The 57,671-nt window shown below is 54.1% G+C and carries 48 protein-coding genes and 1 tRNA gene (2 of these 49 running past the window's edge); 22 read left to right on the top strand and 27 right to left on the bottom strand.

Annotation, left to right across the window (positions count from 1 at the left end; translation table 11 throughout):
- Together AQ981_RS18220 and AQ981_RS18215 are read right to left on the bottom strand one after the other, a co-directional pair.
- On the bottom strand, positions 1-1,299 hold the 5' portion of the coding sequence (locus AQ981_RS18220; protein ID WP_058913168.1) for a histidine kinase dimerization/phospho-acceptor domain-containing protein. It extends 33 nt beyond the left edge of the window; the window shows 1,299 of its 1,332 coding nt (coding positions 1-1,299); it begins with the start codon at positions 1,297-1,299; the stop codon falls past the left edge of the window.
- A gap of 2 nt (positions 1,300-1,301) precedes the next feature.
- On the bottom strand, positions 1,302-1,961 hold the full coding sequence (locus tag AQ981_RS18215) for a response regulator (protein ID WP_058913167.1): 660 nt from the start codon (positions 1,959-1,961) through the stop codon (positions 1,302-1,304).
- A 132-nt stretch (positions 1,962-2,093) separates the two neighbouring features.
- Here AQ981_RS18215 and AQ981_RS18210 point away from each other — a divergent pair, with 132 nt between their 5' ends.
- The 4 genes from AQ981_RS18210 to AQ981_RS18195 all read left to right on the top strand — a co-directional run bounded on the left by AQ981_RS18210 (position 2,094) and on the right by AQ981_RS18195 (position 6,226).
- Complete coding sequence (locus AQ981_RS18210; protein WP_058913166.1) at positions 2,094-2,459, top strand: PepSY domain-containing protein; 366 nt, start codon at positions 2,094-2,096, stop codon at positions 2,457-2,459.
- Positions 2,460-2,560: 101 nt separating this feature from the next.
- Positions 2,561-3,031 (top strand): DUF2271 domain-containing protein, encoded by a 471-nt coding sequence (locus AQ981_RS18205; RefSeq protein ID WP_058913165.1) that lies wholly within the window; start codon positions 2,561-2,563, stop codon positions 3,029-3,031.
- A 20-nt stretch (positions 3,032-3,051) separates the two neighbouring features.
- The gene (locus AQ981_RS18200) at positions 3,052-5,259 is read left to right on the top strand and encodes a PepSY domain-containing protein (protein WP_058913164.1); all 2,208 of its coding nucleotides are present in this window, start codon (positions 3,052-3,054) and stop codon (positions 5,257-5,259) included.
- Positions 5,240-6,226: an FAD:protein FMN transferase gene (locus AQ981_RS18195; protein WP_058913163.1), complete on the top strand. Its 987-nt coding sequence runs from the start codon at positions 5,240-5,242 to the stop codon at positions 6,224-6,226. Before AQ981_RS18200 ends, AQ981_RS18195 begins: the two co-directional genes overlap by 20 nt.
- An 18-nt stretch (positions 6,227-6,244) precedes the next feature.
- Here the strand turns inward: AQ981_RS18195 and catB are convergent, their stop codons facing one another.
- The 3 genes from catB to putP all read right to left on the bottom strand — a co-directional run bounded on the left by catB (position 6,245) and on the right by putP (position 9,936).
- Positions 6,245-6,874 carry a type B chloramphenicol O-acetyltransferase gene (catB, locus tag AQ981_RS18190; RefSeq protein ID WP_058913162.1) on the bottom strand — a complete coding sequence of 210 codons (630 nt, stop codon included), beginning with the start codon at positions 6,872-6,874 and terminating at the stop codon, positions 6,245-6,247.
- Positions 6,875-7,033: 159 nt separating this feature from the next.
- Positions 7,034-7,822 carry a phosphate starvation-inducible protein PhoH gene (gene phoH, locus AQ981_RS18185; RefSeq protein WP_058913161.1) on the bottom strand — a complete coding sequence of 263 codons (789 nt, stop codon included), beginning with the start codon at positions 7,820-7,822 and terminating at the stop codon, positions 7,034-7,036.
- A 605-nt stretch (positions 7,823-8,427) separates the two neighbouring features.
- Positions 8,428-9,936 (bottom strand): sodium/proline symporter PutP, encoded by a 1,509-nt coding sequence (gene putP, locus AQ981_RS18180; protein ID WP_058913160.1) that lies wholly within the window; start codon positions 9,934-9,936, stop codon positions 8,428-8,430.
- 418 nt (positions 9,937-10,354) lie between these two features.
- Between putP and putA the strand changes: the two genes are divergently transcribed.
- Together putA and AQ981_RS18170 are read left to right on the top strand one after the other, a co-directional pair.
- Positions 10,355-14,320, top strand: a complete 3,966-nt coding sequence (gene putA / locus AQ981_RS18175) for a trifunctional transcriptional regulator/proline dehydrogenase/L-glutamate gamma-semialdehyde dehydrogenase (RefSeq protein WP_058913159.1) — start codon at positions 10,355-10,357, stop codon at positions 14,318-14,320.
- 57 nt (positions 14,321-14,377) lie between these two features.
- Positions 14,378-14,770, top strand: coding sequence for a lysozyme inhibitor LprI family protein (locus tag AQ981_RS18170; protein WP_058913158.1), 393 nt, complete (start codon positions 14,378-14,380; stop codon positions 14,768-14,770).
- 3 nt (positions 14,771-14,773) lie between these two features.
- Here the strand turns inward: AQ981_RS18170 and rutR are convergent, their stop codons facing one another.
- The 3 genes from rutR to AQ981_RS26270 form a co-directional block, all read right to left on the bottom strand.
- Entirely contained in the window at positions 14,774-15,412 is a 639-nt protein-coding gene (gene rutR, locus AQ981_RS18165; protein ID WP_058913157.1) for an HTH-type transcriptional regulator RutR, read from the bottom strand.
- 47 nt (positions 15,413-15,459) lie between these two features.
- Complete coding sequence (locus tag AQ981_RS18160) at positions 15,460-16,380, bottom strand: DMT family transporter (RefSeq protein WP_058913156.1); 921 nt, start codon at positions 16,378-16,380, stop codon at positions 15,460-15,462.
- A 161-nt stretch (positions 16,381-16,541) separates the two neighbouring features.
- Positions 16,542-16,715: a con-10 family general stress protein gene (locus AQ981_RS26270; RefSeq protein ID WP_071608936.1), complete on the bottom strand. Its 174-nt coding sequence runs from the start codon at positions 16,713-16,715 to the stop codon at positions 16,542-16,544.
- Between the two features lie 521 nt (positions 16,716-17,236).
- On the opposite strand from AQ981_RS26270, the gene wrbA reads away from it, so the two are divergent.
- Positions 17,237-17,833, top strand: a complete 597-nt coding sequence (gene wrbA, locus AQ981_RS18155) for an NAD(P)H:quinone oxidoreductase (RefSeq protein WP_058913155.1) — start codon at positions 17,237-17,239, stop codon at positions 17,831-17,833.
- A gap of 21 nt (positions 17,834-17,854) precedes the next feature.
- Positions 17,855-18,082 (top strand): YccJ family protein, encoded by a 228-nt coding sequence (locus AQ981_RS18150; protein WP_058913154.1) that lies wholly within the window; start codon positions 17,855-17,857, stop codon positions 18,080-18,082.
- A 67-nt stretch (positions 18,083-18,149) separates the two neighbouring features.
- Here the strand turns inward: AQ981_RS18150 and agp are convergent, their stop codons facing one another.
- Positions 18,150-19,394: a bifunctional glucose-1-phosphatase/inositol phosphatase gene (gene agp / locus AQ981_RS18145; RefSeq protein ID WP_058913153.1), complete on the bottom strand. Its 1,245-nt coding sequence runs from the start codon at positions 19,392-19,394 to the stop codon at positions 18,150-18,152.
- Positions 19,395-19,619: 225 nt separating this feature from the next.
- Here agp and AQ981_RS18140 point away from each other — a divergent pair, with 225 nt between their 5' ends.
- Positions 19,620-21,521, top strand: coding sequence for an FUSC family protein (locus AQ981_RS18140; protein ID WP_249226336.1), 1,902 nt, complete (start codon positions 19,620-19,622; stop codon positions 21,519-21,521).
- Positions 21,522-22,073: 552 nt separating this feature from the next.
- Entirely contained in the window at positions 22,074-22,904 is an 831-nt protein-coding gene (locus AQ981_RS18135; protein WP_058913152.1) for an alpha/beta fold hydrolase, read from the top strand.
- Positions 22,905-23,149: 245 nt separating this feature from the next.
- Here the strand turns inward: AQ981_RS18135 and gss are convergent, their stop codons facing one another.
- The 4 genes from gss to AQ981_RS18115 form a co-directional block, all read right to left on the bottom strand.
- Complete coding sequence (gene gss / locus AQ981_RS18130; RefSeq protein ID WP_058913151.1) at positions 23,150-25,024, bottom strand: bifunctional glutathionylspermidine amidase/synthase; 1,875 nt, start codon at positions 25,022-25,024, stop codon at positions 23,150-23,152.
- Between the two features lie 227 nt (positions 25,025-25,251).
- A complete protein-coding gene (locus tag AQ981_RS18125; protein WP_058913150.1) occupies positions 25,252-26,232 on the bottom strand; it encodes a LacI family DNA-binding transcriptional regulator in 981 nt (326 codons plus the stop codon).
- 212 nt (positions 26,233-26,444) lie between these two features.
- Positions 26,445-30,632, bottom strand: coding sequence for an autotransporter outer membrane beta-barrel domain-containing protein (locus tag AQ981_RS18120; RefSeq protein ID WP_058913149.1), 4,188 nt, complete (start codon positions 30,630-30,632; stop codon positions 26,445-26,447).
- A 703-nt stretch (positions 30,633-31,335) separates the two neighbouring features.
- A tRNA-Ser gene (locus tag AQ981_RS18115) sits at positions 31,336-31,423 on the bottom strand.
- Between the two features lie 364 nt (positions 31,424-31,787).
- Here AQ981_RS18115 and yccA point away from each other — a divergent pair.
- Positions 31,788-32,447 (top strand): FtsH protease modulator YccA, encoded by a 660-nt coding sequence (gene yccA / locus AQ981_RS18110; RefSeq protein WP_058913148.1) that lies wholly within the window; start codon positions 31,788-31,790, stop codon positions 32,445-32,447.
- A 151-nt stretch (positions 32,448-32,598) separates the two neighbouring features.
- A complete protein-coding gene (gene tusE, locus AQ981_RS18105; protein WP_058913147.1) occupies positions 32,599-32,928 on the top strand; it encodes a sulfurtransferase TusE in 330 nt (109 codons plus the stop codon).
- On the opposite strand, the gene yccX is transcribed toward tusE, so the two are convergent.
- The 3 genes from yccX to AQ981_RS18090 all read right to left on the bottom strand — a co-directional run bounded on the left by yccX (position 32,929) and on the right by AQ981_RS18090 (position 34,636).
- Complete coding sequence (gene yccX / locus AQ981_RS18100) at positions 32,929-33,210, bottom strand: acylphosphatase (protein WP_121500690.1); 282 nt, start codon at positions 33,208-33,210, stop codon at positions 32,929-32,931. It abuts the gene before it with no gap.
- 66 nt (positions 33,211-33,276) lie between these two features.
- Complete coding sequence (locus tag AQ981_RS18095; protein WP_058913145.1) at positions 33,277-34,065, bottom strand: helix-turn-helix transcriptional regulator; 789 nt, start codon at positions 34,063-34,065, stop codon at positions 33,277-33,279.
- A 19-nt stretch (positions 34,066-34,084) separates the two neighbouring features.
- The gene (locus tag AQ981_RS18090; RefSeq protein WP_058913180.1) at positions 34,085-34,636 is read right to left on the bottom strand and encodes a kinase inhibitor; all 552 of its coding nucleotides are present in this window, start codon (positions 34,634-34,636) and stop codon (positions 34,085-34,087) included.
- Between the two features lie 200 nt (positions 34,637-34,836).
- On the opposite strand from AQ981_RS18090, the gene rlmI reads away from it, so the two are divergent.
- Positions 34,837-36,057, top strand: coding sequence for a 23S rRNA (cytosine(1962)-C(5))-methyltransferase RlmI (gene rlmI, locus AQ981_RS18085; protein WP_058913144.1), 1,221 nt, complete (start codon positions 34,837-34,839; stop codon positions 36,055-36,057).
- A 62-nt stretch (positions 36,058-36,119) separates the two neighbouring features.
- Entirely contained in the window at positions 36,120-36,437 is a 318-nt protein-coding gene (gene hspQ / locus AQ981_RS18080) for a heat shock protein HspQ (protein ID WP_058913143.1), read from the top strand.
- Positions 36,438-36,465: 28 nt separating this feature from the next.
- On the opposite strand, the gene AQ981_RS18075 is transcribed toward hspQ, so the two are convergent.
- Positions 36,466-36,879, bottom strand: a complete 414-nt coding sequence (locus tag AQ981_RS18075; RefSeq protein ID WP_058913142.1) for a CoA-binding protein — start codon at positions 36,877-36,879, stop codon at positions 36,466-36,468.
- A gap of 205 nt (positions 36,880-37,084) precedes the next feature.
- Here AQ981_RS18075 and mgsA point away from each other — a divergent pair, with 205 nt between their 5' ends.
- The gene (gene mgsA / locus AQ981_RS18070; RefSeq protein WP_058913141.1) at positions 37,085-37,543 is read left to right on the top strand and encodes a methylglyoxal synthase; all 459 of its coding nucleotides are present in this window, start codon (positions 37,085-37,087) and stop codon (positions 37,541-37,543) included.
- Between the two features lie 2 nt (positions 37,544-37,545).
- Here the strand turns inward: mgsA and helD are convergent, their stop codons facing one another.
- Positions 37,546-39,600 carry a DNA helicase IV gene (gene helD / locus AQ981_RS18065; protein WP_058913140.1) on the bottom strand — a complete coding sequence of 685 codons (2,055 nt, stop codon included), beginning with the start codon at positions 39,598-39,600 and terminating at the stop codon, positions 37,546-37,548.
- Positions 39,601-39,724: 124 nt separating this feature from the next.
- On the opposite strand from helD, the gene AQ981_RS18060 reads away from it, so the two are divergent.
- Both AQ981_RS18060 and yccS read left to right on the top strand, forming a co-directional pair.
- Positions 39,725-40,171, top strand: a complete 447-nt coding sequence (locus AQ981_RS18060) for a YccF domain-containing protein (protein WP_058913139.1) — start codon at positions 39,725-39,727, stop codon at positions 40,169-40,171.
- 19 nt (positions 40,172-40,190) lie between these two features.
- Positions 40,191-42,332 carry a YccS family putative transporter gene (gene yccS / locus AQ981_RS18055; protein WP_058913138.1) on the top strand — a complete coding sequence of 714 codons (2,142 nt, stop codon included), beginning with the start codon at positions 40,191-40,193 and terminating at the stop codon, positions 42,330-42,332.
- Here the strand turns inward: yccS and AQ981_RS18050 are convergent.
- Positions 42,317-42,943 (bottom strand): TfoX/Sxy family DNA transformation protein, encoded by a 627-nt coding sequence (locus tag AQ981_RS18050; RefSeq protein ID WP_058913137.1) that lies wholly within the window; start codon positions 42,941-42,943, stop codon positions 42,317-42,319. The two genes, yccS and AQ981_RS18050, sit on opposite strands and share 16 nt — an antisense overlap.
- A 219-nt stretch (positions 42,944-43,162) precedes the next feature.
- Between AQ981_RS18050 and sulA the strand changes: the two genes are divergently transcribed.
- Together sulA and ompA are read left to right on the top strand one after the other, a co-directional pair.
- Positions 43,163-43,669, top strand: a complete 507-nt coding sequence (gene sulA / locus AQ981_RS18045; protein ID WP_058913136.1) for an SOS-induced cell division inhibitor SulA — start codon at positions 43,163-43,165, stop codon at positions 43,667-43,669.
- 349 nt (positions 43,670-44,018) lie between these two features.
- A complete protein-coding gene (gene ompA / locus AQ981_RS18040; RefSeq protein WP_058913135.1) occupies positions 44,019-45,071 on the top strand; it encodes a porin OmpA in 1,053 nt (350 codons plus the stop codon).
- 175 nt (positions 45,072-45,246) lie between these two features.
- Here the strand turns inward: ompA and matP are convergent, their stop codons facing one another.
- Positions 45,247-45,702 carry a macrodomain Ter protein MatP gene (gene matP, locus AQ981_RS18035; RefSeq protein ID WP_058913134.1) on the bottom strand — a complete coding sequence of 152 codons (456 nt, stop codon included), beginning with the start codon at positions 45,700-45,702 and terminating at the stop codon, positions 45,247-45,249.
- A gap of 187 nt (positions 45,703-45,889) precedes the next feature.
- On the opposite strand from matP, the gene AQ981_RS18030 reads away from it, so the two are divergent.
- Positions 45,890-47,647, top strand: coding sequence for an AAA family ATPase (locus tag AQ981_RS18030; RefSeq protein WP_058913133.1), 1,758 nt, complete (start codon positions 45,890-45,892; stop codon positions 47,645-47,647).
- Between the two features lie 68 nt (positions 47,648-47,715).
- A complete protein-coding gene (gene fabA / locus AQ981_RS18025; RefSeq protein WP_058913132.1) occupies positions 47,716-48,234 on the top strand; it encodes a bifunctional 3-hydroxydecanoyl-ACP dehydratase/trans-2-decenoyl-ACP isomerase in 519 nt (172 codons plus the stop codon).
- 56 nt (positions 48,235-48,290) lie between these two features.
- Here the strand turns inward: fabA and rmf are convergent, their stop codons facing one another.
- From rmf to rlmKL, 6 genes are all read right to left on the bottom strand, one after another.
- Complete coding sequence (gene rmf, locus AQ981_RS18020) at positions 48,291-48,458, bottom strand: ribosome modulation factor (protein ID WP_058913131.1); 168 nt, start codon at positions 48,456-48,458, stop codon at positions 48,291-48,293.
- A gap of 256 nt (positions 48,459-48,714) precedes the next feature.
- A complete protein-coding gene (gene pqiC, locus AQ981_RS18015) occupies positions 48,715-49,278 on the bottom strand; it encodes a membrane integrity-associated transporter subunit PqiC (RefSeq protein WP_058913130.1) in 564 nt (187 codons plus the stop codon).
- Complete coding sequence (gene pqiB, locus AQ981_RS18010; RefSeq protein ID WP_058913129.1) at positions 49,275-50,912, bottom strand: intermembrane transport protein PqiB; 1,638 nt, start codon at positions 50,910-50,912, stop codon at positions 49,275-49,277. Before pqiB ends, pqiC begins: the two co-directional genes overlap by 4 nt.
- The gene (gene pqiA, locus AQ981_RS18005) at positions 50,902-52,170 is read right to left on the bottom strand and encodes a membrane integrity-associated transporter subunit PqiA (protein WP_058913128.1); all 1,269 of its coding nucleotides are present in this window, start codon (positions 52,168-52,170) and stop codon (positions 50,902-50,904) included. Before pqiA ends, pqiB begins: the two co-directional genes overlap by 11 nt.
- A gap of 17 nt (positions 52,171-52,187) precedes the next feature.
- Entirely contained in the window at positions 52,188-54,095 is a 1,908-nt protein-coding gene (locus tag AQ981_RS18000) for an ABC transporter ATP-binding protein (protein ID WP_058913127.1), read from the bottom strand.
- 11 nt (positions 54,096-54,106) lie between these two features.
- Positions 54,107-56,215: a bifunctional 23S rRNA (guanine(2069)-N(7))-methyltransferase RlmK/23S rRNA (guanine(2445)-N(2))-methyltransferase RlmL gene (gene rlmKL / locus AQ981_RS17995; protein WP_058913126.1), complete on the bottom strand. Its 2,109-nt coding sequence runs from the start codon at positions 56,213-56,215 to the stop codon at positions 54,107-54,109.
- Between the two features lie 100 nt (positions 56,216-56,315).
- Here rlmKL and AQ981_RS17990 point away from each other — a divergent pair, with 100 nt between their 5' ends.
- Entirely contained in the window at positions 56,316-57,428 is a 1,113-nt protein-coding gene (locus AQ981_RS17990; protein WP_058913125.1) for a YcbX family protein, read from the top strand.
- Here the strand turns inward: AQ981_RS17990 and AQ981_RS17985 are convergent.
- Positions 57,425-57,671, bottom strand: partial view of a cell division protein ZapC gene (locus tag AQ981_RS17985; RefSeq protein WP_058913179.1) — the 3' end only. The gene runs 293 nt beyond the window's last position; the window shows 247 of its 540 coding nt (coding positions 294-540); the start codon falls outside the window, past its right edge; its stop codon occupies positions 57,425-57,427. The genes AQ981_RS17990 and AQ981_RS17985 overlap by 4 nt on opposite strands.

Genomic DNA, 57,671 nt, shown 5'->3' with positions numbered 1-57,671 from the left:
AGCCTCAAATCCCGAGTTCTGATCGGTTCGTGGCGATCTCAGTACGAGAGTGGTCCCGATTCGTAAAGCGATAGTATTAACTATCGCCAGGCCCAGCCCAGCCCCCCAGGAAGGGTTTGCAGCGCGTTCAAACCGCTCCGTCAACCGGATGAGTACCCGGTCCGGCACCACCGGTCCATCATTGGCGACGGTGAGTAATCCACTCTCAGAAATGGAAACATCTACTGGCGCCCCCTCCGCTCCATGCCGTAACGCATTCTCAACAAGGTTGCGATAAAGAATGGCAAAGATGTCGGGATCGAGTTCTGATATCACTGGAGTAGCCGGCAATATGAGACAAATCCTGCCCATTCCCATGATACGTGACAAGTCTTCTGTCAGAATACGCGCTACAGGCCGGAGATCGGCAGCATCTTCCAGACACAAGCGCCCCCCTTCAGCCCGCGACAACTGCATCAGACGTTCGGAAAGCCGCGTCAGACGCTTTAGAGTCAACTCAATACTGGCAGCTCGTCTCTGTGCCTCCGCATCATTCGTTTCCGCCTGCAGACGCTGTGCCTGCGCAATAGCACCAGCAAGTGGAGTGCGCAATTCATGGGCTGCATTGGCGGTAAAACTACGCTCTGCCTCGAAGGCGACAGCTAGTTGACCGAGTAATCCATTCAAGGTATCTGCCACCGGTGAGATCTCGTTTGGAAGTCTATCTGCCGGCACCAATGAGAGATCGCTCACTCCTCGCACAGCCAGCCGATCGCGAAAACGGCGCAAAGGCGCAAGGCTGAACCGCACCGCAAGGACGATTGAAAGAATCGCAACGGGAAGAAAAATCAACAGCGGCAGACCAAAGCCTGTCTGGATTTCACGCGCGACACTCTGGCGACGAGACAACGGTTCAGCAATAGTCAGCCGTATCGAACCCTGCAAGGCATCTTCGTTATAAAACCGATGGGTAGAAGACTGACGGAAACCCATACCGTCCCACGGGAGAAATACACCGGGGTCAGCATCATGGGAATGGAGAAGAATATGCTCCTGATCGTCGCGCACGATGTAAGTGAGAAATTCTTCATGGTCGCGAATTTCCACCAACCGCTGCGTGACGCCCTCCTCATCACGTCCAAGAATATCAACAATCGCAAGTGGCAAAATGCGCTGCGCCGTTTCCTGTAACGCTGAATCAAACACCTCTTCAATGGCACTTCTCGCCTGAATGGCGGTCAGCGAAGCGGCGCTTGCCCAGAGGATAGTCAACAGGATACCCAATGAAAATCCGAGTTGTCTCTGAAGACTACGCGACATCGTTATCCCTGCCCCAGTCGATAACCAAGGCCCCGTTCGGTCTCAATGATATCGCTCCCCAGCTTCTTGCGCAGCCGGCTGACATGGACCTCAATGGTATTGCTCTCAACCTCGGCATCAAAGGTATACAGTTTATCTTCAAGCTGTGCTTTAGAAAGCAATTGCCCGGGACGCGTCAGAAAAGCCTCAAACAAGGCCCATTCACGCAACGTCAGTGTAATGCCGCGCCCATCACGCTGAATGCTGCGCGCCGCCAGGTCGATACGCAAAGTCCCATGGTGAATCACAGGATTAGGGCTACCACTGTAACGGCGAGCAACAGATCCTATCCGCGCAGACAACTCCGCCAGATCGAAAGGCTTTACCAGATAGTCGTCAGCGCCCGCATTCAACCCTTCAATCCGGTCAGAAACTTGATCAAGGGCGGTCAGAATGATGACCGGTACAGCATAACCCCGCGCTCGCATCCCGCGCAGGAATGGAACGCCCCGTCCATCGGGAAGCATGAGATCAAGCAACAGGAGATCGTAAGAAGCGCCGGCAATAGCGCGCTCTGCCGTATCCAGACGTTGTACCCAGTCCACGGAGTGACCATCTCCCGCCATCTGGTCACGCACCGCAGACCCAAGTACCGCATCGTCTTCAATCAGCATGATCCGCATTGATCTATTCCTCGACCCGTACCTGCACAACAGCTTTCCTGACGGCAAGCTGAAGCGTTTTTCATTCCAGCTTCAGCTCGCGATCATTCTGGCAGGTCATCCTTAAAGTCCCAAGGATAGAGGAACCCTGCTATGAAATCATTCTTTCCTGCTGTCATTGTGATCGTGCTGACAGGTTCTGGTGCAGCGCTGGCCAGCGACGATTGCCGCCGCCCTATGGCTGAATGGCAATCCCGGGATACCGTTTCCGATCATGTCACTGAGCTGGGTATAACCACAGACCGGCTACGCATCGACGATGGCTGTTATGAGATCCGCGGTCGGGACAATGAAGGTAATCGAATCAAGCTGAAACTTGATCCTGCGACACTGGAACCACTTAAGCTGGAAGTCCGCTTTCAGCCAGGCTCTGACACATCGCGCTACCTGTCCGTCCCGGATAATACGTCCAGTAATGCACCTCCCCTCCCCCCACCATCACAACAGGTTGATGACTAACAGATAGTCGACAGGTCTGCAGCATTCAGAGAGGTAATGACCACTCAACGTTCTCTTCCGATGCAGTCCTGGTTACGCAAATATGAATAAGGAGTTCAATAATGAAAAAACTCATCTCAGGTCTGGCTTTATCCGCCGCGCTGGTACTTCCCGAACTTGTCATGGCGCGTCCGGTAACCCTGACGACCACGCTCAGGAACTATGGTGGAGATGGTGCCTATCTTGCCCTGTATCTGACCGATGCTTCTGGCGCCTATGTGCGTACTCTTTGGGTGGCTGGTAAGAAATCTAAATATTACAAACATCTGACCGACTGGTATCGTGCGACTGGCGGCCGCCAGGCACATATCAACGGGATTACAGGTGCCAGCGTCGGGGCCGGCAGAGACCTGAAAGTCACCGTCGATTTAGCCGATACCTTATTCGACGCGGGCTATAAACTCACCCTGGATGCCGCCGTTGAAGATATGCGGGATAGCCCACGTGAAGTCTCCGTTCCGCTGACTAACACCGGCGCCGGACAGTCCATTTCAGGTCGCCGCTATATTGACATGTTCACCTACGGTTTCTGAGCGAGCCGGAGGTCACCACTATGATACGCATTTTGCACCGCTGGCCAGGACTGGCACTGGCTACCCTGTTGTTCACCACTGCGTTAAGCGGAGCCATACTGTCGTTTTACCCGGCAGCAGATACCGTTCTGGCTCCTCAGGCTGCCAACGGAATGACCGTTGCTGAACTGGCGACACAGGTGCAGAAAGCCCACCCTGGCGTAGAACAGATTCAGCGATCGTCTTCGGGACAGATCAGTGCATGGTGGTTCGATGGTAGCCAGCCGGGCTCTGCTATTATCGATCCGATGACCGGCCATCATCTTGACACTACCAATCCCGACCCCCTAAGGCGCTGGCTGACAACTTTCCATCGTTCGCTGTTTCTGGATGATAGCGGCCGCCTGATAGTCGCCGCTGGCGCGCTGACGATGCTTATCCTGACATTTTCCGGCTCAATACTGATTGTTCGACGCACCGGAGGCTGGCGACGCTGGTTTTCACGCCTGCGCGGACCATTAGCAGGACGACTACACGTTGAACTTGCACGCGTTACGGCACCTGGATTATTGCTCTGTGCATTAACGGCGCTCTGGATGTCCGCCGAAACATTCAACATTGTCACGATAGAGCCTTTGCAGCCGCCCCTCGCTTATGAAGCCAGCGGCAAAACCGGCCTCGCGCTGGATAAAATAGATGTCTTGCGTAACACCCCTGTCACTGTGTTACGCGAGCTAAGTTTTCCCGATCCAGACCATCCCGAAGATACGTTCATCATCAAGACTGACCAGGGGATGGGATATGTGGATCAGGGAACCGGCACTATGCTGGCGTGGAGCGACCTTAATACCTGGCAGAAAATATCAGAAACCATTTACATGCTTCATACCGGTCAGGGCTCGGCCATCACAGGAATTGTTCTTGGTCTGGTGGCGTTAGGGGGTCCTGTATTGGTCATAACCGGATACGCTGTCTGGCTTACCGGGACAGGTAGCCGTCCGCGTCTAAAAGATAACGCGTCTGCCGCCCAGGCTACCACAATTGTACTGGTAGGTTCAGAAAGTGGCACCACCTGGGGTTTTGCGGCAACGCTGGCAAATGCGTTACGTGATGTCGGCCAGTCTGTACATGTCGCACCAGCGAACACATTCACGCCTACTCGTTATCGCAAGGTACAACGCTTTTTTATCCTTACGGCCACCTATGGAGAAGGTGGTGCGCCCTCTTCCGCCCGAGTATTGCTCGAAAAACTTCAAGCAATGAAGACCCCTCCTGTCGCTCCCCTGGCCGTTCTCGGGTTTGGCGATCGCAGCTTCCCGCACTTTTGCGCCTTTGCCGCTGCAGTGGAAAGAGCTGCCCGGGCTGCAGGATGGAGATCATTACTCCCTTTTGAAACTATCGATCGGCAATCGTCTCAGGCCTTCACTCGCTGGGGCCGGGCGCTGGGTAATGCTCTGCACGCAGAACTCAATCTGGCATATCAACCGGTATTGCCAGCGACAACGCCACTGACCCTGCTGACGCGCAGAGATTACGGAGAGGCTATACATGTACCAATGACAATACTGCGCTTCGCGCTACCGAAAACATCTTTCTGGCAGCGCGTCACCGGCGAAGGTTTTGCCCGGTTCGAAGCAGGAGATTTGCTGGGGATTTTACCGGTAGGCAATACGATACCTCGCCTTTACTCTCTGGCTTCAGGCACAGAAGATGGTTTTATAGAAATAGTGGTACGCCAGCATCCAGGTGGTCTGTCTTCTGGTCAGTTGACACGTCTTTCTCCCGGGCAGACGGTACGTGCTTTTTTGCGCAGCAACCCCGCTTTTCATGTCCAGCACGACAGTTCCCCCCTGATTCTGATTGGCGCCGGTACCGGCCTGGGGCCTCTGGCAGGTTTTATTCGTCGCAATGATCGGCGACGTGCGATTTATCTGTTTTTCGGACTTCGCTCGCCGGACAGCGATTTCCTGTACCACACCGAATTATCCATCTGGCAAAGCGAAGGGTACCTTACACAACTTTTCACCGCGGCTTCACGCAGCGATTACCCACAATATGTTCAGGATATTCTACTCAGGGAAGGCCCGTTAATCGCGCAGTCTATCGAGCAGGGGGGAAGGATCATGATTTGTGGAGGACGCGATATGGCCCAGGGTGTCGCCGAAGCCCTGGAGAATATCCTCAGTCCCATCGGGATAACGCCAGAAATACTGAAAGCCGGAGGCCGCTATGTCGAAGATATCTACTGATTTAATCAAATACGCGCTCAGTGGACCAACAATGGGAACTCGCTGGTCGGCACTTTTCTACGCCCCTGCAGGATATGATTCCGGGCCAGTACAGACGGCCTTACAGCAGGCCGTAGACAATATCAACGAGCAGATGTCCACCCGGAATCCCTATAGCGACCTGATGTGGCTGAATCATCTGCCAGCGGGAGAGTCTCTCATCGTGCCGGATGATATCATCCGGGTACTACAGTCTGGCCTGGCTATTGGTCAGGCGTCGGGTGGCGCCTTTGATATCGGCATGGGAGATGCCGTACGCGCCTGGGGATTTGGCACAGAGTCCGCGGAAGTGGAAAATATCCGCAAAGCAATGGCAGCTCGGCGACAACCCGCACACGAATTACTGGCGTTAAAAGGCAACATTGTGCATAAACGTGGCGCTATTGTGCTCGATCTGAATGGCATTGCTAAAGGATATGGCGCGGATCGTTTGATGGAAACACTGGCCGCATTTGGTATTGAGAGCGGACTGGTCGGGATTGATGGGGAACTGCGGGCTCAGGGTCTAAGACCTGACAACCAGGCATGGACAATTGCAATCGAGGCCCCCGACCCAAACTGCCGAGCGACTCATTCCATCCTGACATTACAGGATGCCGCTGTCGCTACTTCTGGCGACTACCGTCACTGGGTTAATGTGCAGGGATATCGGCTGTCGCACACCATGGATCCACAACGTGGCGCCCCGTTGGTCAGCCCCCCCGCCTCGGTTACTGTTGTTGCCCCCACCTGCACAGAAGCCGATGCCTGGGCTACGGCACTGATGGTCGCCGGCCCTGAAACCGGAGAGAGACTTGCCCGGCAACAGGGGCTTAGCGCGCTGTTCCTGATGCGGGATAATGCAGGGAAAATAGCTTCCCGCGGATGCGGCCCACTTTTTGAGCACCCGCAATCCTCTGGTCATATACATATGTCAGGTACAGAATGATTTCATCAATCAGCCGACTCACCGAACTCTCTCCAGCCAATACCGGTATAAACCATCAATATCACCGCTGCTCAGTAGTGGGATCGCCGGTGATAACTTTTCTTCCGGCCAATCCCACCACTTCATTTCCAGTAGCTTATCGATAGTCATATCCTCAAAGCGCTTGCGGATCACTTGCGCCGGATTGCCGCCCACAATGGTATAAGGCTCTACGTCCCGGGTCACCAGAGCCCGCGTACCAATCACTGCGCCATCGCCAACCTTTATGCCGGGCAAAATAATCGCTTCGGAACCAATCCAGACATCATTGCCAATAACAGTATCCCCGGCAGGTTGATACCCATTACTTGCCCCTGCAAAAACCGCAACATCCGGCATCCAGTAAAAAGGGAACGTACTTATCCAGTCATGGCGATGTCCCTGATTGCCGGCCATAATAAATGCCGCGCCTGAACCAATCGAACAAAAGCTTCCGATGATTAATCTGTCCACGCCGGCATCCGGCAGCAGATAGCGCGCGCAGTCATCAAAACCGTGCCCATGGTAATAGCCCGAATAGTAGCTATAGCGCCCAACAATGATGTTCGGATTAGTCACTTGCTTATCCAGCGTCACCCCTTTAAAAGGCGATTCGAAAAAATTGCTCATTCCTGGCTCCCGGCGTTGTTCAGCGTATCGCTGCCGCTATTCTCTCCAGCCAGACCCGTTCCGGCAATGCGCTCGCTCCATTTATGTTATATCGACTGCTCCTACCGGCACAAAAAACAAAGCCCGGAAATTCCGGGCTTTATAGCAGCATGTAAAAACTCAACCATAAGCGTGCAGCGTGCGCTGACACAGCGCCGATCGCACACAGTCATCTTTGCCGAAACGCACCACGCCCACCATCTCATCCTCTTCAAAGCGAGCCAGCGCATCGCTCAGACCTGAAGGGACGCCGGCAGGAAGATCGCACTGGGTAATATCCCCGTTAACGATCACCGTCACGTTCTCCCCGAGGCGGGTAAGAAACATCTTCATCTGGGCTGCGGTGACATTCTGCGCCTCATCCAGAATGACAAACGCGTTCTCGAACGTACGCCCGCGCATATAGGCAAAGGGCGCGATTTCCACTTTGCCAATCTCCGGACGCAGGCAGTACTGCATAAAAGATGCGCCAAGGCGACGCACCAACACATCGTAAACCGGGCGAAAATAGGGTGCGAACTTCTCCGAAATATCGCCGGGCAGAAAGCCGAGATCTTCATCAGCCTGCAGGACAGGACGCGTCACGATGATCCTGTCCACATCCTTATGTATCAGGGCCTCCGCGGCTTTCGCCGCACTGATAAACGTCTTACCACAGCCGGCTTCACCAGTGGCAAATACCAGTTGTTTGCTTTCTATAGCGTGAAGATAGCGCTGCTGGGCTTCGTTACGCGCTTCCACAGGCGTGGTATCCCGGCTGTCCCGGGCCATGCCGATTGCTTCAACTCCCCCCATATGCACAAGCGTGGTGACCGATTCTTCTTCACGCTGCTTGTGGCTGCGTGAATCCCGTCTCAGCAGGCGTCTTGCTTCACGGCGGGCTTTGATCACTGCTTTTTGTCTTCCCATGGATGGCACCTTAATGTTGGTTTCATTAACCGCACTGTCGCTGCCAGCACAGTGCGATGATGCGCACTAACGGATGAGATTTGGCTTCCTTTTAAGCCACTGACTGCCGGTTGGAAAAGAACGGAGCAACGGCTACGCGCACCGCTGCCCGCCCTGGTATCGGGTTGCTGTGTTGTCAAAGGGAATTTCAGAAGAGAGAAGAAGGCGTTGCCGGTGGAGTGCTCTCCGCGCCGGGAGGTTGGGTGTTGGTTATCATAAATTCTGGTACAACTCTCTGGCATCCGCGCTCTCCATAGTGAAACTACAGTCACTGCCGGGAAATACTGCCTGTGCTTTAAGTACATCAAAAATTATCAAAAACGCAACATAATTTTCACTTAAAGTTTACGACCGTGGCGTCCTGACTGCCATCTGGTTGTCGCATAGAGATATTACAGAAATATATCAACCTGATGATTAGGGCAATGAATTATTTCAAATGCTAATGTAAAAATGTGATGCCACGGGATATTGCGCTGTATTAGCGTAACCGAACGGCAGATTACCGTTAGTCAGTAAAAAAACGGCGTGCTCCACAGCACACCGCTTTTTACCAACCGGATGGACTATTCCACCGGCACCGCCGCCTGGCGCGGGGTTTGATAATGTTCATCGGCCTGCGCAAAACGCCGTTGTATCGACGCCGACGGCGCTCTGCCCAGCAGACTGACTACCACAATGCCCAGACTGCCGAAAATAAAGCCGGGGATAATTTCATACAGCCCCAGCCACGCGAACTGTTTCCAGATAAGTACCGTCGCGGCGCCAATAATCATACCGGCCAGCGCGCCGTTGCGCGTCATACGCGACCACATGACGGAGAACAGCACCACCGGACCAAACGCGGCGCCAAACCCCGCCCAGGCGTAGCTGACCAGCCCCAGCACGCGGTTTTCCGGATTGGCCGCCAGGGCAATCGCCACCAGCGCCACCACCAGCACCATCACGCGCCCTACCCATACCAGCTCAGTCTGGCTGGCATTTTTACGCAGAAACGCTTTGTAGAGATCCTCGGTTATCGCACTGGAGCACACCAGTAGCTGACAGCTCAGGGTGGACATAACCGCCGCCAGGATAGCGGAAAGCAGGATCCCGGCAATCCACGGATTAAAAAGAATTTGCGCCAGTTCAATAAACACCCGCTCGCCGTTCTGGTTAACCGCGCCAGCCACTTCAGGATGGGTATTAAAATAGGCGATGCCGAAGAAACCGACCGCAACCGCGCCGCCCAGACACAGAATCATCCATGTCATACTGATGCGCCGGGCGCTGATAATCGTATGGTGCGAATCCGCCGCCATAAAGCGCGCCAGAATATGCGGTTGACCAAAATAACCCAGCCCCCAGCCCATCAGCGAAATGATGGCTACCAGATTCAGCCCCTTCATCATGTCGACGTTCTCAACACTTTTTTGTTTGATGACCTCCATGGCGTCACCCATACCGCCAACGGCGAGAATGACAATCACCGGGGTAAGAATCAGAGCAAAAATCATCAGGCTGGCCTGTACCGTGTCGGTCCAGCTCACCGCCAGAAAACCGCCGATAAAGGTGTAGAGAATCGTCGCCGCCGCCCCGGCCCACAGCGCGGTTTCATAACTCATACCGAAAGTGCTTTCAAACAGACGCGCGCCAGCCACAATGCCGGAAGCGCAGTAGATGGTGAAAAACAGCAGAATGACCAGCGCGGAAATGATCCGCAGCAGGCGGCTGTTATCCTCAAAGCGCCCGGTAAAGTAATCCGGAAGCGTCAGCGCGTTATTGTTGGCCTCGGTGTGGACCCGCAAACGCCCGGCAACCAGCTTCCAGTTTACCCATGCGCCAAGGATCAGCCCGATAGCAATCCAGCTTTCCGAAATACCGGACAGAAAAATCGCCCCCGGTAGCCCCATCAGCAACCAGCCGCTCATATCCGACGCCCCTGCCGACAGTGCCGTGACAACAGGCCCCAGGCTGCGGCCGCCGAGGATATAATCATCAAAGTTTTTGGTGGAACGCCATGCAATAAACCCTATCAGTATCATGCCAAAAATATATACGAGGAAAGTCACCAGCATCGGTGTACTCATTGCCATCTAAAATTCTCCAGATCATGGTGCCGGACCATCAGCGGTAGCCGGTCAGGAAACGCCGGAACGGGGCGTTTCACGTTATTGTCGTTGCAAAGCGGTACTATCGTGCCGCAAGCCCTTGCCATTCACAATCGATTTAACACTCCATTTACAGGTTATTTTTCCGCAACGAAATAAAAAAATTCTTCAGGTTGCACTTGCTCACGTTTTTCCCGGTTGCACCTGTTAAAAACGTTAACCAGATCAGAAAAAACAGTCCCGGCAAAAATTAACAGCAAGATTGATGCCTGATTTTTTATTTAACATTTCATTCATTTTCAGGCTTGCAAGCCACATCACATTTAACAAGGTTGCACAAAGTTGCAACATGGTAGATATTCCATGGCACAACCAACATACAACGCATAACAGGAGTACAGGCATGGGGACGACGACCATGGGTGTAAAGCTGGATGAAGCGACCCGGGATCGCATTAAATCTGCAGCCGCCAGAATTGACCGCACACCACACTGGCTGATCAAGCAGGCGATATTCAATTATCTTGAACATCTGGAAAATGATGACATATTGCCGGAGCTGCCAGCAATCCTTGCCGGCGCCGCGAATGAAGGGGAAGAGCCGACAGGCGCCGTGGATGAACCCCACCAGCCTTTCCTGGAGTTTGCGGAACAGATCCTCCCGCAGTCGGTCAGCCGTTCCGCCATCACCGCAGCATGGCGACGCCCGGAAACCGATGCGGTGCCCATGATTCTTGAACAGGCACGCCTGGCGCCGCCGCTGGCGGAACAAACCCACAAACTCGCCTGGCAACTGGCGGATAAGCTGAGGAACCAAAAGAGTGCGGGCGGACGCGCCGGAATGGTGCAAAACCTGCTGCAGGAATTTTCGCTGTCCTCTCAGGAAGGCGTGGCGCTGATGTGCCTGGCGGAAGCGCTGCTGCGTATTCCCGACAAAGCGACCCGCGACGCGCTGATCCGCGACAAAATCAGCAACGGTAACTGGCAGTCGCATATAGGCCGTAGCCCGTCGCTGTTTGTTAACGCCGCCACCTGGGGACTGCTGTTTACCGGACGCCTGGTCTCCACCCACAACGAAGCCAACCTCTCCCGCTCGCTGAACCGGATTATCGGCAAGAGTGGCGAACCGCTGATCCGCAAAGGGGTGGATATGGCGATGCGCCTGATGGGCGAGCAGTTTGTCACCGGAGAGACCATCGCCGAAGCGCTGGCCAACGCCCGCAAACTGGAAGACAAAGGCTTTCGCTACTCTTATGACATGCTCGGCGAAGCCGCGCTGACGGCGGCGGACGCGCAGGCATATATGGTCTCCTACCAGCAGGCGATCCACGCTATTGGCAAAGCCTCCAACGGGCGCGGGATTTATGAAGGGCCTGGGATTTCAATCAAACTATCCGCTCTGCACCCGCGCTATAGCCGCGCCCAGTACGATCGGGTGATGGATGAGCTCTATCCGCGCCTGAAATCCCTTACTCTGCTGGCGCGCCAGTATGATATCGGCATCAACATCGATGCCGAAGAGGCCGACCGACTGGAAATCTCCCTCGACCTGCTGGAAAAATTGTGCTTTGAACCGGAACTGTCCGGATGGAACGGTATCGGCTTTGTTATTCAGGCGTACCAGAAGCGCTGCCCGTTTGTTATTGATTACCTGATCGATCTCGCTACCCGCAGTCGCCGTCGCCTGATGATCCGTCTGGTCAAAGGCGCCTACTGGGACAGCGAAGTCAAACGCGCCCAGATGGATGGGCTGCAAGGCTACCCGGTCTACACCCGCAAAGTGTATACCGACGTATCCTATCTGGCCTGCGCTAAAAAACTGCTGGCGGTACCGAACCTGATTTACCCGCAGTTCGCTACCCATAACGCCCATACTCTGGCGGCGATTTACCATCTGGCCGGGCAAAACTACTATCCTGGTCAGTACGAGTTCCAGTGCCTGCACGGCATGGGAGAGCCGCTCTACGAGCAGGTGGTCGGTAAAGTGGCGGATGGTAAACTGAACCGCCCGTGTCGTATCTACGCACCGGTGGGGACACACGAAACCCTACTGGCCTATCTGGTGCGCCGACTGCTGGAAAACGGCGCCAACACCTCATTTGTTAACCGCATTGCCGACGCCAGCCTGCCGCTGGATGAACTGGTTGCCGATCCGGTCAAAGCGGTGGATAAGCTGGCCAGCCAGGAAGGTATTCCCGGTCTGCCGCACCCGAAAATTCCCCTGCCGCGCGATCTGTATGGCGCCGGACGCGCCAACTCCGCCGGGCTGGATCTGGCCAATGAACATCGCCTCGCCTCTCTCTCCTCTGCCCTGCTGAGCAGCGCCGGGCAGAAATGGCTGGCCAAACCGATCCTCGAAGTTCCGGTACCGGATGGCGACATGCAACCGGTGATCAACCCGGCGGAAGCCACGGACACCGTCGGCTACGTCCGCGAAGCGACGCCAGAAGAAGTGGTCACCGCGCTCGACAGCGCCGTTAACCAGGCTCCCATCTGGTTCGCTACTCCACCGCAGGAACGCGCCGCTATTCTGGAGCGCGCCGCGGTGCTAATGGAAGATCAGATCCAGACGCTGATCGGCATTCTGGTCCGCGAAGCGGGTAAAACGTTCGCTAACGCGATTGCCGAAGTGCGCGAAGCGGTGGACTTCCTGCGCTATTACGCCGCCCAGGTACGCGACGATTTCGATAATGAGACTCATCGCCCGCTGGGGCCGGTAGTGTGCATCAGCCCGTGGAACTTCCCGCTGGCTATTTTTACCGGCCAGATTGCCGCCGCGCTGGCCGCCGGAAACAGCGTGCTGGCAAAACCCGCGGAGCAGACCCCGCTGATCGCCGCCCAGGGCGTCGCTATTCTGATGGAAGCCGGGGTACCGCCGGGGGTCGTTCAGCTACTGCCCGGGCGCGGCGAAACCGTGGGCGCCGCACTCACCAGCGATGACCGGGTACGCGGCGTGATGTTTACCGGTTCGACCGAAGTCGCCACCCTGCTACAGCGCAATATCGCTAATCGCCTCGACCCCCAGGGAAGACCAACGCCGCTCATCGCCGAAACCGGCGGTCTTAATGCGATGATCGTTGACTCTTCCGCTCTTACCGAACAGGTGGTGGTGGATGTGGTGGCCTCCGCCTTCGACAGCGCCGGACAGCGCTGTTCCGCGCTGCGGGTTTTGTGCCTGCAGGAAGATATCGCCGAACATACGCTGACTATGCTGCGCGGCGCCATGGAAGAGTGCCGGATGGGCAACCCCGGACGTCTGAATGTCGACATTGGCCCGGTAATCGATAATGAAGCCCGGGAAAATATTGAGCGCCATATCGAACAGATGCGTGCCAAAGGCCGCAGCGTATTCCAGGCGGCCTTCAATAACAGCGAGGATAGCAAAGCCTGGCAAAGCGGCACCTTTGTACCGCCTACACTGATCGAGCTGGAATCGTTTGACGAAATGAAGCGCGAGGTTTTCGGCCCGGTTCTGCATGTCGTGCGCTACTCGCGCAGCCAGTTGCATGACCTGGTTCGCCAGATCAACGCCGCAGGCTATGGGCTGACGCTCGGCGTCCACACGCGTATTGACGAGACCATCGCTCAGGTGACCGGCGCCGCCCATGTCGGCAACATGTATGTTAACCGCAATATGGTAGGCGCGGTGGTCGGCGTTCAGCCGTTCGGCGGCGAAGGCCTTTCCGGTACCGGGCCTAAGGCCGGCGGCCCGCTGTATCTGTACCGTCTGTTGGCTAACCGCCCGCAGGACGCGCTGGTGAATACCTTCGCTCGCCAGGATCGCGGATTTGCCGTGGATGCCAGCCTTCAGGAGCCGCTGCAGAGCGCGCACCAGGCGCTGACGGTCTGGGCGCAACAGCAGCAACCGTCGCTACACGACCTGTGTATCGCGTTCGCCGCCCAGGCGCAAAGCGGTAAACAGCGCCTGTTGCCGGGCCCGACCGGTGAGAAAAACACCTATCTGCTGCTCCCCCGGGAGCGGGTGCTGTGTATCGCCGACAGCGATGAAGACCGCCTGGTACAGGTGGCCGCGGTCACCAGCGTCGGTAGCCAGATCCTGTGGCCGGATGACAACGACTACCGGGCTTTGGCCAAACGCCTGCCGGCGGAAGTTGCCCGGCGTATCGTGTTCGCCGCTCGCCCGGCGCTGATGAGCCAACCGTTCGACGCCGTGATTTACCACGGGGATTCCGACCAGTTGCGTGAACTATGCGCGCAGGTCGCCGCCCGCGACGGTGCTATCGTTTCGGTCCAGGGCTTCGCTCGCGGTGAAACTAACCTGCTGCTGGAGCGCCTCTACCATGAACGCTCTCTGAGTGTGAATACCGCCGCCGCAGGAGGCAATGCAAGCCTGATGACAATTGGCTAAGGCTCCGTTAACCTAACAAGGCCCCTGTCCGGGGCCTTTCTTGTTTAAGGAACTCGCATGAAACCTGTTTATTTTCTTTTTGCTGGTCTGCTGTTTTCCGGCACCGCCTTAGCCAGCGAGTGCGATAATGCGGCCAGCCAGACGGAACTGACTACCTGCGCCGCCGCCGAGTACCAAAAAGCTGACCAGGAGTTGAATTCGACTTATCAGAATGCTCTTTCCCGGGCCAGTGAATCCCAGCGCGCGCTACTGAAAAAAGCCCAGAATAGCTGGATTGAGCTACGCGACGCCGACTGCGCTTTTCTCAGCTCAGCCAGCAGTGGCGGGAGTATTCAGGAAATGGTCAACAGCCAGTGCATGGCCGATAAAACCCGCGATCGCAATGCCTATCTGGAATCACTGATGGAATGCGATGAAGGCGATTTAAGCTGCCCGCTGCGGGGCCAGTAAGCACTATTTAGCACGGATGCCTTCGAGGATCATACGCTGGACATTGTCCACCGCGCAGCCAAAGAAGGCTTCATCCTGGAGCGTTTTACCGGTCACCGCTTCAATCTGGGTGGCAAAATCGGCGTAGTGCTGGGTTGACGCCCAGACCATAAAGATCAGATGGTGCGGATCGACCGGCGCCAGCTTCCCGGCAGCAACCCAGCCGGCGATAATCGCTGACTTATCATCCACCAGTTGTTTTAAATCGCCGCTCAGTTCAGCCATCAACAGCGGCGCTCCCTGAAGCATCTCCTGGCAGAACAGTTTTGAAGCCTGCGGGTGATCCCGCGACACCTCCATCTTGAGACGAATATACTCGCCGATCGCCGCCAGCGGCTGTAAATCAGCCCGAAAGGCACGTAGCGGAGCCAGCCAGATATCGAGGATCTGCTTCAGCACCGCAACATACAGCGCTTCTTTCGAAGGAAAATAGTACAGCAGATTGGTTTTCGATACCCCGGCGCGCTCGGCGACCTGTTCGAGGGTTGCGCCATGCAATCCGTACTGTGAAAACAGCGCCAGCCCGGCCACCAGAATCGCCTGCTTTTTAGCGGCCACCGCCTGCGACCGTCGACCGGTCTTTTTCACTGCTGCTGCATCCATTTGGCTCCCCTGAGCTCACTAAGTTGCGGATATAGCTAACATATTAGTCACGATTCCGCGGAATCGGAAGCCTGTGGGGTTGCGGTTGCGCGTTTCTTCAGCTTTAACTCGCTGACCAACACTCCCAGCACAATCAGCGCGGCGCCGAAAATAGCCAGCGCCGGAAGGCGTTCCCCGGCAATGCGCCCGAAGATGCCCGCCCATACCGGTTCCCCGGTGTAGATGACCGTCGCCCGGGTCGGGGAGACGCTGCGCTGCGCCCAGTTCATCGTTGCCTGGATAATGGCGCTGAAAAGTCCCAGCCCCAGCGCCACTACCAGCAGTCCGGGGGTAAACTCAGGTATCGACTCCCCCGCCGGCATCATCGCCATAAATGAAACCAGGGAGGCAGTCGCCAGTTGAATAATCGTAACGCGCCGGACGTCTACCTGCCCCGCCCAGGCGCTGATAAGAATGATCTCCGCGGCAATCGCTACCGCGCTGATAAGCGTAATCAGTTCCCCCTGCCCGAGGTTGAACGTCGCCCCCTGAGGACCAGCCAGAAAAATCAGCCCGGTAAACGCCAGCGCTACCCCGAACCACGACATCATCCCCGGCATACGCCCCAGGCATAGCCACTGCAGCAAGGGAACAAGCGGTACATACATGGCGGTAATAAAAGCCGACTTGCTGCTGGGGATAAACTGCAGCCCCCAGGTTTGCAGGCTATAGCCGACAGCAATTGACAAACCAATCGCCACCCCGGCCTTGATTTCCAGCCAGGTAACGCCGCGCAGGGTGCGCAATGAAATGATGCCTACCGCCAATGCCGCGGCAGCAAAGCGCAGGCCGACAAAAAACAGGGGACCGCTGAGGGTCACCGCATACTGTACCGCGAGAAACGTTCCGCCCCAGAACATGGTTATCAGCATCAGGATGGCTTCCTGAGGCTTTACGGAAAACTTAAATCCTGAACGAGCGGGAGTCATTGCCGGCACCTGAACGAAGAAATGATCGGCCTGTAGTGTGCTTAAGCGTGCCGGCTACGGCAAGATAAGGGGTAAAATAAAGCCGCCGGAAAATCCGGCGGCCGGGGAAAGATAGCTGCGGCATCCGGTTACGCAGATATCATGACTGGCGACAATATGAACTACTTATGTCCGCCGCCGTGGCTGCTTTTTCCCCCTTTTTGCCCGGCTTCCGAGGCGCGTTGCGGATCGTTTTTGAAGTTTCCGCCACTGGCCTTTCCACCTTTACGACCTGCTTCTGATGCTCTTTCACGGTCCTCAGCAAAATTACCTGAACCACCACGATGGTTTGCCATTGTTGACCTCCGGATAAGTGAATGATTAGACATCATACTGCATTCGATAAAAGGGCTAACTTTTACCTGGCGACAGACCGTTCCACTACATCTGCCTGTCGCGTAGATAAAAGCATAGTTCATACGCCATCAATATTGGACATTTAGTAATATTCTGTAATATAACCCCGGCAAAACAGCGCCGTCTGGCCACCAGAAAAGCATAAGTTTTTCTTATTAATTGAGAAAATCAAAGCTCAAAAAAATGTGACCTGATGCTACAGAGCAGTTGCGATAAATCAATGAAATGCAACTCAGGTTGGCACTCTGATGTGGGTGGCATATCTTTATTTACACGTAATCCTTCTGGCAGCTTGCTGGCGGGCGATTCATAACCCCGTTCATCCCCGAGGGATTGCCGCGGGCCGCGCCCTGGCTGCACCGACGGAGGTTCCCCGGTCCGCGATCGGCCCTGAATGACTTTGTGTGCACAGACGTAGCGAAAACCGCTACCTTGTTATTCCAATGAGGAGTGAAGCGAGATGGCAAAAGTTTTAGTGCTCTACTATTCCATGTATGGACATATCGAAACCATGGCCCACGCGGTAGCGGAAGGGGCTAAAAAAGTCAACGGCGCGGAAGTCACCGTTAAACGCGTCCCCGAAACCATGAACCCGCAGGCCTTCGAAAAAGCCGGCGGCAAAGCGCAGAATGCCCCGCTCGCCACCCCCCAGGAACTGGCCGACTATGATGCCATTATTTTTGGCACCCCCACTCGTTTCGGCAATATGTCCGGCCAGATGCGGACCTTCCTCGATCAGACAGGCGGCCTGTGGGCCTCCGGCGCGCTGTACGGCAAACTCGCCAGCGTATTCAGCTCCACCGGTACCGGCGGCGGTCAGGAACAGACGATCACCTCCACATGGACTACACTCGCACATCATGGGATGGTGATCGTGCCCATCGGCTATGCCGCTCAGGAATTGTTTGATATTTCACAGGTACGCGGCGGCACGCCTTACGGCGCCACCACTATTGCCGGCGGAGACGGTTCACGCCAGCCAAGCCAGGAAGAGCTGTCGATCGCCCGTTACCAGGGAGAGTATGTTGCCGGTCTGGCTGTAAAATTAAAAGGCTAAGTATCTTCACAGGAGGAGAGCATGCCAAGTCAAGAGTCAAAAGCGCATCACGTCGCAGAATGGGCAAGTTTACGCAATACCTCGCTGGAAATCGCCGAGGCGATCTTCGAGGTTGCGAAGTACGATGAAAAACGGGCCGAGCAAATCTGGGAAGAAGGCAGCGATGAGGTCCTCGTCCGCGCCTTTAATAAAACCGATAAAGATTCGCTCTTCTGGGGCGAGCAAACCATCGAACGTAAAAACGTCTGAATGTTCTCCCACTCTATGCTGCCCCCGATCCATCGGGGGCATTTTTATGATTCTGAATAACTGACCGTTACTGCCCCAGCGCCTGACTGAACACCTCGGCAAATTTGTCCGCCGGGCAGAAGCCCTGGCTATCCACCGGGCAGCCTTTCAAACTCAACGTGACTCGCTGCGGCGGATTCTCCAGCGTCAGCGTTTCGACATTACGCAGTTGTTCGCTGCTCTGGTAGACATACTCCACTTTGAACAGATCGCGGTTGCCTTTCGTATCGTGCCAGCGCTCAAAAACAATCTTGCCGCCGATCGGCGTTCTTTCATACTGGCCGGGCAACTGATAATCATCAAAATCCAGAGCGGTCAGCAGTGAAGCGATGTTGGAGTCATGCCCCACCAGCAACGTCACCTTCGGCCCTTTACCCGCTCCGGTCACCAGCGCATTGTTGATGTATTTCACCAGCGGCGCGGCCACGTTGCGCGCCACTTGCGGGGAGGTAAACAGCGTATCCTGATAGCCATTTTTCAACTGTGATAATACCCGCCACTGGCTGTCAGTCTTGATCTGTCCCCAGGCGACCTGATCGAGCGGGAAGCCTTCGTAGTATTGCAGGGTGAACGCGTCCACCAGCGAGTTACCCACTTTCAGCGGCCCGGAGACGCCAGGCTCCTTGCCGGGCTGCGCGCTAAAAGTATCTTTGCCCTGCGCCAGATCGCAGACGTTTTTCTCTTTGCAGGACGGGGAATCCTGAAAACCGACCATCTCTTCGAGCAACTTATAGCTGTCGATCAGCGCATAATGCTGGCGTTGAGCCTCCATCGCTTGTAGCGCCTGCTCGCCAAAGGCCGGAGCGCTATTGGTAATCACCGGGTTAAAGGTTGGGTCCATGGTCCCCATCTTTTCCTGATGATGAACCGGGACATCACAACCCGGAAAGGCGCCAGTCACGAAAAACTGTGCTGTCGCGACGGTACGCTGCAGGCTATTGGCATATGCATACACCGTCTCTGCCGGCGGGCATTCGCCGCTGGTCACCAGCCCCTGCTGAGCCAGCCATTCGCGCATGTAGTGTCCCATGTACACTTCCAGAACCCCGCCGCGGGTGGTCAACTGGCCGCCCGGTACATCCCATTGCGGCCATGCTTTGGCCGTGGATTGTTCCAGCACACTACCATTATTCGCCAGCGGCGCCCGCAGGTTATGGCGACTCATCAGTAGAACTTGCTGTAGGGTATAGCCTTCCGCAGAGGTTTCCGCCTGGGCGAGCGCTGGCGCAATAAGCGAAACAGAAAGCGCCAGCGCCAGTGATGTTTTTTTCATTGCTGATTCCCCTTATTATTTATGTGATGTCCAACAAAATCATTTAGCAGTGTGGCAGAAAGTTTCATACTGGCAGAGTAATGTGGCTCGCAAAACAGGACTTTTTCTTATGCGACATCCGTTTTCCATTACCGAAACGGCAAATAGCAATTTATGCCATGAAAACTCACGCCCGTTGCCGTATGACTCTCCACTCTCACTCAATAATCAGGGATGATGCGTGTGATGCTGTTCTCTCCCGGCGCCATGAAAGACTGGCTGGTCTATACAGGATTTGATCTCCCCCGGCTGGGCTTTGGCCTGCGTACCGCGCTGGCTTCTTGCCTGGCGCTGCTTATCGCCTGGCTTTTCCGACTCGAACATCCTCAGTGGGCGGCAATGACCGTCTGGGCGGCGTCCCAGCCGGTGCGCGGCATGTTGATCGAAAAAAGTTTTTTTCGCACCATCGGCACGCTGATTGGCTCCCTGTTTGGCCTGTTGCTGGTCGTCGGCGCCGGCGATCATCCTCTGCTGATGGTTATCGGGATCGCCTTCTGGGTTGGGCTGACCACCTGGGTGGGTAATTTGTTGCATGGATTGATTGCCTACGGCACTCTGCTGGCGGGCTACACCGCCTCCATGGTGGTCCTGCTCAGCCGCGCCCAGTCCAGCGATATACTGCAATTAGGAGCCGACAGAACGCTGACCGCGCTGGTGGGTGTAGGGGTCGCGCTGCTGGTCGGCCTGCTTTTCACCCGCGATGACGATGACATTCTGACCGACCGGGTCCGCGCCAGCTACAGCCAGGTACTGCGTCTGCTTGCCGCCACGGTGGCGCAACATCCGCCAGAAACCAGCGCCCATCGACTGCTGCTGGAAATCGCCGCGATTGAAGAGGGGCTACAGAGCCAGGCGGGCTCCCTGCGTACTCACCAGGCGACCCGTACGCTACGCGCCCTGCTTGCCGCGGAGGTCAGCGCTCTGCTTTGGGCAGAACATCACCAGCACCCGTTGCGCCGCCAGGACATCGCCGCGCTGCTGGAAAGTACTGCGCACCATTACGACAGCGGCGCACCGGCCCGGGAAATCATCACCCGGCTCCACCAGGCGGCAATTCTGGCCAGCGCCCTGCCGGAACTGGCCAGCGTCCTGAAAGCGCTGGCGGATACCCTGAAAGCAAAGCAGAAATTCGCTGCTTACGGTAAAGCGCTGACGCCGCCGCTGTCGCGTAACCATCTGTTAATGCACCGCGACTGGGTCAGCGCCCGCCAGGCGTTTATCCGCACCTTTATTATTCTGCTGCTTCCAGGACTGGCCTGGGTGGCCACCGGCTGGACAATCTGGCCATATATCATGCTGGGCACATCGGTGATGATTAGTCTGTTTTCAACCTTTGAAAACCCGGCTTTTGTCATGGCGAATATCTTTCTCTGGCAGTGTGTAGGCGCCGTGGCGTCGCTGGTCTGTAACTGGTTTGTCTGGCCGCTGGCGGGTAATGCATTTTGCCAGGTGTTGATGATGATGCCGTTTATTGTGCTGGGGGTGATCCCCTTCGCGAACCGACGTACCATGATCGGCGCCATGGATTACAACATGATCTTCCTGCTGCTTTGTCAGCCGGTCTGGCCGCTGACAATCCACTACGGGCAGTCGGCAATTAACGCGCTGGCGGTGGTAACCGGTCCACTGGTGGCCTTTCTGGCGTTTAAAACCATCTTTCCGGTTGATTCGCGCCGCCGCAAACTGCGCCTGCAACAACAAATGCTCAGTGAATTACAGGATATGGCGCTCGATGAGCAGGCGGCGGCAAAGCAACGAGTGTGGCGCGCCAGACTTAATCACCGGGTTATGCGCCTGATTCGCCAGACCCAGTTAATCGGTGACACCACGGATTCCGCCCTGACCCTGAGTCTGGCGGTACTCACCCTTGGTCAGACGATCATTGCACTGCGCCAGGTCAGCGATGAACCTGATATGCCAGGTATTCACAAACAGAGAGCGCTGGTCACACTGAAGCGGCTGAGCGAATTTACCCACTCACCGGAAAAAGCCAGGCGCAACCTCCGGATGGCAGCAAACGCTTTTCGTCATCGACCACAGTTGCATGAGCAGTTACAGGCAAGCCTCCGCGCGCTGTCGCGCTTTTAATCGTGCGGGCGCCGCTACCGGCGCCCTTCTTAACGTGAAATATTTTCCCGCCGCTTACCCGCACCCGGCGCGATAAATCCACAGAAATTCTGATTTTCTTGTCTGGCGATTCATCTGCTGTGCTAAATATGGTTTGATAACCAAGTGGTTTTCCATCCAGATTGATGTGTATTCATTTTGCCCGCCAACCTTGTGCGGGCTTTTTTATGCTGCCGCAGTGACAAAGCTGGCTGCTTATTCATCCCGGTCGTTTAGTCCCTCCCCGTAACTTACGCTGACACGCTGCTCATCCGCCCGCAGAGAACAGATAAAAAAATAATGAATGATATTAAAAGTTAACTTCCATTATTAATGTCCGGAAAATACCTAATCAATAGAATATAAAACCATAATATCCACAATAATCAAATATATATACCAATATTCATATCCGGATGCTTTACTGGTTTCAGCCGGAGAAACAGCTTTCCGGTAAAAAACAGTTCAAATAAAACAATGTGATAGCCCAATAAATAGACTACGGGCTATTGACATTCCGCAAGGAGACACATCGTGAATAATTCAAATTTCCTGCAACTCCAGGATGGCACTCAACTGTTTTATAAGGACTGGGGTGAAGGCCAGCCTGTTGTTTTCAGCCACGGCTGGCCTCTTTCTTCTGATGCGTTCGAAGATCAGATGCTGTATCTGGCAGACAAAGGCTATCGGGTTATCGCCCATGACCGCCGCGGCCATGGCCGCTCCTCCCAGCCGTGGAACGGCCACAATATGGACCAGTACGCAGATGACCTGGCAGAATTAACCGCGTATCTGGATCTGAAAGATGCGGTACATGTCGGCCATTCTACCGGCGGTGGCGAAGTCGCTCGCTATATTGGCCGTCATGGCACCTCCCGGGTGGCGAAAGCGGTACTGATTGGCGCGGTTCCTCCGCTGATGATCGAAACCGATTTTAATCCTCATGGCCTGCCGCGCGAAATCTTCGACAGCATCCGCTTTGGGGTCAAAAATGATCGTTCAGAATTTTTCAAAACCTTATCGGATGCCTTTTACGGTTTTAACCGTCCGGAAGCCCAGGTTTCTGAAGGGCTGAAAGCCAGTTTCTGGCTGCAGGGAATGCAGGGCTCTGTAAAAGCGCTCTATGATTGCGTTAAAGCTTTCTCGGAAACAGATCAGCGCGAAGACCTGAAGAAAATGACCATCCCGACGCTGGTTATCTACGGCGACGACGACCAGATTGTTCCGCCGGTATCCTCCAGCGAAGCGGCGATCAAACTGCTGCCGAATGTCAGCAGCAAGGTTTATAAAGGCGGCTCGCACGGTATCTGCAGCACCCATAAAGACCAGATCAACAGCGATCTGCTGGCGTTTATTCGCGGCTAAACATTCAGGCCCTGCGTAACAGCAGGGCCTGATCTTTCATATTCTGCTCCGCCTGCGGTAATGACGCCGTGATCAGGCATTATCCTCACTAATCGGCAGATAGCCCTGCCACGCCGGCTGAAAACGCCGCGTCCTCAAGGCAAACATATAGCCACTCACCGGGTCGAACCACAGCAGTCATCGAACGAAAACTCTCCACAGTACAACAACGCCAGCAGCCAGAAACCCCGACTGCCGGCGGTAGATCAGAGAATATCCTTATCCCGCAGAACAATCATCGGCTCGATATCACTCTCTTTTTTAATCACCAGCGAGTCATCTCCCCGTAGACAGGCGCCGCCATAATTCCCGCCGACGGTAAAAGTACATACCTGAATATACTTACCGGCCACCCTGGGCAGGCACCACAGTTGTTGGTAGATATTTTTTTGATCGGCGAATTTGCCGCTGGTTTTATCCAGCAACTCTTCGTGATGGCTGATCAAATCAATATTGCTCCCGCAGCGCCCGGCAATCGGCTTCACCGCATAACCGGTTTTAATTAACTCGTCGTTGACCTCAAAGTCAGTATCCAGCAGATAACGATGATGGGGAAACAGCGACCAGAGAATCGGCAGAATCGCCTTATTACCGGGGATCACGGTCCACAGCGGTTCAAACACCAGCACTTCCGGACGTAACAGAACATCGATCAGGCGCACTTCGTTTTCCGGATGCCCGGTGCGAATCGGCACTGCGGCATATTCCGCTTCGCTGACCTCACGAATCTGCTCAATCGCCGTCTCCCATGCCCAGGTTTTCCAGACACAGTTGACCAGCCGCCCATCTCCGTCAATCAGTTGCCCGGTGGCATCCCAGCGCAACTCAGCAAGCCCATAAAGAATTTTACTTTCGAACCCCGCCTCGGCCAGCGCGCGCTGCATAAACCGGGAATGATAATTTTCCTCAATATCGTTGTCCTGCATAATGTGGACAAACGGACGAGCACGACTATGTTTCCAGGCCCCGGCCAGCTCATTGAGCAGATCCTCGGCCGGATTGTGCCCTGTTCCGCGATAGCCCTGGCGGGTCCACTCCTCAAGAATCAACCCGGCTTCCGTATGGCAGGAGGCGGAATCGGCGTTGTACTCGTAGACCTTCAGGCCACGTTCATCCATGCAGAAATCCATACGCCCGGTGATCATATGATGGCGCCGCCGCTGCCAGGAGAGCCTCAGTCGCGGCCAGAGGATTTTTGGAATATCAAACAGGGTTAATAAATTGTCATCCTTCATGACCTTATCGGTAGCATGCAGGTACATCAAATGCAGCTCATTAGTCGCTTTGATCAGCTCCTGCTCAGCGCTTTCCGTTATTGTGAAATACTGGTACGGATCCTGATTAATAACATGGCCTTTATTCGCCGCCACATAGGAACGTTCCAGGGCATCCTGTTCATTCAGCCACTTGCCGGAGAACTGCCCTTTTTCTTCCAGTCGCGCGCCATGAATAGCCAACGCCTGGCCGACGATCTCCGGCTGCGGGAGGCTGTACTGCGTATCCGCGCTCTGGATCATCCACCCAAGAATCGTGGTATCGTCAAACGTGTCGCGAAGCGTATAGTGACCATCTTTAATCTCCAGCGCCAGCTCACGGGTCCACTGCTGGCCCGGCGGCAGTGGGGCATGAATCACATTCTGTTCGGCGATGCGTACTCTATCCCCCAGCAGTTGGGTAATCACCGCCACATGACCGGTCCCTTTGAATTCGCCGCCCTTCTGCCAGATTAGCAGGGCTCCGGCCACTGGCGGACGCCGCGAGCCGTTGGCAAACGCCTGTAAAGGCAGGATATTGTCATTGACCACTTCGCGCAGAAAGCGCAGAGAAAAAATTTCATACGCCATCCCGACATCGGTAAAAACGACGCCATAATTGAGAAACAAGAAACGGCGGGCAAACTCCACACACTGCCACTTATGACCCATGTATTCATTGCCAATATAGCTGCGAAATGAAGCGTCATCCGGATAATTATCGGGGTCGAGAGACCCGTAGTTGGAGGAGTAAATCGCCACACCACCCGGCGCATAGCCCAGTAATGTGCCAAAAGGCGCTTCGTTATTTATTGCCTGGTTACTCATCAGCCTTCCTTTCAAATAATGCGTCCGGGAAGTGGGCAGGAATAATTATTGCTCTGTTTTGCCCTGCTTCACGGCGCGGCAAACCGGACAGAGGTCGGCTAAATGATAGCACCCATTCAGGCGCCTATTAATGGAAAACTGTCCGCAGGACAGTGGATTCGTTTATCAGAATATTTCAGGATACCGGCCAGGCCTGCTGCGCTTTTCGACGGGCGAAAACACCAGGCTCAGGTACTGGCGCGCTTCACCAGACGCCAGTCCAGCATGATACGCTGGGCGCGGGCATCCGGGTTGTGAATTTTGTTCAGCAACTGTACAACGGCCTGACGGCCAATTTCCCGGGACGGTTGTTCAACGGTCGTCAGTTGTGGAGAGACCATTTCGCTCAGCTCGGTGCCATCGAACCCCACCACAGCAATATCCTGCGGAATCGCCAACCCGGCCAGTTCAATGGCGCGCATCGCGCCTGCCGCCAGCGTATCCGACACCGCAAAGACCGCGTCCGGCAGCGGATGTTGTCGCAGCAATCTCTCCATAGCCACTCGTCCGGCCGCCGACGTTAAGGCGCTGGCGTATTCGACGACGCACCAGTGATTGCCATGCGTCTGCAACACCGTTTTATACCCCTGTTCACGCAGCCGCGCATAGCGATAACTGAGATCGTGGTTGATTAGAGCAATACGCCGCCGCCCCAGGCCGAGTAGCCATGAGATAACATGCTGTGCGGCATCCATATCATTAATACCGACGCAGGATACTTCACCGCTGTCGGCATATTCAGCGCACTGTACCCAGGGCGCGCCGCCAATAAGGGTGGTCAGCTCCGGCAACCGCGCCAGCGCGTCCATGGTGATGACGCCATCGACAATCTTTCCCGACAGCAGTTTCAGGCCGGACCGGGATCGCGCCAGATCCGCTGCGGAATTGCACAGCAGAATACGATAGCCGTTATTTTCCGCCTCTTCTTCAATTCCCTTCACCACTTCGGCGCAGAAGGGGTTAGCAATATTCGACACCATAACCAGAATCATCAAACTGCGCGCCGTACGCAACTGGCGCGCCAGCAGGTTAGGCTGGTAATTGCTCTCTGCTATCGCTCGCAGCACCCGCTCGCGGTTTTGCGGTTTTACCGTGCCGCTATTGTTCAGTACCCGTGATACCGTCGCTACCGACACACCGGCCAGTTGAGCGATTTTCTGAATAGACATAACGACGAGAGATCCTGCGGTTAGAGGGATGCGCTGCAGGCTATCATAAAATTATGGGTCGGCGTATGGGTCGGTAAATGCTAATGATTTTTTTGTTATATAAATTAATGAGATAACTATTGTGGCTGAGGGCTTTTATCTCTTTGCAGAAGCAAAGAGAAAGAAAGACCACAATGACTCTCCCTGCGGGGAGAGTCATTGTGATATATGAACTACCAACTATAACGCACGTTGAGGCTACCGTTAAGGTCACTGTAATTATCACTGCCTATCTGACCACTCACCTGCCCAGTAATACTCCAGCGATTATCCATGTTGACCCTGATACCCGTTTTCAACTCTGCCCTGTCAGCGGGTAATGCCATCTGAACACTGGTATTATTAAATGCCACAGATGCGTCATCGCTGGTATGCAACCAATTGACTTCCGCAAATGGCTGAATAATCGATGCAGGCTCTTTATGCAAACGCCCATCCAATCTCAACCCCAGTCGCGTTGTCCAGTTATCGCTATCCTGCCCATCAATGCGGGTTGCGTTTTGATCTATAACACGATCCGCATCGTATCTTTGCCATGTGACCTGCGCCTGCGGCGTCAAACCGATGCTGTTACCGTTTTTCAGAACAAAATCGTAACGGTATCCTGCCTCAAGGGAAAGCGCACTGGCAGTGGAGTCATAACTTCTCGACCCAGCATCACCATTTTTAACGGTGTTATCGAAAATACCATATTGATACCAACTGTCGATGTACAAACCACGATGGTTTTTGGTATCCGCAAACCAGGTTGCATAAACGCCGAGATTGTAACCTTCTACATTACCCTTTGCTGAGAAGAGACTGCCGTCTGCGCCACGATTGCCGGTACTGTTAGTACGGGCATTAATATATCCAGCCATCAAGCCAAGAGCCAGACTTTGCTCACCATTACCCCAGCTAATAACATCGCCGCCAATCTGCAAAGAGGAATAGTTACTACTGATATCAACATTGCTGTTCGCTGCTTTTGATTCCGCTTTACCGGCTTTAAAACGCATCCACATGCTGCCATCTTCACTGAAGTACTGGCTGCTTTCACGATCATAAAGTGTCTGCATCTGCAAACTACGCGCCATCCACTGATTGCCAAGATATGCTCCAATGTCTGCCCGATATTGAGGGACTGCTGGTGTAATATCTCCACCGTTTCCGTCACCTGGATCTGTCGGGTCTACCGGCGTCACATCCCCCCCATCTCCGTCACCCGGGTCAACTGGCGTTGTTGCCTGTGAACGCAAATACCAGTCGCCGCCATCTTTATATAAACGGTATTCATATAACCCAATTTGCACCTGATTTCCCTGGGCGAAAATCCCGTTTGACTCACCTCCGACTTCAATGATCCCAATACCTCTGTTTGTCAGCGCGCCCTGACCACCAGCATTAGCGATATAAACGGTAGAACTCCCCGCAGTGTCTCCGGAGATCTTTAGCTTATCTGTTAGTGAGTTGTCATCACCCAATTGGGTATTAAAATAAAGGTTGCCGCTATTACCGGTATAGTTACCGTTAATCGTCAGAGTATGGGCTGTTTCCCCCTCCCGACTCATTGCAATATTACCATTATTAAAGACATTACCATTGGTAACGCCACTGCCACCGAAGGTAGCACCTGAAATAATGTTAATATTTTGCATGCTGCCAGTAATACCAATGACACCACTATCTGACAGCCATAAGGTACCTTCTTTGATATCGGTAGTACCGCTGTATGTATTGGCCGCAGAGAGAACCAACGTTCCACTACCCAACTTAGTGAGCGATTTCCCATCCCAATCACTAGTGTTAGTAGGAACAAGCGTATCCGCAACATCCTCAAGGCGACTATTTACTGTAAAACTACCGTTCGCTTCGCTCAACGTAAAGGTACCGTGCGCTCTGGTCGCGGCATTATCTCTATCCGCATACCAGGAAAGCGAGGTAGCCAGTTCATAGCGGGTATTATCGCCAGGATTAATTCGCCCATCGACAGTCAGAAAATCAGTCTTTTTCGCGCCCATTCCCGCGATAGTGAAATGACTGAAATCGCCGTGAATCGCACTATCTGTATTGAGCAAAGTAAAAGTATATGGAGCTGTCATTAATGGAGTTTTAATATTGCCAATACCGGTAATATTCAGCGTACCAGCAACACTGGCACTACCGGCGGTGACTACTGGATCACTGACCGTCGGATCCAGATTAATATTAAGTACGCTACTGTCTGCGAGCATCAATTGCCCAACAGAGAGTGAACCTGCGGCAGTATCAAGATTAATCACGCCAGCGCTGGTAATATTCCCGATTTCAGAACTTCCGCTAACCGTCCAACGACTGGTTTCATCCAGATCCAGTATCACGTTATCGCTTGCGGCATGAATCGCGCCATTCAGGTTGCTGTGATTTCTGGCACGAAAGATGACACTATCGCTGATTCTCTCATTAACGTTCAAAAGATTAGCCGAGTTGATAGTTTTCAACCCATCGACGGTGATGTTAGCAGCGCCAGAAGCTACATAAAATGCGCTGCCATCCGCTGCAGAAGTAGTAACACTGCCGCCATTGACGAGTAACGTACTGACATTATCGGGATTATAATCACTTTGCGGGCCCAGATAATATGCCATGCTATTACCAGTTACCTGGCTGTTCGTTAGTGAAACTGCCGCCTCCCCCCAACTGGTATCCAGCGCAACTCCCCATGATTTATCACTGGTGACAGTCAGGTTGTTGCCAGTTATGCTTCCTCCCCCCTCGATGTGTAGACCATTACTACCTTCACCTTGAGTAGCCACTACAACGTTGTTTAATTGAATATCTGCAGAATAAACATCAATACCGTGAGCATCAGCGCCAGTAGTTTGTACGCTACCACCAGCCATACCGATACTACCACCTATAACGGCAGATACTCCATAAGCGTTATCGCCTGAAGTAGACACATCAACATTATCTATCAGAATCCTGGCACCATAGGTCCGGGCGCCATAGGCATAGTCGCCAATTGTTTTTAAGGTTCCGCCAGCCATGGAGATATCACCCCGATAGGTATACAATCCCGGAGAACTATTACCTCTGGTCGTTATATCGACCTGACTCAATTCCACCAGTGAGGTGCTATTGTTTCTGACACCATCAGCATAGTTACCCGCTGTATTTAATGACCCACCAGTTATAGAGACATCTCCGCCATAAGTGTTTAGCCCGAGGGCATCATGACCCCTGGTCGTTATATCAACCTGACTCAGCGTTAACAGTGAAGCGCTATCGTTTCTGACACCATCAGCATAGCGCCCGGTAGTTTCAATACTACCGTTGTTCATGGTGATGCTACCATGCGAAAATAAACCGTGAGCATCCTTACCAATAGTAGAGATAGCCATATTATTCAGGGTGATTGCACTATCGATGTCACCGGAATAAATGCCATAGGCCAGGTTACCAGTTGTTGTGATACTACCATCGGTAGCATTAATAATACCGCCAAGATATGTACGCAAACCGTCAGCACTCGCACCTGAGGTTGATACCGTAGTCCCCTCCAGGATAACCACACTGTTGTTATATGACGTTACGCCTAAAGAACTCTCACCAGAAGTAACCACGCTGCCGGCAGTTATCGTAAGCAGTGCATTATCGTCTGCTGCCAGTCCAGTACTCAAACGTCCTGTGGTAGAGATAGCAACATCCTTTAAATTAATACTGCTCCCGGTTCCGGATACAAGTGCACCGTTGGCAGATACACTTTCCGTCGAAACATTACCGTTAACCATGTTCATAGTTCCGCCGTAAGCTGCTTTCAGGCCAGTAGCCCAAACTCCAGCAGTAGCAACAGTAACATCATCAAGAGTTATCACACTATTTGCATGAGATGAGTATATTCCTACAGAGAATTCATCTTTGGTGGTAACACTGCCTCCTGACATGGAAATAGCGCTTCCTGAATCAGCAACTACGGCGTCCGAATTTTTACCTGTTGTTAGCACGGACCATCCTTTGCTATCTAGCGTAAGGGCCGTATCAGCACCATGCATAAAAATTCCTTTAGAACCCACACCAGAGGTAATAATTGTCACCTGAGCGCTGTCATTAATGATAATCTCACCGCCTCCCCATCCCCAGGCAGAGACAGCAGGAGTACCCTCGCCATTAAGATCCAGGTTGTTAGAAGTATAGATACCACTGATATCATAATGACCAGGCTGAGAGACTGAGAAAATGCGATCTTCTGCCTGCACACCACCAGCAATGCAAAGGAACGAGGAAATCAGAGAGGTAATTCGGATTTTGCTGCGCATGCCCCCACCGTTCCGGGCAAATTCCGAGGCCACGATAAACATATTACGCGCGGCACTCCAGACAATGTTATAACTTCTATTCATTATTTATCATTCCTTAACAAATGAATCTTTTTAGTGACTTTTTAATCTTCAGAAACATCTTACATATAACTCTGCATCAGTAATAGACTCGCCTTTTGACACCTATCACAAAAAGCATAATGTCATCATTAATAATGATAATTTTTCATATGGCTGGGGAATTCTTTTCATACGGAAGGAAGGTAATTACAATCAATATCATAAGCCAGATGATATTCTTAGGATGGTTTACCTGTATTCTCAGCATTTCCCTCCATTTACTGGTAAAAACGAATCATTTCCCTTGATTATCTTACAAGAAAATGATGCCTGCACATTTTTAGGATTTTTTTCACCTGACTGGTAATTGCAAAAACAATCAGGAACCGTTTTTGTTAGTAAATAAGATGAGATTTATTTCAGTATCAACACCTGTAGTTGCTCTCGTATTTTTGTAGGTAGAAAAGGGAAAAATCCGAACAGGAGTTTCCCCAGACAGGACAATAAAGAGAAAGAATACTGTGACCAGTGCAAGATAATATCGTTGAAAAATGACAGATATACATTAGAGAGGTAAATATCCCGACAACGATCGAGGTACCGTCACTGAAGAAAGTGAATAACTATGCAAACGGGAACAGTGGATACTCTTCGAAAATATTCTTTTTTTATTCTTCGGCCCAAAAAGCAAAGGGGCTGACTTTCGTCAACCCCTTGTTTTATATGGCGGAAGCGCAGAGATTCGAACTCTGGGACCCTTTCGAGTCGCCGGTTTTCAAGACCGGTGCCTTCAACCGCTCGGCCACACTTCCAGAATGACGCGAACTATAAACATCCCGTTCGACCATGTAAAGCCCGATTTAACTCGACCGACCAAAAAACAAACAAAATGATGTTATTTGCATGAATTGCAAACAAATTGCTCAGTTAAACAGCGCCTTTACCGGCCCCACTATGACTCTCCTGCCGATTACCCTACTGCCAGGCCTGTAGCCGGTTATCCAGCAAACAACGCTTTGCGACGATTTGTCCTGAGTTGCCTGGGGAAAAGTCCCGCCAGACCTTAGCGCAAATGCACTATTCAACAGCGTAAAGATGGGTAAAAACCCTTTAATCTTGCCGTCTGCGACCCTATTCTCACACACTGACAACACCTGTAATTAGAGAGAGTTATTCATGGATCGCATTATTACCTCGTCCCGCGACCGTACATCGCTACTCAGTACTCATAAGGTTTTGCGTAACACCTATTTTCTGCTGAGCCTGACGCTGGCGTTTTCGGCGATCACCGCCACCGCCAGCACCGTGCTTGCACTCCCTTCGCCGGGCCTGATCCTGACGCTGGTCGGTATGTATGGTCTGATGTTCCTGACCTACCGCCTGGCGAATAAACCAACCGGTATTCTGGCTGCCTTCGCGTTCACCGGCTTTCTGGGCTATATCCTTGGACCAATCCTGAACGCTTATCTGTCCGCCGGAATGGGGGATGTTATTGCGCTGGCGCTGGGCGGCACCGCACTGGTGTTCTTCTGCTGCTCCGCTTATGTCCTGACCACCCGTAAAGACATGTCCTTCCTCGGCGGGATGCTGATGGCCGGCATCGTGGTAGTGCTGATCGGTATGGTAGCGAACATCTTCCTGCAATTGCCGGCTCTGCATCTGGCAATCAGCGCCGTGTTTATTCTGATCTCAACCGGCGCCATTTTGTATGAGACCAGCAATATCATCCACGGCGGCGAAACCAACTATATCCGGGCAACCGTTAGCCTGTATGTGTCGCTGTATAACATTTTCATCAGCCTGCTGAGTATCCTGGGCTTTTCCAGCCGCGATTAATCACCCCTCTGCCCGCTGATATCAATCCAGGCCCCGCTTCGCGGGGCTTTTTTTGTGGACAAAACCGCAGATAGCGCTGTTTACCGGGCTTTGTGGTTAGCAGGCAAATTTTGCTACACTGCGCCCAGTTTGAAAGTAAAACCGGATGCATATGTTTATTTTTGAAGGCCGCGAAATCGAAACCGATAGCGAAGGCTACCTGAAGAACAGTCAGCAGTGGACTGAACCTATGGCTGAAGTTATCGCCGCGCAGGAAAATATCACGCTTTCTGCCGAACACTGGGAAGTGGTGCGCTTTGTGCGCGACTTCTATCTGGAATTTAACACCTCACCGGCAATCCGCATGCTGGTAAAGGCGATGGCCAGTAAATTTGGTGAGGATAAAGGCAACAGCCGCTATCTGTATCGCCTGTTTCCGAAAGGCCCGGCAAAGCAGGCAACCAAAATCGCCGGGTTGCCCAAACCGGTTAAATGTATTTAATCAGTAGCGAATACTGAACCTGGTCCACTCCTGCCCCGGGTGATGAGGTTCAGTGACCACTTTATCCACCCGGGCGCCTCGCGGCCCCCCGGCCTTAAGCCAGGCAAGCAGTTGCTCAACCTCCGCCTGTTCGCCGCAGGCCAGTACTTCTACGCTGCCATCATCCAGATTGCGGGCATAGCCGCTAACCCCCAGGCGCCGGGCTTCCCACTGGGTGCTGTAGCGGAACCCTACGCCCTGAACCCGGCCATACACCCAGGCCATTATGCACACAGACATAATTTTCCCCTCCACATCGCTGGCGTACATGACTAATTAACTCAGCATAACAAACAATCACCCCACGCTTCAGCGTACATGTCGCGGAAGCAAACCATAGTGTTGCTGAAAACGGGCTGTAAAACGTGATGGTGAAAGATAGCCGCATTGATGAGCGATCTCACCAATCGGCAACGCCGTGGTTTGCAGCCGGGTAAGCGCATAAGCCATTCGAACTTCTTCAACCAGAGTCCGAAATGAAGAGGACTCCTGCTGCAGACGGCGGCGCAAGGTGGATTCCCCCATATGCAATTGCCCGGCGACCTTTTTAACACTCCAGTTTTCCGCCGGCGCCAGCATCACTACTTGCCGTACATTATCCGTCAGCGAAGCGTGGCGCTCCCTGAGCAGCGGCCAGCCATATCCCGCCTGATATAGCGCCAGCAGTAATCCATGAACCTGATGGACACGCATTTCCGGCGAGGAGTCCGTTTCTACCGACCGCAAAGCGTTATGCCACATCAGCAGCAGGTCGCGATCGGCAGGTACACACCAGGAGGTCATTTTTGCAGTGACTGGAGAAAGCACATAGCGTTCCCGGAATAAAGCCAGTATATCGGCGGACAAACTGAGCATCCGGGAACAAAATCGCCCGCCAGCAGGTTGATTAATAACCTCCATATCAATATCCGCCGGCAGCACGATCAGCTCAGCGGTAGTGGCGCTCATTTGACGCGCCCCCTGAACAATGATTTTACTGCCCTGCTCTACCCGGCAGACAGCCGGCGCAAACAGCCGGACACGATGTAGCTTGTGTTTGCGGGTAGAAACAACTTGCGCGGCCGATAGATCATTAAACTGGTAGCGAACGTCCGACACTCGGGGCTCCTGTATTCGTTTAGCGGCGATAGACTGCTGTCAGATCCGCGCGGGCAATGGCATGATTGTGCAGCATAAATCCTACCAGCGCACCGGATGCATCACCATCAATCGGTAACCTGTCGACATTCAGCGCCCAAAGTGTGAAACGGTAGCGATGCGGCTTATCGCCGGCCGGGGGACATGCGCCGCCGTAACCGGCATAGCCAAAGTCATTGCGCCCCTGGACTGCGCCGGCAGGCAACTGGTTTCCGCTCCGGTCTCCGGCGCCGCTCTCCAGTCGGGACACTTGTCGCGGAATATTGACTACCGTCCAGTGCCACCAGCCGCTCCCGGTCGGCGCATCCGGGTCAAAAGCCACCAGCGCAAAACTCCGGGTTCCTTCTGGCACCCCCGACCACGACAATTGCGGAGACTGATTTTTCCCGGCGCAGCCAAAACCCTGATACAACTGATTCTCATTCAGGGTATTACCGGCGCCAATATCCTGACTGGTCAGGGTAAACGGCTCTGCAGACTGGGCGCTAAAACTCATGCTGGCGCTTAACACAACTGCACTGATGTATTTCATTATCATACCTTGCTCCTCAGGTTAGTCCTGAGGAACAGCGTACCGGACAGCTCAGCTCAGTATTGTGCCGAAACGTTTTCATTTTGTGCCGAAACGCTCACTGCCGGTCCCTGTTGTCAGAGCCGGGGCTGTGCTACGCTACGCCCCTTTCTTTCTGGTCCGATTCACCGGGCTGATACCGTTTTAGCAGGTAAATGTTGATGACAGCTTCCACGCATACTCAATCCGCCGCCCTTCCCCGGGTGGTATTAGCAAAAGGGCGCGAAAAATCGCTGCTGCGCCGCCATCCCTGGGTTTTTTCCGGCGCGGTTGCCCGCCTGGAAGGTAAGGCGCGCTCGGGGGAAACTGTCGATATTGTCGATCATCAGGGGAAATGGCTTGCCCGCGGCGCGTGGTCCCCGGCGTCACAAATTCGCGCCAGAGTCTGGACATTCGATGCCGCAGAAGCCATCGACACCGCGTTTTTTATCCGCCGCCTGGAGCGCGCTCAGCAGTGGCGTAATGAGCTTGCCGAACGGGATAATCTGAATAGTTATCGCCTGATTGCCGGCGAGTCTGATGGGTTACCGGGCGTCACCATCGATCGCTTTGGGCCATTTCTGGTATTACAGCTCTTATCCGCCGGTGCGGAATACCAGCGCGCCGCACTACTTTCGGCGCTACAAACCCTCTACCCGGACAGTAGCATCTACGATCGCTCTGATGTCGCCGTGCGCAAAAAAGAGGGACTGGAGCTGACTCATGGGCCGGTTTGCGGCGAGCTTCCCCCGGATCTGCTGCCCATTGAAGAACACGGTATGCAACTCCTGGTGGACATTCGCCACGGCCATAAAACCGGTTATTACCTGGATCAGCGCGACAGCCGCTACGCCACGCGTCGTTATGTCACCAACCGACGCGTCCTGAACTGTTTTTCCTATACCGGTGGTTTTGCTGTGTCGGCATTGATGGGAAGCTGCAGCCAGGTTATCAGCGTCGATACCTCTCAGGAAGCACTGGATATTGCCAGACAGAACGTTGAACTTAATGGTCTGGATCTGCAAAAAGCGCAATTTGTCCGTGACGATGTCTTTAAATTGCTTCGCAAATATCGCGATGACGGGGAGAAATTCGACGTTATCATCATGGATCCGCCCAAGTTTGTTGAAAACAAAGGTCAACTGGCCGGCGCCTGCCGTGGTTATAAAGACATTAATATGCTGGCGATACAGTTGCTGAATCCCGGTGGGACATTACTGACCTTTTCCTGCTCCGGATTAATGACCAGCGATTTATTTCAGAAAATCGTTGCAGATGCCGCACTTGATGCCGGGCGTGATATACAATTAATAGAGCAGTTCCGCCAGGCAGCTGACCATCCGGTGATCGCCAGCTATCCGGAAGGGCTTTATCTGAAAGGTTTCGCCTGCCGCATCATGTAACTTGAAAAAGGGAAAGCTGCCCACATATTAACAGCAGAAGTAACGTTTTTCGGGAGGTGACTATGATTGCCAGCAAATTTGGTATTGGCCAGCAAGTGCGTCATTCCCTGTTAGGCTACCTCGGCGTTGTAGTGGACATTGACCCTGAATACTCGCTGGAGGAGCCGGCAGCGGACGAACTGGCGGTAAATGCAGAGTTGCGCTCTGCCCCGTGGTACCACGTCGTGATGGAAGACGATGATGGTCATGCGGTCCATACGTATCTGGCAGAGGCGCAATTGAGCGGCGAGATTCAGCAGGAACATCCTGAGCAGCCATCAATGGACGAACTGGCCGCTTCGATTCGTCGTCAGCTACAGGCACCTCGCCTGCGCAACTAAGCTAAACCCCGCAGCCGCGGGGTTTTTGCTATTTCGCCAGCCCCAGCCGCGGGATTTCTATTGCAGGGCAACGATCCATCACCACATTAAGGCCCGCATCGCGCGCCAGCACCGCGGCCTGATCATTAATCACCCCTAACTGAAGCCACAGCGTCTTCGCGCCGACGGCTATCGCCTCCTGAGCTACCTCCCAGGCTGCCTCCGCATTGCGAAAGACATCCACCATATCAATTTTTTCCGGTACCTCGGCCAGAGAACCGTAGCCCTGCTGCCCCATCAAAGTCTTTCCTGCCACTTTTGGGGAAACGGGAATCACGTGATATCCCTGCTCCAGTAAATAGGCCATCACGCGATAACTGGGCCGATCCGGCTTGTCGCTGGCTCCCACCAGCGCGATGGTATGGGTATTCTTTAAAATCTCTGCAATATCGGTTTCTTTCATAGATCCCCCTGAGTCATCCTGCAAAAGTGTATGCTAAACCGGTCATGCCCGCCCGGTCCAGGAGCCTGATACTGTACAGGGAGTATCCAGACGCGCAGCGAAACAGGATGCCGGTCAGCAGAAGCGGCTTTTTTTGATCGTGAATCTTGCAGCATCAGTCGCTTCCAGTAAGCTGGGAACAATTTTAATCTGCCAGGTAGAGAACATGGAACTAACCACACGTACACTCGCGCCGCGCAAGCATATCGCGCTGGTGGCACACGATCACTGTAAAGAGATGCTGTTAAAATGGGTAGAGCGCCACAAAGCTATCCTCGCTAAACACGCCCTGTGCGCCACGGGGACTACCGGAAATCTGATCCAGCGCGCCAGCGGTTTACCGGTGGAGGCGTTACTCAGCGGTCCGATGGGGGGCGATCAGCAGGTCGGAGCGTTGATCTCGGAAGGTAACGTTGACGTGCTTATCTTTTTCTGGGACCCGCTCAACGCGGTACCGCACGATCCGGATGTCAAAGCCTTGTTGCGCCTGGCGACGGTCTGGAACATTCCGGTGGCGACTAACCTGTCGACAGCAGATTTTATTATTCAGTCCGCCAATTTCAGCGAAAGCGTTGAGATCCTGATCCCGGACTACCAACGCTACCTCGCCGACCGCCTGAAATAAATTTACGGCTTTCTCACGGCTGGAACGCCCAGGTGTTCCAGCTCATCGACAAATACTGACGGCGCCTCTTTATCATACAGCAGCCATACCCGGTGCCGCGCCCGGGTCAGCGCGACATACAGCAGGCGCCGTTCTTCCGCATTAGGATAATCTTCCGGCTGCGGCAGCAGCGCCTGTTCGATAACCGATTCCCTGGCTGGCGCTGGAAAACCCTCTTTTCCGTCCCGCAGCCCGAGAATGATTACGTAGTCAGCCTGCTGACCTTTACTGGCGTGAATCGTCATGAAATCAATGTTCAGTTTCGGCCAGCGGGTTGACGCTTTTTCCAGCGCCGAAGGACGCAAATAATGGTAACGACCCAGCACCAGAATCCGCTGTTGCGACGTGGCAAAACCGCTGAGCTTATCCAGCAATGCATCAAGCTGATCTTCAGGCAACAACAACAGCGATTTTTTATCGCCCCGGGTCAGGCTGTTCAGCGGTTTGGCAAGCTGTTGCGGATTCTGCTGGATAAAGCGGTTAGCGATATCGCCAATTCGGTCATTAAATCGATAGGTGGTGTCCAGCGCACACAAATCCCCTGCACCAAAATGGTGGCTAAAGGAGGTAGTCAGGCCTAACTCTGCGCCGCTGAAGCGGTAGATAGCCTGCCAGTCATCGCCCACGGCAAACAGCGTAGTATGCGTATTCTGCCGCCGCAGCGCGGCAAGCAGTGCGGCCCGCTGCGGCGAAATATCCTGAAACTCATCAACAAGAATATGTTTCCACGGGCTGACAAAACGCCCTTTATCCAGCACATTGACGGCCTGGTGAATCAGCCCGGAAAAATCCACCGCATCCTGGGCTTTCAGCGCTGACTTCCAGGCTTTAAGGATCGGCGACATCAGTTTAATGCGCTTCTGAAAATTATCGCGGCACGCTTCAGGACAGGAAGCTATCATCCCGGCCTGAGAACCACCGTGCATTCTCATCAAACCTAACCAGCGTTCAAGACGCGGCGCCAGGCGCCTCGCCAGTTTCTCATCCTGCCAGAAATCCCCTTCGGGAATTGTCCACAGTAGTTCTTCTTCCAGCCACTGCCGCCAGCCTTTCGCCTGAGCCTTTTTTTCGCGACACTGCTGCCGCCACGCCTCAATCAACAGCCGATGCCTGGCAGACGTATCGCTCTCCAGCTCGCTGACAACGGGCACCTTTCGCCCTCCCTGCTGGATAATATGCAACGCCAGCGCATGAAACGTGCGGGCAGTCATCTCCGTAGTATGGAGCCGCTCTTCTACCCGCTGATCCATCTCCTGCGCGGCCTGGCGTCCGAAAGCCAGCAGCAAAATCTGCTCTGCGGACGCCTCTCCACGCGCGAGTAACCACCCCGCCCGGGCAACCAGAACGGAGGTCTTCCCGCTACCGGCCCCCGCCAGCACCAGCAACGTGGTTTCTCCGTTAACGACGGCTCTGGCCTGCGAAGGGTTAAGGGGGGAACTTTCCACATCCCGGAAGAAGTCCGCATAGCGCTCAAGCATTACGTCAGTAAAACGCGCATTAATCTCATCACGACGTTTTTCACCTTCCGCCAGCCAGCTCTGACACAACAGCCAGTTTTCCCGACAGTTATCAAATGATGTCATACGCTGGTGAGGCAAAGGCAGCGCGATAAGGGCTTCCCGAAGCCGCGCCTGTAGCTGCTCAACGTCTTCACGTTTAAACCAGCGCTCTCCGCTGGTCAGGTGACTGATGGCATCAAGCTGTTCCTGCAGCACACTGGCGGAGATAATGCTCATCTCCTCGCTCCAGCGCTGCCAGTTCAGGGATAAGTGGTGATAAAAACGCTGGGTGTCGCCCCATTCGGTACCGTGAAGGCGTACCACCTTATCCCCGGGAAGAACAAACTCCAGCTCCCCCCAGACCAGGCCACGCTTACAGTTAATGGCCAGTAACTGGTTAAACGGAATCAGGTATTCGTGGCGATCGCCCGAAACCTCAATACCTGCGGTCAGCAGCCTGACGCGATTATACGGGTGCTGCGCCAGATGTTTACCAAGAGAGGTCGCTTTCAGTTCCATGCCAGTATCTGATCCGGTTTGCGCTATAAGTCTGGTGATAGTTTACCTGCCAGAGAAATCACTCTCCAGGTAAAAACACGATACAATCAGCATAGTAATGTTTTCTGCGCAGCCCGGGAGATTTATGCGTACTGTACTGAATGTACTTAACTTTGTTTTAGGTGGTTTTCTGACCACAGCCTCATGGCTGCTGGCTACTGTAGTCAGCATTATTTTTATCTTTACCCTGCCTCTGACCCGCGCCTGCTGGGAAATTACGAAATTGTCGTTGGTTCCCTATGGCAATGAGGCGATTCATGTCGATGAGCTTAATCCCGACAGCAAAAGCGCGCTGATGAATACCGGCGGGACGCTCCTCAATATTTTATGGTTCATTTTCTTCGGCTGGTGGCTGTGCGTATTGCACATCATCACGGGTATTACGCAATGTCTGACCATTATCGGAATACCGGTCGGCATCGCCAATTTTAAAATTGCCGCCATTGCGCTGTGGCCGGTAGGTCGTCGCGTGGTCTCTGTGGAAACCGCCCGGGCCGCCAGGGAAGCAAACGCGCGCCAACGTTTTCAGTGAGTAAGGATAGCCACACGTTATGCTCAGCCCTTTGTTACACCGCTACACCTGGAACAGCGCCTGGCTTTATAACCTGCGAATCTTTCTGGCGCTAAGCGGCGCGGCGGCGCTTCCCTGGTGGATTGAAGACGTTAAGCTCACGATCCCCCTGATTCTTGGCGTTGTTGCCGCCGCGCTGGCCGATCTTGATGATCGGCTGACCGGGCGTTTGCGCAATCTGGTCATCACCCTGTTTTGCTTTTTCATCGCCTCTGCATCCGTGGAACTGCTGTTTCCATGGCCGTGGTTATTTGCTCTGGGTCTGACGCTATCCACCAGCGGATTTATCCTGCTTGGCGGCCTTGGGCAGCGCTATGCGACAATTGCCTTTGGCGCTCTGCTGATTGCAATTTATACCATGCTGGGGATCTCGCTATATGACCACTGGTATCAGCAGCCTCTACTGCTGCTGGCGGGCGCTATGTGGTATAACCTGCTGACATTAGCAGGCCATCTGATATTCCCGATACGACCATTACAGGACAACCTCGGGCGCTGTTATGAACAACTGGCGCACTACCTTGAGCTAAAATCCCGGCTGTTTGATCCTGATATTGAAGATGAACAGCAGGCGCCGTTGTACGATCTGGCGATGGCGAACAGCCAACTGGTGACTATCCTCAACCAGACTAAATCCTCGCTGCTGACGCGTCTGCGTGGAGACCGGGGCCAGCGTGGTACCCGGCGCACGCTGCATTACTACTTTGTCGCCCAGGATATTCATGAGCGGGCAAGTTCATCGCACATTCAATATCAGACGCTACGGGATACGTTCCGCTATACCGACATTATGTTCCGCTTCCAGCGGGTGCTCTCCATGCAGGCGCTGGCCTGCCAGCAGTTGTCACGATCCATTTTGCTACGCACCTCCTACCAGCACGATCCTCATTTTGAGCGGGCATTTTCCCATCTGGATGCAGCGATTGAGCGCTTTAAAAACGCCAATGGCGCTAAATCCCTCCCTGAGCTGAAAGCCGTCGGCTACTTGCTCAATAACCTGAAAGCGATCGACGCTCAATTGGCCACCATTGAATCTGAACAGGCTCAGGCCAGTTCAGGTAATGAACAGGAAAACAAACTGGCTGACGATAGCCTGCACGGTTTCAGCGATATCTGGCTGCGCCTGCGTCATAACTTCACGCCGGAATCCGCACTCTTTCGCCATGCCGTGCGTATGTCCCTTGTTCTGTGCCTGGGTTACGCCATCATTCAGGTGACCGGCATGCACCATGGTTACTGGATTTTGCTGACCAGCCTGTTTGTGTGCCAGCCGAACTACAACGCCACCCGTCGCCGGCTGGCGCTGAGAATCATCGGTACCCTGGCGGGTATTGCCCTGGGTATTCCGATGTTATTGTTGGTTCCATCCATTGAAGGCCAGTTGACACTGATCGTCATTACCGGAGTACTGTTTTTCGCATTTCGCAACGTTCAGTATGCCCACGCCACCATGTTTATCACACTGCTGGTACTGCTCTGCTTTAACCTGCTCGGCGAAGGGTTCGAGGTCGCCCTGCCACGCGTCATCGATACCCTGGTCGGCTGCGCCATAGCCTGGGCGGCAGTCAGCTTTATCTGGCCAGACTGGCGTTTTCGCCGTCTCCCGCAGGTTATCTCCCGGGCCATTAATGCCAACTGCCGCTACCTGGATGCCATTCTTGAGCAATATCACCAGGGACGCGATAACCGCCTGGACTACCGTATTGCCCGGCGTGATGCCCATAACCGGGACGCGGAGCTGGCCTCCGTGGTCTCTAATATGTCCAGCGAGCCGCGTATCACTCCGGCAACCCGTGAGATGGCCTTCCGACTGCTTTGCCTGAATCACACATTTAATAGCTACATCTCCGCGCTGGGGGCTCATCGCGAAAAGCTGTCCACACCGGAAATACTGGCGCTACTGGACGATGCCGTCTGTTATGTCGATGACGCCCTGCACCACTCTCCTGACGATGAGCCGCGCATCCAGCAATATCTGGCCAGTCTGGAAGCGCGTATCGCCAGCCTGGAGCCGCGCCCGGACAGCAAAGAACCGCTGGTATTGCAGCAAATAGGGTTATTGATTGCACTATTACCGGAAATAAGCCGTCTCCAGTTGCAGGTTAATCAACTCCCGGTATGACGATTATGTTCGGCCATCTGATCCTCAAGCCACTCCCTGAGCTCCTGGCGAATCTGCGCCGGGAGCGCAGCAACATGCAGCCCGCAGATGGCCCCCTCCAGCGCATAAAGCGTCCGGACATCCAGCGCTTTATTTAACTTACGAACCATTAACCAGCTCTGGCGCGATCCGAGTAGTTTGAGGGTAAACTCATCAACAATGCCGACTTTAAATAGCAGTAGCTCCAGGTAGAGAGTAATATTGGGCAGGTCTTTCGGACGCCGGTTGAGCCCCTGCTCCGACTTTTCTTCCCGGGCGGATTGCAGCGCCTTTGCCGCCAGATCCATAAGCGTTTCAGGATTTTGCCAAAGTGATTCGCCGACCCGGAAATAGTTTAACCTTACGGGCCGACCACGTTTATGAATCGCCAGTACAGGAACCTGATGCTGGCTGAAATAGGGCTGCGTTTGCTCACAAGCGCGCAGATAAAGTTCCCCCTCTGAGACCATGGCAAAGACGGTGTCATCAATCGAAAGGCTATACCCGCCGAACAGGGAACGCGAGCTCACATTCCCCAACGGTGAGAAAAACTCCTGTGATTCATACACCCTTTCATATGATTTCGATTTCATGATTATTCCTTATATATCATGGTGTAAATATCTCATCATTTAATTAACGGTTCCGCTATCCGAAAAATAGGCAACTTCCAGGCAATCGGCAATCAGATTTTTGTTTTCAGCGTTATTACAAAACGAATTTGCGAGATGCTTTCCGAAATTTAGGTTGATCTTTACCCATTTCAGCATTACTGTACATACATACAGTAACCCCATAAGGCTGGATTCACCATGTTCATAACCACTTCTGAAAATCGCGCAGCAAACGCCTCCCGAATCACTCGCGGCAATGTTTCCTGGGCTTCAAACCCTGCCCAGGGTTTAATTAGTGAGGTTATTTATAGTGAAGAGCAGCCGGGGTTGACTCAGTTGCTACTTTTACCCCTGCTACAGCAGCTTGGACAGCAGTCGCGCTGGCAACTCTGGCTAACTCCACAGCAAAAGCTGAGCCGCGCCTGGGTAGAGGCTGCTGGTCTGCCGCTTTCAAAAGTCATGCAGGTAAGCCAGATGACCCCCGGCAATATGATGGAGTCGATGGCAAAGGCATTGCGGACTGGAAATTACAGCGTTGTTGTCGGTTGGTTTCCGGCCGGGCTGACGGATGAAGAACATCGGATTCTTGGAAAAGCGGCTGAAGAAGGTAACGCAATCGGCCTGATTATGCGTCCGGTTCACCCGGCTTATGCCCAGTCCGGACCGCGCTCGACGCTAAAAATTCATTCAAATTTGTATCATTAAGTAATTTTAAGATTAATCCTGGGTTAATTGTATGCGCTTGATTAACCCATGGTTAACAGGCCCGCAAAAGGCGATAAACTGCGCTTTGTCGGTTATTTAGCGTTTAAATTATGTCCAGAAATGTTAAAAAATATGGCGGTTTACTAATTTTTTTCATATGTCTGACGGACTTCACACTTGTAAGTTTCCAACGACGTTGTAGACTTTAGCTTGCTGGAGTTGCTCACATAAGCTGAAATAATCAGCAGAGTAACAATGAGATCGACTCTGGTGAAGGATTTAACCATGGGCTTTAAATTTTAACTATCCTTAAGCCGATGGACATTTTGGATGATAACGAGGCGCAAAAATGAAAAAGACAGCTATCGCGATTGCAGTGGCACTGGCTGGCTTCGCTACCGTAGCGCAGGCCGCACCGAAAGACGACACCTGGTATGCAGGTGCTAAGCTGGGTTGGTCCCAGTTCCATGACACCGGGTTCTACGGTAACGGCTATAACATTAACAACAACAATGTTGATAATGATCAGCTGGGTGCTGGTGCATACGGTGGTTATCAGGTTAACCCGTACCTGGGCTTTGAAATGGGTTACGACTGGTTAGGTCGTATGCGTTACAAAGGCACTAACAGTGGTGCATTCAAAGCACAGGGCGTTCAGCTGACCGCTAAACTGGGCTACCCGATCACCGACGATCTGGACCTGTACACCCGTCTGGGTGGTATGGTTTGGCGTGCAGATGCTAACGGTTCTGGCGGCGGTAAAAACCACGACACCGGCGTTTCTCCGGTATTCGCTGGCGGCGTTGAGTGGGCAATCACCCAGGACATCGCTACCCGTCTGGAATACCAGTGGGTTAACAACATCGGTGACGCAGGCACTGTAGGTGCTCGTCCGGATAACGGCATGCTGAGCGTTGGCGTTTCTTACCGTTTCGGTCAGGAAACTGTTGCGCCGGTAGTTGCTCCGGCTCCGGCCCCGGCTCCGGAAGTACAGACCAAGCACTTCACTCTGAAGTCTGACGTTCTGTTCAACTTCAACAAATCTACCCTGAAACCGGAAGGTCAGCAGGCACTGGATCAGCTGTACTCTCAGCTGAGCAACCTGGATCCGAAAGACGGCGCAGTGGTGGTTCTGGGCTATACCGACCGCATCGGTTCTGACGCCTACAACCAGAAACTGTCTCAGCAGCGTGCTCAGTCCGTTGTTGACTACCTGATCTCTAAAGGTATCCCGGGTAGCAAGATCTCTGCACAGGGTATGGGCGAATCCAACCCGGTTACTGGTAGCACCTGTGACAACGTGAAAGCTCGCGCAGCGCTGATCGACTGCCTGGCGCCGGACCGTCGTGTAGAAATCGAAGTTCGTGGTACCAAAGACGTTGTAACTCAGCCGCAGGCTTAAGTTACCACGCTAAAAAAACCCCGCGATGCGGGGTTTTTTCTTTTCAGTCGTTTGCTGTTACACCACCACAACCTGGCATGTCGAGATCATCTTCCTCATCCAGACGTTTTTCCCACAGCCTGGCGCAGTCGGACCTGGCCCCTATATCGTCACCCTCTCCCGGTGAATTACACTGTTACTCTTTATCACCCAGCAGTGCCTGAAGATCCTGTTTCAGCGATGTCATTCGGGATGCATATTTTTCTTTACGTTCAGCATCTTCAATCAGTTGGACAATCGTTTCCGACAGTGTCGCGCCGCGCCGCTGAGCCAGTCCGGCAAGTCTTTGCCAGACCAAAAATTCCAGGTCGATCGACTTTTTACGCGTATGCTGATGTTCAGCATTAAAATGGCGTTTGCGCCGCGCACGAATGGTCTGTTTCATTCTGTTGGCGAGCGCCGGGTTCATATGTTGCTCTATCCAGTTCAGTACCTGAACCGGTTCATGCTCCATGCCTAACAGAAGTTGAACCGCTTCATCCGCCGCGCTGGTTTCTACGTAGCGGGTGATAAGCTCTCCCTCCCGGTGCTTCTTCACCAGATATTTCCATTTCCAGCCGCTTTCGAGATTTTCCAGTTGTTGATATTTCATGCTGTTCTCAGGTGACTGTGTAACTTCTCTCAGAATATCAGTATTTGCGTGCTTTGCTGAGAATAAAATCAATGCTGTGAGCCGCAAAGTAGTTTAATCCCCGGATGTCTTCCCCTGGTCCGTGTGCTAACCGCCAGGTTACTGTATAATCGCCTCTTTGATTTCATATAAATAAAATTCAACGACCTTGACCATTAATCGACTCCCATGGCAAGCCCTGGTCCCTGACAGTGAATCCTGGCAGGAACTTTTTGCGCAGCCAGTGATACCTGAACCCCAGCTTGTCTCATTCAGCGCGGTGCAAATGCGCCTGAGCTACGGCCTGCAACAGTTTTGCCACCCGGCACGTTGCGCAGACTATATGCTGATCAGAAGCCCTGAAGAGGGTGAATACCTGACGACTGTCGCCAGTGTCATCCGCGCTATCTGGAATGCGCCGCAGAAATTAACTGGCGGTCATTATCAGATAGACGGCGCAACGGTGACGTTTCGCCCGGCGGAAAGTCCGGAGGATAATTTTGCCGCCCGTGGCGAAGTGGTTGTCGCCGACTGGGTTGAACCCGATCAGGTCTTTGGCTGCCTGCGCCAGTTCGACGGTCAGCTTTCACTGTCACCCGGTCTGATCCATCAGGCTAACGGTGGTATTTTAATCCTTTCGCTACGCAGCGTACTGGCGCAACCATTATTGTGGCTGCGGCTGAAACAGATGCTCGAGCAGCAGCGCTTTGACTGGCTATCTCCGGATGAAACCAGCCCGCTACCGGTCAGCGTACCTTCAATGCCGCTCAGTGTGAAACTCATTTTGCTTGGCGATCGCGAAGCGCTGGCGGATTTCCAGGAAATGGAGCCAGAGATCAGCTACGACGCGCTGTACAGTGAATTCGAAGATGTCCTGACGATTGACGATGAGGACGCCGTCAGCCAGTGGATGAAGTGGCTCGGCGCAGTGGCCCGGGAGCATCACCTTCCGCTACCGCAAGCCGATGCCTGGGCGGAGCTGGTGCGTGAAGCCGTTCGTTTTACCGGCGATCAGGCATTGTTTCCGCTTTGCCCGGTATGGATTGCGCGCCAGTTGAAAGAGGTCAGCCTGACCAGCGACGGCGAGACATTCAGCGGCGAGCAATTCCGCAATATGCTGTTACAGCGTGAATGGCGTGAAAGCTACCTCAGCGAACGCATGCAGGACGAGATCCTCCAGGAACAGATTCTTATCGAAACCGAAGGCGAACAGGTCGGCCAGATCAATGCCCTGTCAGTGATCGAGTTTCCAGGGCATCCGCGCGCTTTCGGCGAGCCTTCGCGCATTAGTTGCGTAGTACATACCGGCGACGGGGAATTTACCGATATTGAGCGTAAAGCCGAACTGGGCGGCAATATTCATGCGAAAGGCATGATGATTATGCAGGCTTTCCTGATGTCTGAACTGCAACTGGAGCAGCAATTGCCCTTTTCCGCCTCCCTGACCTTTGAGCAATCCTACAGCGAAGTGGACGGCGACAGCGCTTCAATGGCTGAGTTATGCGCACTGATTAGCGCGCTGGCGAATGTGCCGATTCAGCAGAGCATCGCCATTACCGGCTCAGTTGACCAGTTCGGGCGCGTTCAGCCGGTTGGCGGTCTGAACGAAAAAATCGAAGGTTTTTTCCGCATCTGCCAGCAGCGCGGCTTTACCGGCAATCAGGGCGCCATTATCCCGGGTACCAATGTGCGTCACCTGAGCCTGCATCCCGACGTGCTGGAAGCAGTAGAAAATGAGCAATTTTTCCTGTGGGCGGTTGACGATGTCGCCGATGCGCTGATGCTTCTGACCCGGCTGCCCTGGGATGGCGAAGGTCGCCAGACGCTGATCCAACTTATTCAGGAGCGCATTTCCGCTATTCAGAACGACGGCAGAAATCGTTATCCGTGGCCGCTGCGCTGGCTAAACTGGTTCAATCATAACTGATCGGACTTGTTCAGCTTACAAGTGTTAGCTAATCTGCGTGCTTCATTAAAAAAAGGCTTATAGTAGACATGGTAGATAAACGCGAATCCTATACGAAAGAAGACCTTCTTGCCTCCGGCCGCGGTGAACTGTTCGGCGCTGAAGGTCCGCAGTTGCCCGCGCCCAACATGCTGATGATGGACCGCGTGGTTAAAATGACGGAAACCGGCGGTAATTTTGACAAAGGCTATGTGGAAGCCGAGCTGGATATTCATCCTGACCTGTGGTTTTTTGGCTGTCACTTTATCGGCGATCCGGTGATGCCTGGCTGCCTGGGGCTGGACGCCATGTGGCAGTTGGTAGGCTTTTATCTCGGCTGGCTGGGCGGTGAAGGCAAAGGGCGCGCGCTGGGTGTGGGTGAAGTGAAGTTCACTGGTCAGGTGCTGCCGACGGCGAAAAAAGTCACCTACCGTATTCACTTCAAGCGCGTGGTCAACCGCCGTTTGATCATGGGCCTGGCGGATGGCGAAGTGCTGGTCGACGGACGCGTTATTTACACTGCCAGCGATCTGAAAGTAGGTCTGTTTAAAGACACCTCTTCTTTCTGATCCCTCTAAAAGGCGAAACCTCCGCGCGGCGGAGGTTTCTTTTTAAAGAGACACTATCAGGCAATCAAGACCTTGTCTTCCATGGCCTGCCGCCAGCCTCCCATCCAGTATGATCTCTGAGTCAACGCCTGATAAGGGCACATTTCTTTTGAGCGTCCGGCAATGCCGGCCTGATACCCACGCTGATGAGCCCGTTCCAGGCGATCACGTTTTTGTCTCTTCATGCCTCGTTTCCCTCATACTTTGATCTGGTGGAAAGAAAACAGTGATTACAAAATGTGCAATCACTATTAACAAATAACCTGCATTTCCCCGTCCGTCAATGCGCAAAATTCACGCCAATGTCACATTCATCGGCTATAAGGAATGTCTGAATTTGCCCTGGCGCCAGGAAGGCAAAGTAACCTGTTGCCCTCAAAAGAAAAGGCCACAGCATCTGCGCAGCAGACGTCTGTGACCTTTTCGTGCGATCTTCAAAAATTAGGGTAAACGGGACACCTGAGAGGCAATATTGCGCGATTCCTGTTGCCATGCCATGGCCAGAGTTTTGACCATTTCATCATAACCATCCTGGGTCTGCTTCAGCTCAATATGGAACGGACGCCGGGTAATCTGGTTACGATGGTTCAACAGCCATTCACCGCTGACGATCGTGCGACCATCATAACGACCATGAAACCCGGTAACATTGACGCTTAGAGTATCCTGATCGCTACCCAGCGGCTGCGATGAGACCACCCAGCCGGGCAGCGCGCTGCTCAGATTGGCCACCAGAGCGTTACGCAGTTGCTGATCCAGCGGGCTGGCCCACAGATTGCTGGTAGCGATAACGTACTGTACGTCGGTGGTCTGGTAGACCACCCCATTACCGGCCAGGAAATCCGGCACTGTCACCTGTTCCACCCACAGCTGACGCTGACCGGTACTATTCGTGCCCTGCGATACGCTCTGTACCGGTAACGGCAACTGGTAATACGTTTTATTATCCCCGCTGCTACAGGCGCTCAGCGCCAGTGTCAGCGCCAGCGGTAACCACTTTTTCATTCTTTCGCCCTCTTCGGCTGTGGATCCTTTTTATCCTTCGCTTCAAACACCAGCGCATTGCTCTTCTCATTCAACGTCCGCAATACCGGCTGAAGCTCGCGCAGGACCTGATCCAGACGCTGCATATCCGCCACCATTTTGTTATACGCCGCCGAACCGGGCTGGAATCCCTGCATACTGCGGTTCAGCTCGCGCAGCGTCTTCTGCATATCTTCCGGCAATTGCTGCATTGACTTGCTGGAGGTCAGTTGGTTGATATTATCCAACGTCTTCTGCAGATTGCGCAGCGTGCGCTGGCTCTCATTCAGGGTATTGGTCGCCTGTTCGATCATCGGGTTAAGCGGCAGACCGTTGATCTTATCCAGCGTCGCCATTAACTTCTGCTGAATCTGCGCCAGCCCGCTGGCGACGGTCGGAATAACGGTATAACCATCAAACTTGCGCATATCCTTTATTGCTGGCGCACCAGGATAAAAGTCGAGATCGACATACAGCGCCCCGGTCACCAGGTTGCCGGTTTTCAGCGATCCGCGCAGGCCACGCTGCAACAGCTCAGAAATCTGCCCAAAATCGGCTTTCTCGCCAAGTTGATTCATCAACCGCTCTGGTTCAATCTGGATCAGCACCGGAATACGGTAATCGTCATCCAGCGCCTGACGCAGCCCCGGAGTGAAGAACGGCACCCGGGAAACGGTGCCAAGGCGAATACCGCGGAATTCCACCGGCGCCCCCGGCTGCAAACCGCGCACGGAATCTTTAAAGAACATCAGGAAATCGATGTGCTGGGTATACAGCGAATCCTGAATGCTTTTCTGATCGTCATACAACCTGAATTCAGTATGGTCGACGACCGGCTGGCCTAAATCCCAGCCTTCCGGCACGTCAAAACTGACCCCGCCGCTGAACAGCGTCGCCAGCGAGCCCATTTCCACGCGCATCCCGGAAGAGGACATGTCCACAGCGATACCTGTATCTTTCCAGAAGCGTACATTACTGGTCACCAGGCGATCGTTCGGCGCGCTAATAAATAGCTGATAGCTCATCGCACGCGTGGCCGGATCAAACTGGCTGGTTTCCACAGATCCTACCCGATAACCGCGGAACAATACCGGATCGCCGGGATTAAGCTGCCCCGCTTTTTTGCTGTCCAGGATAATACGAATCCCTTTAGCATCCGGCGGCGCCAGCGGCGGCGCATCCAGCAGTTCATAGCTTTCCTGGTCCTCGCCCTTTGTCCCTGGCTGAAGCTCAATATAAGCCCCGGACAATAGCGTATTCAGCCCGGTAACCCCCTCACGGCCAATTTGCGGTTTCACCACCCAGAAGACTGAATCCTTGCGCAGCAGTTTCTCCATGCCAGCGTTCAGCCGCGCTTTAATCTCCACATGGTGCAGATCGTCAGTCAGTACTGCGCTCTCTACCACGCCGACATCCACACTGCGGCTCTTAATCGCGGTTTTTCCGCCCTCAATACCTTCCGCATTGGTGGTGATTAAGGTCACCTCCGGTCCCTGATGGCTGTAGTGATAAAAAAGGATCCAGGCGCCAATCAGCGCCGTGACGATAGGGAAGATCCACACCGGCGACCAGTTTTTCACCTTACGCACCTTTGCTTCCCCACTATTATTTTCCATGCTCAGAAGACTCCTCATGGTCTGAACCAGGCTCGCGATCCCACGACAAACGCGGGTCAAAAGTCATCGCAGCAAACATTGTCATTATCACCACCAGCGCAAACATCAGGGCTCCGATAGCCGGATAGATATTCATCAACGCCCCCATTCTGACCAGAGCCGACAGTACGGCTATCACAAACACATCAATCATTGACCAGCGCCCGACAAACTCCACGACTTCATAAATTAAGTGCATACGTTCGCTGTCGCGTCTGCCGTGGCCGTTGGCATCCCAGCACAGCCAGGCAATCGCAATCATTTTCAGCGTCGGCACCATGATACTGGCGATAAATATCACCATCGCAACCGGGTACGATCCTTCGCTCCACAGCAGGATCACCCCCGCCATAATGGTGGACGGCATTTTATCCCCCAGCAGGTCGGTTATCATGATTGGCAAAATATTCGCCGGCAGATACAGCATGATCGAGGTAATCAACAGGGCCATGGTCCACTGCAGACTGTGTTTACGCCGCACATGCCCTTTCACCTTACAGCGCGGACAACGCTCGCGATCGGCGGGTAAAATCGCCGTACAGCAGGAGCAGGAACGCAGCCCCTGGCGAATACCCGACACGCCAACCTGCAGCGGTACCTGATAGTGGGGCATATCGCCGATATCGTCCCACAGCCAGCGTCTGTCAACGCACTGAAAAGCACGTAGCTGCAGTACGCAGAACAAACACCAGGGAATAAAACTGCTGCCAATACCGATGTCCCCATAGGCCATCAGTTTGACAAAACTCACCAGCACGCCGGCCAGAAAGATCTCCGCCATTCCCCAAGTCTTTAACTGAAACAGCACCCGCGCCAGGCGCTTTTTCCACGCCTGCAGCATAGCGACCCGATTCACCAGCAACAGAATGGTGATCAGGCAAAACGCTGGCACCAGTTGCACAAACAGCATGAAAAACGTACCGAGGCTGGCGTAATCCTCAGAGAACATCACGCCGGGAATCTCCAGCAGCGTTACCTCGCTGGTAACGCCGGCGACTTTCATGTTGATGAACGGGAACAGGTTGGACAAAAACAGCATAAACAACGCCGCCAGCGCATAGGCCGTTGGTCGCTGGCGTGGCGCTTCCCACTGAGTGGTCAGGGTGGTGCCGCAGCGCGGGCAATCCGCCTTATGGCCGTTTTCCAGATGCGGCAGCGCCACCAGCAGATCGCATTGCGGGCACAGGATATATTTTTCGGCGTGGTGTACTTCACACATGCCGGCTCTCCCTTCTGTTAGCCGCCGTTTTTCAAAGACTCAAGGTATTCCCAGCGTTCGAAAGCCTCTTCGAGACGCTGCTCCGCCGTAGCCAGTTCCGACAGCACCTTCTGGGTCACATCGTGGGGTTGATTGAAAAATTCCGCATCCCCTACCTGCGCCTGCAGTGCTTCCAGTTCGGCTTCCAGCGCTTCAAGTCGTTGAGGTAATTGCTCTAGTTCACGCTGCAGGTTATAGCTTAGTTTGCTGCCGGCGCGTTTAACAGTTTCTGTCTTCGCCGATTCCGCTGGTTTCTCTTTTACCAGCGCCGGCTGACGTAGCGCCTGGGAAGCCGCCTGCTGGCCGCGCGCATCGTGATAGCCGCCGACATACTGGCCGATCCGCCCTTCCCCTTCAAAAATCCAGCATTCGGTCACGGTATTATCGACAAACTGCCGATCGTGGCTGACCAGCAAAACCGTTCCCTGATAGCCATCAATCAGTTCTTCAAGCAATTCCAGCGTTTCGACATCCAGATCGTTGGTCGGTTCGTCGAGGATCAGCAAATTACTCGGTTTCAGAAACAGACGCGCCAGCAGCAGGCGGTTACGTTCACCGCCGGAGAGCGCACGCACCGGCGTCATCGCCCGCTTCGGGTGGAACAGGAAGTCCTGAAGATAGCCCAATACGTGGCGCGAGCGTCCGTTGACCATCACCTCCTGTTTGCCTTCCGCCAGGTTGTCCATCACGGTTTTATCCGGATCGAGAGCAACCCGGTGTTGATCGAAATAGGCGACTTCCAGTTTGGTACCAATATGCATGCGCCCGCTCAGCGGCTGAAGATCGCCGAGCATCAGCTTTAAGAGCGTGGTCTTGCCGCAGCCATTTGGCCCCACCAGGGCAATTTTATCGCCGCGCTGCACCTGGGCGGAAAAATCGCGCACCAGAACTTTGTCATCAATACGGTAGTCGAGGTTGTCAATTTCGAAAACGATCTTGCCGGAGCGGGTCGCTTCTTCTACCTGCATCTTCGCACTGCCCATTACTTCCCGACGTTGCTGGCGCTCGCGGCGCATCGCTTTCAGGGCGCGTACGCGGCCCTCATTGCGAGTACGGCGCGCTTTGATCCCCTGGCGGATCCACACCTCTTCCTGGGCCAGCTTCTTATCGAACTCGGCGTTCTGTAACTCCTCCACGCGCAGAGCCTCTTCCTTAGCCACCAGATACTGGTCATAGTCGCCAGGATATGAAACCAGTTTGCCGCGATCGAGATCGACAATCCGGGTCGCCATATTGCGAATAAAAGAACGGTCATGAGAAATAAACACGATGCTGCCCTGGAATCCTTTCAGGAAGCCTTCCAGCCAGTCGATGGTTTCGATATCCAGATGGTTGGTCGGTTCATCCAGCAGCAACACCCGGGGAGCGCTGACCAGCGCCCGGCCCAGCGCCGCTTTACGTAGCCAGCCGCCGGAAAGCGAAGAAAGGGCGGCATCGGCGTCAAGGCCCATTTGCGTCAGCACTTCATTGATCCGATTTTCCAGTTGCCATAGTCCCTGATGCTCCAGTACCTCCTGGATACGAGCCAGCTGGTTAAGGTGTTTCTCGCTGGGATCGCTCATCACCTTCTGGGAAATCTCATGGTAGGCCTTGAGATGTTCGGCCTGCTCAGCCACCCCTTCCGCTACAAAGTCGTACACGCTACCGGCAACATCACGCGGCGGATCCTGTTGCAGCCGCGACACGATCAGATCCTGCTCGTAAACCAGCCGGCCATCATCCAGCGGTAACTCGCGGTTGAGAATTTTCATCAGCGTGGATTTTCCCGCGCCATTACGCCCCACCAGACACACCCGCTCGTTATCTTCGATATGTAATTCGGCGCTATCCAGCAGCGGCGCATCGCTGAACGAGAGCCACGCGTCGTGCATACTGATTAAAGACATCTTGTTATTCCTTAGTTCGCGTGAATGATCAGCCAGCAGTTATGGATCTGACGATTGCGGGCAAAATCCAGAGACAGGGTTTTTTGGGTGATTTCCTGCGCCTGTAGCCCCAGCGCCGCCATGCCCGGCAGATCCATGCGGAACCCTCGCTTGTTATTCGAAAACATAATGGTGCCGCCCGGACGCAGCAGCCGCTGCAGATCCTGCATCAATCGCAGGTGATCGCGCTGAACGTCAAATGTCTCTTCCATCCGTTTAGAGTTCGAGAAAGTAGGCGGATCGATGAAGATCAGGTCGAACTGTTCATCCGCCTCGCGCAGCCATGCCAGGCAATCCGCCTGCATCAGGCGATGCGCCCGCCCGGTCAGCCCGTTAAGCCGCAAATTGCGCTCCGCCCACTCAAGATAGGTTCGGGACATATCCACAGTCGTGGTGCTGCGTGCGCCGCCCAGGCCTGCATGCACGCTGGCGCTACCGGTATAGGAAAACAGATTCAGGAAATCCTTACCTTTACTCATCTGGCCGAGGGTTCGACGGGCAATTCGGTGATCGAGGAACAACCCGGTATCCAGATAGTCGGTCAGGTTAACCCACAAGCGCGCGTTGTACTCGCGCACTTCCATGAAGTTGCCCTTTTCCGCCATTTTTTGATACTGATTTTTCCCTTTCTGCCGTTCGCGGGTCTTCAGCACCAGTTTACCCGGTTCCAGCTCCAGCACTGACAGCGTTGCGGCAATGACGTCGAACAGACGCTGGCGCGCCTTCGCCGGTTCAATGGTCTTCGGCGGCGCATACTCCTGGATCACCACCCAATCGGCATAGCGATCCACGGCGACGTTGTATTCGGGCAGGTCGGCATCATACAGCCGATAGCATTCGATACCCTCCTGACGCGCCCACTTATCGAGTTTTTTCATATTCTTGCGTAACCGATTGGCGTAATCTTCCGCCACATCCACCGCAGCTTCGCTGGCAGTTTCCGCCAGCCGATAGTTCTTCTGTACGCAGTCCAGTGGACCATTTTTAGCCCGGAACTGTCGATCGGCGCGCAGTTGCAGGCAGTTCAGCAAATCTGGCGCCGCGCTGAACAATGATAAATTCCAGCCGCCAAAGCGTGCTTTCAACAACCGCCCCAGTTGGCTGTGCAGAGCGATCAGCGCCGGCTCGCTCTCCAGACGTTCGCCATAAGGCGGGTTGCTGACCACGGTACCGCGCGGCCCTTCCGGCAGCGGATTACTGAGACGGGAAACATCTTTCACTTCCAGGGCAACGATTTCCGCCAGACCGGCCTGACGAACGTTACTTTTCGCCCGCTCAATCGCCCGGCTGTCATTATCGGAACCGTAGAAGCGCGACTCATAGCCAGACAGCCCGCGACGAGCGCGCAACTGAGCTTCAGTGCGTACCTCTTTCCACACGGATTCATCATGGCCGGCCCAGCCGCTAAACCCCCAGCGGTTACGATGCAGGCCCGGCGCGCGATCGGTGGCGATCATCGCCGCTTCAATTAGCAGCGTCCCGGAACCGCACATCGGATCGAGTAGTGGCGTTCCCGGCTGCCAGCCGGAACGCAAAATAATCGCCGCCGCCAGAGTCTCCTTAATCGGCGCTTGTCCGGTGCGATCGCGGTAGCCGCGCTGGTGCAGCGCGTCACCGCTCAGGTCAATGGCGATACTCGCGATCTCTTTATTCAGCCAGACATTCACCCGCAGGTCCGGCGCATCGCGGTCAACATCAGGACGCGGCAGATTTCGCCGCGTAAAAGCATCAACAATGGCGTCTTTCACTTTCAGAGCGCCATACTGGCTATTGCGGATCGTGTCATTCAGGCCGCTGAAGTGCACCGCGAAAGTGGCCCCCGGCGCCAGCATCTCCGTCCAGTTGATAGCCTGAGCACCCAGGTAAAGATCCAGATCGCTGTAAACCTTACACTCTGCGAGCGGCAGTAAAATCCGCGAAGCCAGCCGGCTCCACATCAGGCTCCGGTAAACCAGCCGCGCATCGCCCTGGTAATGCACACCGCCCTGGACCACCCGGCAGTTTTCCGCGCCCAGGGTCTCCAGTTCAGTTTTTAACAGCTCTTCCAGCCCACGCGCCGTACTGGCAAACAGAGATTTCATATCGTCACTTATGCATAAAAGAAAATTGTCGCGCATTATAGCTAATCCACGACGCATGTCATAAAGTTGCCCTTCTTAATTTCATTACGCAGGGGGCGTTATGATTGCGTTGTCGCGCCTGTATATCCACCCGGTAAAATCGCTGCGCGGGCTGCAGGTCTCTCACGCGCTGGCCGGCCTTAGCGGTCTGTCCGGGGATCGCAGTTTTATGATTACCGAGCCGGACGGCACTTTTATTACCGCGCGCCAGTTTCCGCAGATGGTACTTTTCACGCCGGCCCTGCAGCGCGATGGGCTATGGCTGAGCGCGCCGGACGGGACGTCTGCCGCGGTTCGCTACGACGATTTCCTGCCCGATCCGGCGCCCACCGAGGTATGGGGCAACCACTTTACGGCGCGTATCGCGCCGGAAGCCATCAACCAGTGGCTGAGCGGATTTTTCTCGCGCAGCGTACAGTTGCGCTGGATGGGCGAAATCCCCACCCGGCGGGTAAAAAAACATCAAGAGGTGCCGCTGGGGTTCGCCGACGGCTATCCATACCTGCTGACCAGCGAAGCCTCGCTGCGCGATTTACAGCAGCGCTGCCCGGCAGGCGTCCGCATGGAGCAATTCCGTCCTAACCTGGTGGTCGCCGGCGCGCAGCCCTGGGAAGAAGATGGCTGGAAAGTGATTCGCATCGGCGGCGTAACGTTTGATGTCGTCAAACCCTGTAGTCGCTGTGTCTTCACCACAGTCAGCCCGGAGAAAGGCCATAAACACCCCGGCGCAGAACCGTTAACGACGTTACAGGGGTTCCGCACCGCCCTTGACAACGGCGATGTCGATTTTGGCCAAAACCTGATCGCCCGCAATAGCGGCATTGTACGCGTCGGGGATCAGGTTGAAATCCTCGCCACCCGCACCGCCAGAGCCTATGGCGCAGGCGATACCAGCAGTACGCTGGAGGTGTCAGTCAGTGCGCAGGCCCCGGTGAGTATCAGTTGGCAACAGCAGACATTCCGGGGAAACAATCAGCAGATCCTACTGGAGCAACTGGAACAACAGGGTATTCGTATCCCCTATTCCTGCCGCGCCGGAATTTGCGGAAGCTGCCGGATTCGGTTAACCGCAGGTGAAGTGAATGCGCTGAAGAAAGGCGCGGTAAGTGAGGATGGCACAATCCTGTGCTGCAGTTGCATCCCGGCCAGCGATATTCGCCTTGAGAAGTGTTAAACCGCCTGCTCCAGGCTGAGGTTTTCCGCCTCTGCGGGCATCAGCCTGTCGTTCATCACTTTAATCGCATCGCCGAGCTGCATCGTACGCCCGGCGAGAGTTAAGCCCGCCTGCGCCAGCAGGCACAGTGACGCATTGCCGCCGCTTTCCACTACCAGCAGGCTGACCTGGCGGTTATCTTCGCTGACCAGCACCCAGGCCGCATCTCCCGGCGCAGGCTGCCAGTGATGGTGATGGGCGACA

This window comes from Entomohabitans teleogrylli, assembly GCF_001484765.1.
Taxonomy (GTDB): Bacteria; Pseudomonadota; Gammaproteobacteria; order Enterobacterales; family Enterobacteriaceae; genus Entomohabitans; species Entomohabitans teleogrylli.
This window is presented reverse-complemented; position numbering and strand designations above follow the sequence as displayed.

Excerpts from the sequence above, each read along its gene's own strand:
- AQ981_RS18215 (WP_058913167.1), bottom strand. The coding sequence starts at position 1,961 with ATGCGGATCATGCTGATTGAAGACGATGCGGTACTTGGGTCTGCGGTG.
- AQ981_RS18210 (WP_058913166.1), top strand. The coding sequence starts at position 2,094 with ATGAAATCATTCTTTCCTGCTGTCATTGTGATCGTGCTGACAGGTTCT.
- AQ981_RS18205 (WP_058913165.1), top strand. The coding sequence starts at position 2,561 with ATGAAAAAACTCATCTCAGGTCTGGCTTTATCCGCCGCGCTGGTACTT.
- AQ981_RS18200 (WP_058913164.1), top strand. The coding sequence starts at position 3,052 with ATGATACGCATTTTGCACCGCTGGCCAGGACTGGCACTGGCTACCCTG.
- AQ981_RS18195 (WP_058913163.1), top strand. The coding sequence starts at position 5,240 with ATGTCGAAGATATCTACTGATTTAATCAAATACGCGCTCAGTGGACCA.
- catB (WP_058913162.1), bottom strand. The coding sequence starts at position 6,874 with ATGAGCAATTTTTTCGAATCGCCTTTTAAAGGGGTGACGCTGGATAAG.
- phoH (WP_058913161.1), bottom strand. The coding sequence starts at position 7,822 with ATGGGAAGACAAAAAGCAGTGATCAAAGCCCGCCGTGAAGCAAGACGC.
- putP (WP_058913160.1), bottom strand. The coding sequence starts at position 9,936 with ATGGCAATGAGTACACCGATGCTGGTGACTTTCCTCGTATATATTTTT.
- putA (WP_058913159.1), top strand. The coding sequence starts at position 10,355 with ATGGGGACGACGACCATGGGTGTAAAGCTGGATGAAGCGACCCGGGAT.
- AQ981_RS18170 (WP_058913158.1), top strand. The coding sequence starts at position 14,378 with ATGAAACCTGTTTATTTTCTTTTTGCTGGTCTGCTGTTTTCCGGCACC.
- rutR (WP_058913157.1), bottom strand. The coding sequence starts at position 15,412 with ATGGATGCAGCAGCAGTGAAAAAGACCGGTCGACGGTCGCAGGCGGTG.
- AQ981_RS18160 (WP_058913156.1), bottom strand. The coding sequence starts at position 16,380 with ATGACTCCCGCTCGTTCAGGATTTAAGTTTTCCGTAAAGCCTCAGGAA.
- AQ981_RS26270 (WP_071608936.1), bottom strand. The coding sequence starts at position 16,715 with ATGGCAAACCATCGTGGTGGTTCAGGTAATTTTGCTGAGGACCGTGAA.
- wrbA (WP_058913155.1), top strand. The coding sequence starts at position 17,237 with ATGGCAAAAGTTTTAGTGCTCTACTATTCCATGTATGGACATATCGAA.
- AQ981_RS18150 (WP_058913154.1), top strand. The coding sequence starts at position 17,855 with ATGCCAAGTCAAGAGTCAAAAGCGCATCACGTCGCAGAATGGGCAAGT.
- agp (WP_058913153.1), bottom strand. The coding sequence starts at position 19,394 with ATGAAAAAAACATCACTGGCGCTGGCGCTTTCTGTTTCGCTTATTGCG.
- AQ981_RS18140 (WP_249226336.1), top strand. The coding sequence starts at position 19,620 with ATGCTGTTCTCTCCCGGCGCCATGAAAGACTGGCTGGTCTATACAGGA.
- gss (WP_058913151.1), bottom strand. The coding sequence starts at position 25,024 with ATGAGTAACCAGGCAATAAATAACGAAGCGCCTTTTGGCACATTACTG.
- AQ981_RS18125 (WP_058913150.1), bottom strand. The coding sequence starts at position 26,232 with ATGTCTATTCAGAAAATCGCTCAACTGGCCGGTGTGTCGGTAGCGACG.
- AQ981_RS18120 (WP_058913149.1), bottom strand. The coding sequence starts at position 30,632 with ATGAATAGAAGTTATAACATTGTCTGGAGTGCCGCGCGTAATATGTTT.
- yccA (WP_058913148.1), top strand. The coding sequence starts at position 31,788 with ATGGATCGCATTATTACCTCGTCCCGCGACCGTACATCGCTACTCAGT.
- tusE (WP_058913147.1), top strand. The coding sequence starts at position 32,599 with ATGTTTATTTTTGAAGGCCGCGAAATCGAAACCGATAGCGAAGGCTAC.
- AQ981_RS18090 (WP_058913180.1), bottom strand. The coding sequence starts at position 34,636 with ATGAAATACATCAGTGCAGTTGTGTTAAGCGCCAGCATGAGTTTTAGC.
- rlmI (WP_058913144.1), top strand. The coding sequence starts at position 34,837 with ATGACAGCTTCCACGCATACTCAATCCGCCGCCCTTCCCCGGGTGGTA.
- hspQ (WP_058913143.1), top strand. The coding sequence starts at position 36,120 with ATGATTGCCAGCAAATTTGGTATTGGCCAGCAAGTGCGTCATTCCCTG.
- AQ981_RS18075 (WP_058913142.1), bottom strand. The coding sequence starts at position 36,879 with ATGAAAGAAACCGATATTGCAGAGATTTTAAAGAATACCCATACCATC.
- mgsA (WP_058913141.1), top strand. The coding sequence starts at position 37,085 with ATGGAACTAACCACACGTACACTCGCGCCGCGCAAGCATATCGCGCTG.
- helD (WP_058913140.1), bottom strand. The coding sequence starts at position 39,600 with ATGGAACTGAAAGCGACCTCTCTTGGTAAACATCTGGCGCAGCACCCG.
- AQ981_RS18060 (WP_058913139.1), top strand. The coding sequence starts at position 39,725 with ATGCGTACTGTACTGAATGTACTTAACTTTGTTTTAGGTGGTTTTCTG.
- yccS (WP_058913138.1), top strand. The coding sequence starts at position 40,191 with ATGCTCAGCCCTTTGTTACACCGCTACACCTGGAACAGCGCCTGGCTT.
- AQ981_RS18050 (WP_058913137.1), bottom strand. The coding sequence starts at position 42,943 with ATGAAATCGAAATCATATGAAAGGGTGTATGAATCACAGGAGTTTTTC.
- sulA (WP_058913136.1), top strand. The coding sequence starts at position 43,163 with ATGTTCATAACCACTTCTGAAAATCGCGCAGCAAACGCCTCCCGAATC.
- ompA (WP_058913135.1), top strand. The coding sequence starts at position 44,019 with ATGAAAAAGACAGCTATCGCGATTGCAGTGGCACTGGCTGGCTTCGCT.
- matP (WP_058913134.1), bottom strand. The coding sequence starts at position 45,702 with ATGAAATATCAACAACTGGAAAATCTCGAAAGCGGCTGGAAATGGAAA.
- fabA (WP_058913132.1), top strand. The coding sequence starts at position 47,716 with ATGGTAGATAAACGCGAATCCTATACGAAAGAAGACCTTCTTGCCTCC.
- rmf (WP_058913131.1), bottom strand. The coding sequence starts at position 48,458 with ATGAAGAGACAAAAACGTGATCGCCTGGAACGGGCTCATCAGCGTGGG.
- pqiC (WP_058913130.1), bottom strand. The coding sequence starts at position 49,278 with ATGAAAAAGTGGTTACCGCTGGCGCTGACACTGGCGCTGAGCGCCTGT.
- pqiB (WP_058913129.1), bottom strand. The coding sequence starts at position 50,912 with ATGGAAAATAATAGTGGGGAAGCAAAGGTGCGTAAGGTGAAAAACTGG.
- pqiA (WP_058913128.1), bottom strand. The coding sequence starts at position 52,170 with ATGTGTGAAGTACACCACGCCGAAAAATATATCCTGTGCCCGCAATGC.
- AQ981_RS18000 (WP_058913127.1), bottom strand. The coding sequence starts at position 54,095 with ATGTCTTTAATCAGTATGCACGACGCGTGGCTCTCGTTCAGCGATGCG.
- rlmKL (WP_058913126.1), bottom strand. The coding sequence starts at position 56,215 with ATGAAATCTCTGTTTGCCAGTACGGCGCGTGGGCTGGAAGAGCTGTTA.
- AQ981_RS17990 (WP_058913125.1), top strand. The coding sequence starts at position 56,316 with ATGATTGCGTTGTCGCGCCTGTATATCCACCCGGTAAAATCGCTGCGC.